Origin of the sequence: Alistipes sp. An31A (genome assembly GCF_002159425.1) — a bacterium.
GTDB lineage: Bacteria > Bacteroidota > Bacteroidia > Bacteroidales > Rikenellaceae > Alistipes > Alistipes excrementigallinarum.
This window is the reverse complement of sequence record NZ_NFIO01000005.1, coordinates 1-57,671: the sequence shown is the minus strand read 5'-3', so window position 1 is coordinate 57,671 and position 57,671 is coordinate 1. Positions and strand designations below refer to the sequence as shown.

The 57,671-nt window shown below is 67.0% G+C and carries 42 protein-coding genes, 1 other RNA gene and 1 pseudogene; 13 read left to right on the top strand and 31 right to left on the bottom strand.

Features of this window, described 5'->3' with window-relative positions; all coding sequences use genetic code 11:
- Nucleotides 1–120 precede the first annotated feature (120 nt).
- Together B5F90_RS06130 and B5F90_RS06125 are read left to right on the top strand one after the other, a co-directional pair.
- Complete coding sequence (locus B5F90_RS06130; protein WP_087361923.1) at nt 121–846, top strand: DNA repair protein RecO C-terminal domain-containing protein; 726 nt, start codon at nt 121–123, stop codon at nt 844–846.
- Between the two features lie 244 nt (nt 847–1,090).
- A complete protein-coding gene (locus B5F90_RS06125) occupies nt 1,091–1,531 on the top strand; it encodes a hypothetical protein (RefSeq protein ID WP_143256115.1) in 441 nt (146 codons plus the stop codon).
- Nucleotides 1,532–1,831: 300 nt separating this feature from the next.
- Here B5F90_RS06125 and B5F90_RS06120 read toward each other — a convergent pair whose 3' ends face one another.
- The 24 genes from B5F90_RS06120 to B5F90_RS06005 form a co-directional block, all read right to left on the bottom strand.
- A complete protein-coding gene (locus B5F90_RS06120) occupies nt 1,832–2,608 on the bottom strand; it encodes a S1/P1 nuclease (protein WP_087361921.1) in 777 nt (258 codons plus the stop codon).
- Nucleotides 2,609–2,987: 379 nt separating this feature from the next.
- The gene (locus B5F90_RS06115; RefSeq protein ID WP_162607761.1) at nt 2,988–5,315 is read right to left on the bottom strand and encodes an outer membrane beta-barrel family protein; all 2,328 of its coding nucleotides are present in this window, start codon (nt 5,313–5,315) and stop codon (nt 2,988–2,990) included.
- A 538-nt stretch (nt 5,316–5,853) separates the two neighbouring features.
- Nucleotides 5,854–7,566, bottom strand: a complete 1,713-nt coding sequence (locus B5F90_RS06110) for a hypothetical protein (protein ID WP_087361920.1) — start codon at nt 7,564–7,566, stop codon at nt 5,854–5,856.
- 27 nt (nt 7,567–7,593) lie between these two features.
- The gene (locus B5F90_RS06105) at nt 7,594–8,169 is read right to left on the bottom strand and encodes a hypothetical protein (protein WP_087361919.1); all 576 of its coding nucleotides are present in this window, start codon (nt 8,167–8,169) and stop codon (nt 7,594–7,596) included.
- Nucleotides 8,170–8,435: 266 nt separating this feature from the next.
- Nucleotides 8,436–9,749: an AMP-binding protein gene (locus B5F90_RS06100; RefSeq protein WP_087361918.1), complete on the bottom strand. Its 1,314-nt coding sequence runs from the start codon at nt 9,747–9,749 to the stop codon at nt 8,436–8,438.
- A 2-nt stretch (nt 9,750–9,751) separates the two neighbouring features.
- Nucleotides 9,752–11,404 (bottom strand): C45 family peptidase, encoded by a 1,653-nt coding sequence (locus tag B5F90_RS06095; RefSeq protein ID WP_239307755.1) that lies wholly within the window; start codon nt 11,402–11,404, stop codon nt 9,752–9,754.
- 25 nt (nt 11,405–11,429) lie between these two features.
- Nucleotides 11,430–12,926, bottom strand: coding sequence for an NAD(P)/FAD-dependent oxidoreductase (locus B5F90_RS06090; protein WP_087361916.1), 1,497 nt, complete (start codon nt 12,924–12,926; stop codon nt 11,430–11,432).
- Nucleotides 12,923–16,774, bottom strand: coding sequence for a trifunctional MMPL family transporter/lysophospholipid acyltransferase/class I SAM-dependent methyltransferase (locus tag B5F90_RS06085; protein ID WP_087361915.1), 3,852 nt, complete (start codon nt 16,772–16,774; stop codon nt 12,923–12,925). The genes B5F90_RS06090 and B5F90_RS06085 overlap by 4 nt, the downstream gene beginning before the upstream one ends.
- Nucleotides 16,767–17,960 (bottom strand): DUF2062 domain-containing protein, encoded by a 1,194-nt coding sequence (locus B5F90_RS06080; RefSeq protein WP_239307754.1) that lies wholly within the window; start codon nt 17,958–17,960, stop codon nt 16,767–16,769. The genes B5F90_RS06085 and B5F90_RS06080 overlap by 8 nt, the downstream gene beginning before the upstream one ends.
- Complete coding sequence (locus tag B5F90_RS06075) at nt 17,953–18,321, bottom strand: polyketide synthase dehydratase domain-containing protein (protein ID WP_143256113.1); 369 nt, start codon at nt 18,319–18,321, stop codon at nt 17,953–17,955. Before B5F90_RS06075 ends, B5F90_RS06080 begins: the two co-directional genes overlap by 8 nt.
- Nucleotides 18,322–18,340: 19 nt before the next feature.
- Entirely contained in the window at nt 18,341–18,976 is a 636-nt protein-coding gene (locus tag B5F90_RS06070) for an outer membrane lipoprotein carrier protein LolA (RefSeq protein ID WP_087361913.1), read from the bottom strand.
- Nucleotides 18,960–19,670 (bottom strand): polysaccharide deacetylase family protein, encoded by a 711-nt coding sequence (locus B5F90_RS06065; protein ID WP_087361912.1) that lies wholly within the window; start codon nt 19,668–19,670, stop codon nt 18,960–18,962. The genes B5F90_RS06070 and B5F90_RS06065 overlap by 17 nt, the downstream gene beginning before the upstream one ends.
- Entirely contained in the window at nt 19,649–20,473 is an 825-nt protein-coding gene (locus B5F90_RS06060; RefSeq protein ID WP_087361911.1) for a beta-ketoacyl synthase chain length factor, read from the bottom strand. Before B5F90_RS06060 ends, B5F90_RS06065 begins: the two co-directional genes overlap by 22 nt.
- On the bottom strand, nt 20,470–21,642 hold the full coding sequence (locus B5F90_RS06055; RefSeq protein WP_087361910.1) for a beta-ketoacyl-[acyl-carrier-protein] synthase family protein: 1,173 nt from the start codon (nt 21,640–21,642) through the stop codon (nt 20,470–20,472). The genes B5F90_RS06060 and B5F90_RS06055 overlap by 4 nt, the downstream gene beginning before the upstream one ends.
- A 4-nt stretch (nt 21,643–21,646) precedes the next feature.
- On the bottom strand, nt 21,647–21,910 hold the full coding sequence (locus B5F90_RS06050; RefSeq protein ID WP_087361909.1) for a phosphopantetheine-binding protein: 264 nt from the start codon (nt 21,908–21,910) through the stop codon (nt 21,647–21,649).
- Between the two features lie 204 nt (nt 21,911–22,114).
- Nucleotides 22,115–23,833 carry a beta-ketoacyl synthase N-terminal-like domain-containing protein gene (locus tag B5F90_RS06045; RefSeq protein ID WP_162607760.1) on the bottom strand — a complete coding sequence of 573 codons (1,719 nt, stop codon included), beginning with the start codon at nt 23,831–23,833 and terminating at the stop codon, nt 22,115–22,117.
- Nucleotides 23,818–24,270 carry an acyl-CoA thioesterase gene (locus B5F90_RS06040; RefSeq protein ID WP_087361907.1) on the bottom strand — a complete coding sequence of 151 codons (453 nt, stop codon included), beginning with the start codon at nt 24,268–24,270 and terminating at the stop codon, nt 23,818–23,820. The genes B5F90_RS06045 and B5F90_RS06040 overlap by 16 nt, the downstream gene beginning before the upstream one ends.
- Nucleotides 24,267–24,779 carry a hydroxymyristoyl-ACP dehydratase gene (locus B5F90_RS06035; RefSeq protein WP_143256112.1) on the bottom strand — a complete coding sequence of 171 codons (513 nt, stop codon included), beginning with the start codon at nt 24,777–24,779 and terminating at the stop codon, nt 24,267–24,269. The genes B5F90_RS06040 and B5F90_RS06035 overlap by 4 nt, the downstream gene beginning before the upstream one ends.
- Nucleotides 24,780–24,835: 56 nt before the next feature.
- Nucleotides 24,836–26,212 (bottom strand): lipid biosynthesis B12-binding/radical SAM protein, encoded by a 1,377-nt coding sequence (locus B5F90_RS06030; RefSeq protein ID WP_087361905.1) that lies wholly within the window; start codon nt 26,210–26,212, stop codon nt 24,836–24,838.
- A complete protein-coding gene (locus B5F90_RS06025; protein ID WP_087361904.1) occupies nt 26,209–27,096 on the bottom strand; it encodes an acyltransferase in 888 nt (295 codons plus the stop codon). The genes B5F90_RS06030 and B5F90_RS06025 overlap by 4 nt, the downstream gene beginning before the upstream one ends.
- A gap of 4 nt (nt 27,097–27,100) precedes the next feature.
- Nucleotides 27,101–27,346: a phosphopantetheine-binding protein gene (locus tag B5F90_RS06020; protein ID WP_087361903.1), complete on the bottom strand. Its 246-nt coding sequence runs from the start codon at nt 27,344–27,346 to the stop codon at nt 27,101–27,103.
- On the bottom strand, nt 27,343–28,572 hold the full coding sequence (locus B5F90_RS06015; RefSeq protein WP_087361902.1) for a beta-ketoacyl-[acyl-carrier-protein] synthase family protein: 1,230 nt from the start codon (nt 28,570–28,572) through the stop codon (nt 27,343–27,345). Before B5F90_RS06015 ends, B5F90_RS06020 begins: the two co-directional genes overlap by 4 nt.
- Nucleotides 28,573–28,973: 401 nt before the next feature.
- Nucleotides 28,974–29,717, bottom strand: a complete 744-nt coding sequence (fabG, locus tag B5F90_RS06010; protein WP_087361901.1) for a 3-oxoacyl-ACP reductase FabG — start codon at nt 29,715–29,717, stop codon at nt 28,974–28,976.
- Between the two features lie 161 nt (nt 29,718–29,878).
- Nucleotides 29,879–31,423, bottom strand: a complete 1,545-nt coding sequence (locus tag B5F90_RS06005; RefSeq protein ID WP_087361900.1) for an aromatic amino acid ammonia-lyase — start codon at nt 31,421–31,423, stop codon at nt 29,879–29,881.
- A 461-nt stretch (nt 31,424–31,884) separates the two neighbouring features.
- On the opposite strand from B5F90_RS06005, the gene B5F90_RS05995 reads away from it, so the two are divergent.
- The 7 genes from B5F90_RS05995 (at nt 31,885) to B5F90_RS05965 (ending at nt 44,028) form a co-directional block, all read left to right on the top strand.
- Entirely contained in the window at nt 31,885–32,484 is a 600-nt protein-coding gene (locus B5F90_RS05995) for an RNA polymerase sigma-70 factor (protein WP_087361898.1), read from the top strand.
- 461 nt (nt 32,485–32,945) lie between these two features.
- Nucleotides 32,946–33,935, top strand: coding sequence for a FecR domain-containing protein (locus tag B5F90_RS05990; protein ID WP_087362008.1), 990 nt, complete (start codon nt 32,946–32,948; stop codon nt 33,933–33,935).
- Nucleotides 33,936–34,159: 224 nt separating this feature from the next.
- A complete protein-coding gene (locus tag B5F90_RS05985; RefSeq protein WP_087361897.1) occupies nt 34,160–37,522 on the top strand; it encodes a SusC/RagA family TonB-linked outer membrane protein in 3,363 nt (1,120 codons plus the stop codon).
- 13 nt (nt 37,523–37,535) lie between these two features.
- Entirely contained in the window at nt 37,536–39,122 is a 1,587-nt protein-coding gene (locus tag B5F90_RS05980; protein ID WP_087361896.1) for a SusD/RagB family nutrient-binding outer membrane lipoprotein, read from the top strand.
- 24 nt (nt 39,123–39,146) lie between these two features.
- Nucleotides 39,147–41,540, top strand: a complete 2,394-nt coding sequence (locus B5F90_RS05975) for a glycoside hydrolase family 18 (RefSeq protein ID WP_087361895.1) — start codon at nt 39,147–39,149, stop codon at nt 41,538–41,540.
- Nucleotides 41,541–41,570: 30 nt separating this feature from the next.
- On the top strand, nt 41,571–42,728 hold the full coding sequence (locus tag B5F90_RS05970) for a DUF1735 and LamG domain-containing protein (protein ID WP_087361894.1): 1,158 nt from the start codon (nt 41,571–41,573) through the stop codon (nt 42,726–42,728).
- Between the two features lie 259 nt (nt 42,729–42,987).
- Nucleotides 42,988–44,028, top strand: a complete 1,041-nt coding sequence (locus B5F90_RS05965) for an FUSC family protein (protein ID WP_087361893.1) — start codon at nt 42,988–42,990, stop codon at nt 44,026–44,028.
- Here B5F90_RS05965 and rnpB read toward each other — a convergent pair.
- The 7 genes from rnpB to B5F90_RS05930 all read right to left on the bottom strand — a co-directional run bounded on the left by rnpB (nt 44,028) and on the right by B5F90_RS05930 (nt 51,198).
- Nucleotides 44,028–44,402, bottom strand: an RNA gene (gene rnpB, locus B5F90_RS05960) — RNase P RNA component class A. The two genes, B5F90_RS05965 and rnpB, sit on opposite strands and share 1 nt — an antisense overlap.
- A gap of 874 nt (nt 44,403–45,276) precedes the next feature.
- Nucleotides 45,277–46,311: a VWA domain-containing protein gene (locus tag B5F90_RS05955; protein WP_087361892.1), complete on the bottom strand. Its 1,035-nt coding sequence runs from the start codon at nt 46,309–46,311 to the stop codon at nt 45,277–45,279.
- Nucleotides 46,312–46,479: 168 nt separating this feature from the next.
- A complete protein-coding gene (locus B5F90_RS05950) occupies nt 46,480–47,466 on the bottom strand; it encodes a VWA domain-containing protein (RefSeq protein WP_087361891.1) in 987 nt (328 codons plus the stop codon).
- A 72-nt stretch (nt 47,467–47,538) separates the two neighbouring features.
- Nucleotides 47,539–48,324, bottom strand: a complete 786-nt coding sequence (locus B5F90_RS05945; RefSeq protein ID WP_087361890.1) for a tetratricopeptide repeat protein — start codon at nt 48,322–48,324, stop codon at nt 47,539–47,541.
- A 1-nt stretch (nt 48,325) separates the two neighbouring features.
- Nucleotides 48,326–49,306, bottom strand: coding sequence for a hypothetical protein (locus tag B5F90_RS05940; protein WP_087361889.1), 981 nt, complete (start codon nt 49,304–49,306; stop codon nt 48,326–48,328).
- Nucleotides 49,303–50,187 carry a DUF58 domain-containing protein gene (locus B5F90_RS05935; protein WP_087361888.1) on the bottom strand — a complete coding sequence of 295 codons (885 nt, stop codon included), beginning with the start codon at nt 50,185–50,187 and terminating at the stop codon, nt 49,303–49,305. The genes B5F90_RS05940 and B5F90_RS05935 overlap by 4 nt, the downstream gene beginning before the upstream one ends.
- Before the next feature lie 12 nt (nt 50,188–50,199).
- Complete coding sequence (locus B5F90_RS05930) at nt 50,200–51,198, bottom strand: MoxR family ATPase (protein WP_087361887.1); 999 nt, start codon at nt 51,196–51,198, stop codon at nt 50,200–50,202.
- 208 nt (nt 51,199–51,406) lie between these two features.
- Between B5F90_RS05930 and B5F90_RS05925 the strand changes: the two genes are divergently transcribed.
- From B5F90_RS05925 to B5F90_RS05910, 4 genes and pseudogenes are all read left to right on the top strand, one after another.
- The gene (locus tag B5F90_RS05925) at nt 51,407–54,067 is read left to right on the top strand and encodes a UvrD-helicase domain-containing protein (RefSeq protein ID WP_087361886.1); all 2,661 of its coding nucleotides are present in this window, start codon (nt 51,407–51,409) and stop codon (nt 54,065–54,067) included.
- A gap of 206 nt (nt 54,068–54,273) precedes the next feature.
- Entirely contained in the window at nt 54,274–55,212 is a 939-nt protein-coding gene (locus tag B5F90_RS05920) for a glycosyltransferase (RefSeq protein WP_087361885.1), read from the top strand.
- A gap of 49 nt (nt 55,213–55,261) precedes the next feature.
- Nucleotides 55,262–55,894, top strand: a pseudogene (gene nth, locus B5F90_RS05915) (endonuclease III); the annotation flags it as partial.
- Between the two features lie 891 nt (nt 55,895–56,785).
- Nucleotides 56,786–57,671, top strand: an 886-nt coding sequence (locus B5F90_RS05910) for a hypothetical protein (RefSeq protein WP_143256111.1), incomplete at its 3' end; no start/stop codon positions are given.

Here is a 57,671-nt window from a genome sequence, read left to right as displayed (position 1 = left end):
CGCCAGCCCGCGGCCAAAGCCCCCCGCCTTCCCCTTCCGCCCTCCCGCCCGCCGGGGGCTGCGGCGCCGGGGCCGGGAAGGCACTCGGCGCTCCATTGTGTCGTACTGCAAACCGAAAACGTGAAAAGCTACAAGGGACGCGGCATCGTGCTGCACACGCTCAAATACGGCGACTCATCGATGGTCGTCTTTCTGCTCACCGACGTGGGCGGCCGCCGCAGCTACATGGTGCAGGGGGTCCGCAGCAGCCGGGGGCGCGGCTCCAAACTGGCGCTCTTCCAGCCGATGTTCGCCCTCGAGTTCGAGGGGCTCGAGTCGTCGCGCCAGCAGATGGACCGCTTTCGCGAGGTGCACAGCGGCATCGCGCTCCGCACGCTCCCCTTCGACGTGCGCAAGTCGACCGTGGCGCTCTTCATGGCCGAGGTACTCTACCGGCTGGTCAAGGAGAGCGAGCCCAACGAGCCTCTCTTCGAGTTCGTATGGAACGGCGTGGCGGCGCTCGACGAGCTGCAGGAGGGGGTGGCCAACTTCCACCTCTGGTTTCTGGCCCGTCTGAGCCGCTTTCTGGGCTTCTTTCCGGGCAACGACTACCGCGAGGGGGACTGCTTCGACATCCGCGAGGGACTCTATACGAAAACCGCCCTGCGCAACGTTTTAATTATGTCGGAGCAGAACGCCCGCACGCTCCACGAACTGATGCACCTCGAGGTGAACCGCCTGGGGACGCTGGCGCTCAACCGCACGCAGCGGGTCGAGTTCCTCAATGCGATGCTCGACTACTACGGCTACCACCTCGACGCCATCAGCGCCGTGCAGTCGGTGCGGATTCTGCGCGAGGTCTTCTGAGGGGCGGAGCCGAAGGGCAATGCGCGGAGGTGCGTACACGGAGCCGGCCGGAAGGGAGGTCGAGTGGAAGCGGAACCGGCCGGAAGGGTGCCGGCCGGAAGTGGTCCCGGGTCGGAGGAAGCTGTTGCCCGTCTTCTCTCCCGCTTCGGTCCCGGGCCGGAGGGGCAAGGATGCGGCTCCGGCGCATGATTGAATGAACCAAGAAAACTACCGTAAACAGTAAAGCAACAAGGAGGAGAGAGCCATGATGAAGAGACGAAACAAGACTTTGCTGCAGGCAGCGTTGACGCTGCTGCTTGCCGCCGGCTGTGCCGGCACGGTTGCGGCGCAACAGCCGCACTACGGCCAGCCCGAAGAGCGAATTTTCCGGAGTGACACCGTGCGCAACGACTTCGGCGAGCGGGAGGTGCTCCACCGCCTCGATTCGCTGGCGTCGTGGAGCCGCCACTACGTCGATTACCGCGTCTACGAACCCGAGCTGGAGAGCTCGCCGGCCCGGCCGGTGGTTCCCATGTCGTCGGTGGTGGTCGTCACGCGGGAGCAGCTGCCGCGCCGCGTGCACGTCATCGACAACATGACGCTGCTGGGGCCCCGCTTCATGCTGTCGAACGGACAGGCCTCCAACTGGGGTCCCTATCCCGACTCCTACCTCGACGCGCGCACCATCTCGCTGCCGATGCCCTGACGCGGGGGGCTTTGATGCGGAGGAGCCGCAGCCAGCGCCCTGACGTCCGCCCGACGCCTGCCCGACGTCCGCCCGGTACCCCGCACTTCGCCCTGCATCCGCATCCGGCGCCCGACCGAACTGCCGGAACAACAAACGAACCGGCCGCTCCTGTGAGAGCGGCCGGTTCGCTGTTTGATGGACATCCCGGTTTGTTGTTTCCCGGTTTGTTGTTCCCCGGTTTGTTGTTTCCCGGCCCGTTGTTCCCCGGTTTGTTGTTTCCGGCCCGTTGTTTCCCGGTCCGTTGCCTTCCCTCCGGGGCTACCCGAAGAGCTCGTTGAGCACGTGGGCCAGCCGGTAGCCGGCCCGCTGCAGCTGCTGCTCGGCCAGCGGGTGGTTGCGGTTGAGGAACGATTTGACCTCCCGCGTGGTGAACTCCTGCCCGGGGGCCGCCTGCTCGTAGATGTGACGGCTTGCGAGGGCATTCTCGCGGAACCAGTCGCGCACCGTGCCGCGGCAGATGGCGCGAATCTCACGCCGCGTGCAGCGGTCGAGCTGGTGGCCGTACTCGAGGTAGCTCCAGCGGTGGCAGCTTTCGAGGATTACCTCGTCCCACACCGTGTGGTAGTTGTACTTGCGGCCGTTGAAGTAGACCGGATAGCTCTTCAGCTTGCCCCCGCCGTAGCGCACGTGGCCCGGGCAGTGCAGGTCACCCATGAAGTGGATGATGCAGCGCAGGCAGGCGACCACCGTCGAGTCGTCCTGCGTGCGGTAGTCGGCGAGCGTCTCGATGGAGCGCTCGAGTCCCGAGACGACGTCGCCCCGCTTGTCGGGCATGTATTCGAACTGGTCGTCGACCGAGGCCGAGTGGATGGTGCGCCCCCAGGCGTATTGGGGTTCCGAGCGCCAGTCGTCCATCCACGAGGCGTCGTAGACAATCGAGTGGCCGAGGTAGCGTTCGATAACGCGGCGCGCGCGGGGCGTCAGGTGGCATTCGGCGATGTAGGCGATGGCGTCGTGGCCGGTGCGCCCCCAGGCCGAGGCGGTGTCGACCTGCAGCATCAGGAGCGCCGCAGCGAGCAGAAGCACTTTTTTCATGGTCCGATTCGGATTTTTGGGTTTCTCCGGACAAATATAGGGAGAAAATCGAAATGTTGCTCCTTCTTTTCGAAATAAAATACCCGATTTATCGAAATAAAACGAAACGACCCTCCGCCAGACTGTTTTTGCCCGTCCCGCCGGACTCTTCTCCAATCGCTTCCCGCCGGACCGTCCTGCCCCGTCGTCCCGTTCTGCCGTCCCGTCCCGCCTTTTCTCGCCGGACCCTTCTCCGCCGAGACGGCCCGCTCCGTCCGCCCTGCCGAACGTCCGTCCTGTTCCGCCGCCTGTCCTGTTCCGCCGCCTGTCCTGTTCCGCCGCCCGTCCTGTTGGCCGCCCCGTCCCGCCTTTTCCTCGCCGCCTGCCCCGTCGTTCCGCCCTAATGGCCGAAGCGCGAGGTGTCGACCGAGTCGTGCCGCCGCTCCTTGTAGCCTCCGAAGCGGAAGGTGAGCCGCGCGGTGAAGGTCCGCGTGTAGAAGCCCGAATCCATGTCGAGGTGCTGCCCGCGGTAGCGGATTTTCGTATAGGGCATCGAGGTGCCGAAGAGGTCCGTGCAGCGCACCGTGAGGCTGGCGCGCCCCCGCGCGAAGCTCCACCGCGCCCCGGCGTCAATCTGCCAGACGGGCTCCACGTCGTAGGTCGCCTGGATGGCGGCGCTCTGGTAGTGGCCCGAGAGGTCGAGCGTCAGGTCGGGCTTGCGGCTCAGGCGGAAGGTGTTGTCCATCCGCACGATGCCGACCCACTTCGAGCGGTCGAAGCCGATGTCGTGGAAGCGGTCGCAGCGCTGCGTGAGCTGCAGCCCCGTGAAGACGAGGCGCGATTCGAGCCACCGCCCCGCCTTGAAGGGGATGATGACGTTGGCGCCCCACTGCCGGTTGGTGTCCCAGTTGAGCGTCTGGTAGATGAGCGCCAGCCGCTCGGAGGATTGCCAGGCCGACTGGGTGAAGTAGTCGAGGGTCTCGTTCCAGAAGAGCATGAAGATGTACTTCGAGCGGAGCATGTAGAGCGCCTGGGCGCTGTAGTTCTTCGCCGGCCGCAGCCCGGGCGAGCCGTGAATCTCCGAGTATCCGTCCACGTAGGAGACCGCCCCCTGCATCTCCCAGTAGGAGGGGTAGCTCTTGTCCGACGAGAGGGTCAGCTGCAGCATGTGCTCCTCGGAGAACATCCAGTTGAACGACGCCTGGGGGTAGAGCGCCCAGTTCTCGTAGTCGCCCATGCGGTAGTACTCGCCGGCGAGCGAGAAGGAGAGGCTCCCCTTCGACAGCGTGCGGCTCGCCCCGGCGTAGAGGTTCGCCGTGTACTCGTCGAGGCTCGACTCGGTGTCGACCGCCTCGATGCTCCCCTCGCGGGGCAGGTAGCGCTGCCAGTCGTGGCTTCCGGCCCAGCTCAGCGCGCCGCCCGCGTTGAGCTTCCACTGCCCGCCCAGTGCCACCTGCTGGTCCGCCGTCACGTTCACCCGGTCGATGAGCTGCCCCGAGACGATGTCGAAGGCGTTTTGGCTGCCCGAGGCGTAGTCGTTCCGCTGCTCCGAGCGCTCGGGGTTGCGGTAGCTCGTGTAGTCGGCCCCCAGCTCGAGCCCGAAGGGGGCCCGATAGCGGAGCGCGAGGTTGTGCATCTGCGACTCGGTCCGGCTCAAGGAGCGCGAGTCGACGAAGCTGCCCGAGCTGAGCGCGAGCCCCTCGCCCGAGGGGTTGAATGCGGCGGTGTAGGCGGCGCTCAGGCGGCTCTGCTCCGAGGGGCTCCAGTCGAGTGCGGCGCGCAGCCGGTGGTAGGAGCCCTGCTGCGTGATGCGCTCGCTCTGGGCGATGTCGTACCGCTCGCCGTCGAAGTCGTGGAGCGAGCGGAGCTCGTAGTAGCGGCGGTTGTGGATGGTTCCTCCCGTGTAGTTGAGGTCGGCCGACCACTTCGGCGAGGTGTAGACCACGTTGGCGCCCCCTTCCCACGCGCCGAAGCAGCTGTTGGCATACTGGCCGTGGAGCTGCCCCGAGAAGGCACGCTCGCCGCCGTGGCGCAGCACGATGTTGATGGCCGCGCCGCGCACGTGGTACTGCGGCGGGGCGCTGTATATCACCTCGGCCCGTTCGACCCGCTCGACGGGGGTCGAGCGCAGCAGCGCCTCGAGCTGGTCGGTGCTCATCGTCGTGGGCTTGCCGTTGAGAATCACCGTCACGCTCCCGGCACCGGCGAGCGTCAGCCGCCCCTCCTGCTCCGAGACGCCAGGCAGCCGGGTGATGGCCTCGTAGGCGTTGTTGACCGTCATGCCGCGGGTCGCCGCCTCGAGGTCGTAGTCGAGGCGCCCCTCCTCGACCCGCACTACGGGGCGCTCGGCGCTGACGACCACCCCCTCGATGGCCGTCTCGGAGGCGTCGAGGGTGACCACGCCCACGTTGTCGGCCGACCCCTCGAGGCGCTGCATCCGGTAGGAGAGGTGCTGGAAGAGGAGGCGGTAGGGGCGCACGCGCGAGGCGATGCGGAAGCAGCCCCGGGCGTCGCTTGCTGCGGCAGCCACGTAGAGCGAGTCGCGGTCGAGCATCACCACGGCAACGCCCGGCACGGGCTCGCCGGCGCGGTCCACCACGCACCCCGTCACCTGCCCTGCGGGGGCGGAGGTTTCGGTTGCGGCGGGAGCTTCAACGGGGGATTGCGCCATAAGCGGGGCGGCGCAGAGAAGGGCTGCTACGAGCAGCAGAATCAGAAGTCGTTTCATGGTCGATGCGTATGGATTCCGGACGGAGCCCCCGAAGCGGGGAGTTCCATACTGCAAAGATAGCCCCCGGAGCACCTTGCCGATGCAGGCAAAGTCTTGCTCCGACGGATGCAAACGACTGTGGATGAGTGGGGTGCTGCTAAAAAAATCTTGCGACAGGGGCCGCCGCACTTGCCGCCTTCGGACGAGGCCGGCATCCGGTCGCAGCGCCTGCCTTCTTCGGAGGTCCGGCATCCGGCCGCCGCCCGACGGAGAGAGACGGGGTATTGCCGCCCGGATGTTGAGGGTCGCCGCCCGGCTGAGAGAGACGGGGTATTGCCGCCCGGCTGTTGAGGGCCGCCGCCCGGCCGAGAGAGATAGGGTATTGCCGCCCGGCTGTTGAGGGTAGTCGCCCGCCCGGTCCGCGCCCCTCCAGTCCGCGTCTCTCCGAGTGCCACCCGGCCCGCGCCCCTCCGGTCCGCCGATGACCGAACTTTCCGCCTCCGGCCCGAACCTGTCCGGACCTGCTCCGCGCCCTCCCGGCCTGCTTCGCCCGGCGCTATGCGAAGAAGCGCAGCAGCTCCTCGCGCGCGGCGATGTCCGATTCGGCGATGCGCCGCTTGAGCTTCGACTTGAGCGTGTAGACGCCGTTGGGGGTCATCCCCAGCATGACGCAAATCTCCTGCGGCGAGAAGCCCGCGATGACCAGCGCCGCGAAGTCGTGGTTGCGCTCCGTCCACCCCGGGAAGGCCTCGCGCAGCCGGCTGACCGCCCCCCGGTTGTAGAGGTCGGCCATGCGCACCACGTCGGCCAGCGTCGCGGGGCTCAGCGCCAGCTGGCGCATCTTCTCGCTCAGGCGGGCCCCCTCGCCATAGGTGTAGCAGGTTGCGGCGATGTCGCGGATGTGGGCGAAGCGCCCCTCGAGCAGCTCCTTGAGGGCCGCCTCGCGGCTGTCCGAGGCGTCGAGCCGCGAGGTGAGGCTGTCCTGCGACTCGCGGTAGGAGTCGATGAGCGCCAGATACTCGCCGATGCGCTCGTCGCGCTGCCGCAGCTTGCGGCGGTAGGCCCCCGCCACGCCGACGGCCAGCAGCGCCAGCAGCAGGCAGACCAGCAGCGCAATCCAGACGTCGTAGCGCAGCCGCGTTTCGCGCAGCGCCGCGGCATTTTCGGCCCGGAACTGCCGCTCGAGCTGCACCGAGAGGGCATCGCGGCTTGCGGCCTCGAGCGAGTCCTGCATCTCGATGTAGCGCAGGGCGTGGGCATAGGCCGTCGCATCGTCGCCCTGCCGGTGGTAGATGCCGGCGGCGATGCGGTAGATGTCGACGTTGCCCTGGTGGTAGACGGAGGTGCGGGCGAGCACCCGGTCGGCGTAGCAGCGGGCCGAGTCGAGCCGCCCGATTTGGGCGAAGAGAATCGTCGAGGCGATGTCGTAGAAGGTGCGCTGCGCGTCGTCGGTCGCGGCGCGGCCGTAGGAGAGCGGCGCCGAGTCGATGGCCCCCAGGTCGATGCGGGCACGCTCGGCCAAGAGCCGTTGGGCGTCCCAGTCGCCGGCATAGGCGTGGTAGAGGAGGTTCTGGAGCGTAATCTGCTGGGCGAAGTAGCGGAAGCGGAGCGTGTCGCGCGCCGCCACGAGCGGCGCCAGCTCCTCGATAGCCTCGTCGAAGCGGCGCTGGGCGCAGAGCGCCGCCGAGAGCATGAAGCGGGCGTAGCCCTCCGTCTCTTCGTTGCCGCAGCGCTGCCCGATGGCGACCGCCTTGCGGAAGGCCTCCTCGGCCTCGACGTTGTAGCCCTGCTCCAGATGGAGCGCCCCGAGGGTGTGGTATACGGCGCCGAGCAGCAGCAGCGTCTCACGGTCGTCGGATGCCCCCTCGGCGCAGATGGCCGCCCGGGTGTAGGCCTTGACGGCCTGGTCGATGTCGCCTTCGTTCTGGCAGGCGTGGGCGTGGAGGTAGGCGGCGATGGCCTGCTCGCTGCGCGGCCCGTGCTGCTCGTAGTAGGCGTAGAGCGGTGCGGTGAAGGCCTTGTCGAGCTGCTGCTCGTCGGCAAGCAGCTGCGCGCGGGCCGTGAGCATCCGCCACTCCATCCGCTGGCGCCGCGTGCGGAGCCTTGCCGTGTCGATGGCGCGCAGCAGCCGCAGGGCGCTGTCGGGTTCCGAGGGAACCACCGCAGCCGCCGGGGCGAACTGCGCCTCGACGGAGCGCCGGCCCCCGCACCCCGCAAGGAGGAGCGGCAGCTGCAGCAGCAGGAGCAGGTATGTGACCGTTCGCCTCATCGTCCGGAGTCGAGGTTGCCGCCCCGTTTACGGGAGCAGCGGCTCGCGGTGTTCGCGGCGCCACGTCTTGAGCACCTCCCGGATGGTGTTGGCCCAGAAGTTACGCAGTCCGAAGCCTCCGGCATGCCCCTCGACCCGCTCGATGCAGCGGACCTCGCGCGTGGCGATGTCGAAGATGACCATCTCATAGAGGGCCTTTGCCGAGGGCTTGTCGAGCAACAGGGCCACCAGCACGATGCCCGTGCCCTCCTGCTCCTCCAGCTCGTAGGAGGCGATGGCGGCACGCACCTCCTCGTCGGTGGCCGTGTGCTTCGTGTCGCGCAGCCGCTCGTAGCCGCAGGCGTCCAGACGCTGCAGCATGGGGTCGATGTCGACGCTGAGCTGCGGCTGGCGCAGCGCGCGGGCGAAGTCGTACTTGTCGGCCTCGGTGATGAGCAGCTGGTTGATGCGGCGGAAGGCCTCGGCAAACTGCTGGTCGCTCTCGTTGGCGCCCGAGACGCGCGCAAGCGAGAAGTCGATGCCGTAGACGTAGGTGGGAGTCTGCTGTGCCGCCGCGGTGAGCAGCGAGCATGCGGCCGCGAGGGCCAGAAGAAGTCGCTTCATGGGATGTTTGCGTTTATGGTTTCCGTGCAAATATAGATTAAAATTGCAAAAATGGCAAAGTCCGTCCGCCACGCTGCTTCCGGCTTCCGGGCCCGACGACGCTCTGCGTTGCCCGGGGCTTCCTCGCCGTCCGCCGTCCCGCCGTTTTCCGCGCCGGGCGCGCCGGGCCGGCCTGTTCCGCCGCCCGGGCCGGCCTTTTCCGTCTCCGGCCGTCCGCCGCCCCGCCGTTTTCGCGCCGGGCCGGCCTGTTCCGCTCGTCCGCCGCCTCAGTGAAGCGTGTTGTTGCGCAGGTCGATGAACTTCACCGCCTTGCGGCTCGTGGGGGGCATCTGCAGCTTGGCAATCAGCTCGGCCGGCTCGAAGAGGATGTCGGGCGCCACGCGCACCTTCGAGCGGAAGACATCCTTGATGCGCTTGACGAGCTCCTCGCTGTGGTCGCGGCTTCCGACCCGAATCTGCACCTGGTCGGTCCCCAGCGAGCCGGTGAAGACCTCGACCAGGTAGTTCTCCACCTCGGGGATGTTGTCCAGAATGTCGAACAGCGCGGGGGGATAGAGCGTCGTCCCCTTGAACTTAATCATCTGCCCCTTGCGCCCGAGCAGCGAGCCGAGCCGCACCGTGTTGCGGCCGCAGCGGCAGGGCTCCGAGTAGTGGCGGCAGACGTCGCCCGTGCGGAAGCGCAGCAGCGGCATCCCCTCCACGCCGAGCGTGGTGACGGTCACCTCGCCCGGCTCGCCGTCGGCCACCGGACGCCCCTCGTCGTCGAGGAACTCCACGATGATGAGGTCCGGGGGGAGGTGTCCGCCGCAGTGGCAGGGGCACTCCGTGAAGGAGCTCTGCATCTCGGTCGAGGCGTAGGTCGAGAAGAGCTCCAGCTCGGGCCAGCGTTCGTGAATCTGCCGCCCGAGCGTGTTGAGCTCGAAGCTGTCGGGGTCGCGCAGCCCCTCGCCGATGCAGAGAGCGCGGCGCAGCGGGCTGCGGCGGAAGTCGATGCCCGACGCCTGTGCGAAGTCGGCCAGCCGCAGCAGGAACGAGGGGATGACCATGCAGGTGGTGGGGGCGATGCGGCGGATGGTGTCCCACTGCAGCTCGGGGATGCCGTTGCCCACGCGCGTGACGCCGCAGCCCAGCATCCGCGCCCCGAGGAAGTAGGCCAGTCCGGCCATGAAGCGGCGGTCGAGCGTGACCATCAGCTGGATGATGTCGTCGGGGGTGCAGCCGGCCGTGGTGAACGAGAGCATCTCGTTGTAGGCCAGGCGGTCGAGGTCCCCTTCCGTCAGTGCGAAGGTGACCGGGTCGCCCAGCGTGCCGGAGGTGGTGACGTAGTCGATGATTTGGCGCGGGGCGACGCAGCGGAAGTCGTCGTTGCGGCGCTGGAGCTGCTCCTTGGTGGTGACGGGCAGCCGTTGCAGGTCGTCGAGCGTGCGGATGTCGCGCGGGTCGATGCCCTCGCGGCGGAACATCTCCCGGTAGAAGCGCGAGTGCTCCTCGAGGTAGCGGAGCGTCTCGCGGAGGCGCTCCTCCTGGAAGGCGCGAATCGCCTCGGGCGATGCGAACTGGATTCGGTTGTTGCGTATCATGGTCATTTGAGTTTGCGTTCAATCTCCTGACGTTCCGAGAGGCGGGGTATCTCGAGGCGGAGCGCCTCCTCCCGGCAGCGGCGGGCCCCCTCGCGGTCGCCGAGCACCTCCTCGCGGTAGTCGGCGCAGAGGGCCCACGCCCCGAAGAAGCGGGGATTCTCGCCCAGGATGCGCTCGGGCAGCGCCTCGTCGACCCGTTCGCGGCGGGCGATGGCCTGCCGCAGCGCGGCGCAGTCGCGGCGGTAGGCGACGATGCGCGGATAATCCTTCCTGAGGAAGAGGCTGTCGGCCGGCAGCTCCTCCTCCGGCAGGTCGAGCCGCCCCTCTGGGGGCGCCTCGCCGGCGAAGATGCGCCCGAGGTCGTAGCAGACGAAGCGTCCCGCCTGCCAGGGTTCGGTCGAGAGCCACATGAGCCCCCGCTCGGGTGCGAAGACGACGCTGTGGTGGGCGATGGCCTGGTTGAGCGACTTCTCGTTGGTCAGGCCGATGTCGCGCCCGCCCAGACCGCGCCGGTCGCGCAGGATGGTCACCGCACGGGCGGGGGTGAGCGGCGCGAGGCTGTCGAGCAGTTCGCCGAGGCGCTGCAGGCGGTAGGGGCTGTCGCTCGTGGCGATGTTCTCGCGGTTGTAGGGGTCGTCGGCGAAGGCGGCGGACTGGTAGTGGTTCGTGCAGCGGAGCTGCTCGCCCTCGCCCTCGTAGAGGGCCGAGCGCTCGGGGGTCTTCTCGATGACTACGGCGCGGCGGTCGCGGGCCGAGGCGATGAGCAGCGACTCGGAGACGAAGGTGCGGGTGGTGTCGGCGATGGCGCAGGCCTCCTCGATGGTGGAGGCATACTGCAGGATGGTGCGTGCCAGCAGCGAGATGGGGGTGGCCGCACGGGTGGGGAGCGCCCCCTTGGCGGCGTTGAGCGTCACGGTGAGCCCCGCGGCGTTCATCCCCGAGAGGACGCCGCTCATGCCGGCCCATCCGACCGAGGCGAAGGGGATGCCCCGCTCGGGGCGGCAGAAGGTGACGAGCTTGTTGCGGGCGAAGTCGTCGCCGACGTAGAAGTCGAAGTTGCGCCCCACGAGCAGCGTCGAGTCGGTGCTGCGGCCGCCCCACGTGGCGAAGGAGCTGCAGCCGACGAGCATGTACTCCTGCATGACGTGCCCGATGTCGTGGGCGGCGTGGTAGTTGATTTGGCGCTCGTAGGCGTTGCCGATGGCGTCGAACTCGTGGGAGCACCAGCGCGACGAGGCGAAGATTTCGCGGCGGTACTCCTCCGGGACACAGTGCCCCAGGTTGCGGTTGAAGATGACGATGAAGCTCCTCAGGAAGCGCAGGTAGCGCTCCGAGGGGACGATGCGGCGGATTTGGTCGACGAAGGTCCGCTCCTGGTAGTACATCAGCCCGCGGAGCAGCGCCCCCGACTCGGCGCCCCGCGTGAGGGGGGCGCCGCCGGTGGTGAGCTCCCACACTCCGGCCGGATTGCGGCGCAGCGTCGAGCCGCCGCAGTGAGCCACGCCGTTCGAGCGGGTGACGGTGTAGAGCGCCGTGTCGATTTCCAGGCGCGGCTCGCCCATGTCGGCCGAGCGGTAGAGGCGGTAGCCGATTCCCGCCGTGGTGAGCAGGGCGACGACGACCGCTCCCAGTACGATGGCGAGGAGGGTCAGCATGATTCCAAGCGTTTTGCGCAACATCCTAAGCATAACCGATTTTTTTTGCGAGGTAGGCCTCTCCCACCAGCTCGCTGCAGGTGAGTGCGGCCGAAAGGGTGACGCCCAGCATGCCGTGGACGTTGAGGTTCTGGCCCGTGAGCAGCAGGTTGGCGATGCGCGAGCGCACGGGGATGAGCGACGATACCGGACGGTTGAAATCCTTCTGCAGTCCGTAGGCCGACCCTTCGGGCGAGCCCGTCAGGTCGAGGTAGGTGAGCGGCGTCGAGGTGCAGAGCAGCTCGGCCCCGCGGTCGAGCCCCGGGAAGAAGCGTGCGGCGAAGCGGAGCGTCCGTTCGGCGAAGCGCCTCTTGAAGGCTTCGTAGTCGGCCCCGCGCCTTCCCGAGCGGGTGCCGAACCACGGTTCGAGGGGCTGGATGCGCATGGGGACCATCAGCGTGACGACGTCGGCCTGCGCCGGCTCTTCGGCCGAGGGCTGCATGCAGAGGAGCACCACGGGGATGTTGCACCCCTCGAAGTCGCCCTGCTCGCTCCAGACGTCCGGCGTGTTGTAGAGGTAGTGGTTGCAGTTGCGGTAGGGAAGGGCGCCGGGGCGCACCCGCACGTGGGCCGTGAAGAGGCCGTAGGTGTAGGGGAGCGACTCCATGCGGTGGAGGAACGAGCGCCGGAGCAGCGGCGTGGGGTCTACCAGGGCGAAGGTCGCCGCGGGGGCGATGTCCGAGATGACCCACCGTGTCTCGAGTTGTTGTTCGCCGTCGTTGAGCTCCACGGTGCAGACGCTCCCGCCGCTCAGGTGCAGCCGGCTGGCGCGGGCGTCGCAAAGCAGCTCGCCGCCCGCCGCGCGGAGCACCTCCGCCAGCGCGTCGGCCAGACGCTGCGTCCCGCCGGCGAAGCTGGCCGCCCCCTCGATGTTCGAGTGGTTGATCATCGCGTGGTGGTAGAGGGGCGACATGTCGCGCCGCCCGCCGTAGAGCGGGGCGCTGCCGGCCAGCACGCGCCGCAGCAGCGGGTCGCCCACCAGCTCGTCGATGGCCGCGGCGGCCGAGACGCCCAGATATTCGGTCGCTCCGGCCGACAGCTGCCCCCGGCGCAGCACCTCCGGGGCGATGGAGCCGCCGATGCGCTGCAGCAGCCGGGCATACGCGGCAATGCCGCTCCGCTCGGCCGGGAAGTCGGCCGCCAGCCCCTCGACGAAGTTGTCGTAGCCCAGCGCGTGGCGGAAAGTCCGCCCCTCGAGGTGGATGAGGTCGAACCCCTCGGGGTCGAGCCCGCGCAGCGTGATGCGGGGCAGCACGCCGAGGTACTTCAGATACTGATGCATGGTCTGCCCCTCGCGCAGGCTCCCCACGTAGTGGATGCCCGTGTCGAGGATGCGCCCGCCGCGGCGGAACGACTGCAGACAGCCCCCCGGGCGGTGGTTCTTCTCCACCACGCAGACCTTCATCCCCTCCTTGGCGAGCATTGCGGCGCAGGTCAGGCCCCCCATGCCGCTTCCGATGACCACCACGTCGTAACGGCTCATCGCGCACCTCCTTTCGTGAATATGTAGCGCATGTTCGACGTATGGCGTGTGTAGTCCTCGATGCGGAGCGTGAGGCCGAGGCGGCGGGCCGCCTCCTCCATCCACTCGCCGGTGGGGAAGTGGAGCGTGCCGCACGTCTTGTTGAATCCCAGGATGCGCGTCGACCAGCGCTCGGTCTCCTCCGTCAGGCGGTGGCGCTTGCGGCGCGAGCGGTCGCCCTCGCGCACGATGATGCAGCCCCCCGCCGTGAGCCGCTCGGCGCAGCGGGAGAGCAGCCGCTCCTGCTCCTCGGGGGCGATGTAGTGGAGCATGTCGTTGATGATGAAGGCGTCGGCGCGGGGCAGCTCGCAGCGCGTGACGTCGTCGCAGCGGAAGCGGAGCCGCCCGCCGTGCAGGAATCCGTGTTCGGCCACGGCAATTTTTTCGGCGTCGTAGTCGATGCCGAGCAGCTCGCGCCCGCGGCTGCGGAGCGCCAGCAGGCAGCTCGCCTGGCCGTAGCCGCACCCCAGGTCGACAATCCTCCCCCGCTCGGGAAGCAGCCGCTCCAGCTCGGCGTAGTTGCGCTCCAGACGGAGCTTGATGCGCATGTACCACTCGAGCACGGGCCCCTTGTAGAGGTAGTTGCGGATGACGGCGCGGGCGTAGTAGGGGTTCGCCGCCTCCAGCCGGCAGAGGCGGTCGTACCCCTCGGCCACCCGCAGGCGGAACCATCGTGCGCGGCTGCGGGCATCGGAGCCCGGCCCACCCTCTGCGGGGGCGACGCGCTCCATGACCAGACAGCTCAAATCGCCCCGCTTGATGTAGAAGGGCTGCCGCTTCGAGCAGATGAGCCCCGAGCCGTAGATGGCCACCGGCACCGTGTCGAGTCCCAGCCGTTCGGCCAGCTGGAAGGCCCCCCGGTGGAAGCGGTGCACCTCCAGGTCGGCCGAGCGCGTCCCTTCGGGGAAGACCACCACCGAGTATCCGTCGTCCACCTCGCGGCGGAGCTCCTCGGCCAGCCGTTCGTAGCCGCTCTCCGTCGAGTGGAAGCCGGCGAAGCGGACGATGCGCCCGAAGAAGGGCGAGCGCCACACCCAGTGGTTGGTCACCATGACCAGCCGCGGCGAGAGGCTCAGCAGCAGCAGGATGTCGACGAACGACTGGTGGTTGGCCACCACGACGGCCGGGCGTTCGAAGCGCTCGCCGCGGGGGTTGATGCGTCGGGTGCGCGTGGTGAAGATGGTGGCCAGGAAGAGGCGGCAGAGGAGGTGGAGCGCCCGGTGGAACCAGGCCTTGCGCCGGCGGCGCCCCAGCGGCAGCATGAGGAGCAGTGCGGCGTAGAGCTGCAGCAGCAGACACCCCGTCACGAAGTAGAGGAAGGCGTAGAGCGTGTTGGCGAGCGCCCCGAGCGTGTAGGGGAACCCTCCGCGCGCGGTCTGCCCCGAGATGAACATCCGGAAGAGGATGGGCTGCACCGTGTAGGCGACCAGCACGACGGCCGCCATCCCCACAATCGAGATGAAGGCGAGCGAGTGGAGCGCCGGGTGGCGGGCGAAGAGCAGTGCGCCGATGCCGGCCACGGTGGTGAAGGCCGAGAAGAAGATGGCGGTCTTGTGGGCCGCGAGCAGGCGGCGCCCGTCGCGGTACTGGCTCAGCAGTCCGTCCATGATGAAGATGCTGAAGTCGTCGCCCAGACCGAAGATGAAGGTCGAGAGGATGATGTTGACGATGTTGAACTCGATGTCCAGCAGGGCCATCAGCCCGAGGATGAGCACCCAGCTCATCGCCATGGGGAGGCTGGCCAGCAGCGCCAGCTCGATGCGCCCGTAGGAGAGCAGCAGCGCGCAGAAGACCAGCGCCGAGGAGATGAGGAGGATGGTGTTGAAGTCGTCGTTGACCACCCGGGCCATGCGGCTGGCGAAGTAGGCGCGGTCGAGGATGCCCACCTCGGGAATGCGTTCGAGCGAGGCGTAGACGCGCTCCTTCCGGGGCGTATCGACGACGATGCGGCTTACGAAGAGGGGTCCGTCGGGGCTCTGGTTGAGCCACTCGCCCAGCAGCGGATGGCGTGCGGCCTCCGTGCCGGCGGGGTCGAAGGGGGTGTAGTGCCGCTCGAGGAGCCGCGTGAAGGGGGCGAAGGCCTCGGACCGGAAACCGTGGCGGCGGGCCGCCCCGGCCACGAGCCGCTCCACCTCGGCCCGCTTTTCGGGGCTCCAGAAGGCCTCCCACGCGGCGATGCGCCGCCGCTGCACCTCCATCGGCACGACGAAGTCGGCCGCCGATGCCGGCTCGCGCAGCTCCCCGGCGCGGGCCAACGAGTCGAGCATGCGCTGCGTGCGGCCGTAGGCCTCGGCTGCCTGCTCCGTGTCGGGCGCCGTGGTGACCAGATAGACGTAGTCGTTCGTGTCGGCGAAGAGCTCCTGCAGCCGCCGCTCGGCCGTCGCGAAGCGCTCGGGCTCGTAGCTCAGCCGCGTCATGTCGCTCTCGAAGCGCACGTCGCCGAAGAAGAAGAGCCCGACGAGCGTGGCGGCAATCAGGGCGCCGGCCAGCCAGCGGTTCGAGTCGTAGCGGTAGGCGTTCACCCGCTCGATGCGTTCGAGCAGCCACCCGGGGCGCCGCACCGGCCCGCCCGAGAGCATGTGGGGGAGGAATACGAGGCAGAAGAGCGTCGTCCCCACCAGCGTGAGGGCCGAGAAGAGTCCGAAGTCGTGGAGCAGCTGCGAGCGGGTGAAGACCAGCCCGAAGAAGGCGCCGATGGTGGTGAAGCTCCCCACGGTGAGGGGATAGGCCAGCTCGCTCACCACGCGGCGGGGGTCGTCGGTGTGGTTGCTGTGGGCCAGCATGTGAATCGAGTAGCTGAGGGCGATGCCCATCACGGCGGCCCCGGCGCCGACGGCAATCGAGGAGATTGACCCCTGGATGAGGTAGACGGCCCCCAGGGCGAAGAGCGCGCCGTAGAGCACCGGCACCATCATGAGGGGCACGGCCCAGCGGTTGCGGAAGACGAGCGTGATGACCGTCACGATGAGGAGGAGGGCCACGGTGAGCGTCCCCATCGTGTCGCGCTTGATTTGGCGGGCGTTGTAGACGGCCACCCCCACGGCGCCGAAGTAGTCGGCCCGCACCTCGAAGCGCTCGGAGGCCGCTTCGAGCTGCTCCTCGAGCAGCGTGACGAGCCGTTCGTTGTCGGCCGTGGCCGACGAGCCGCCGGCCGGCACGGCGAAGAGCAGCAGCGTCTCGAGCCCCGGGGTGAAGATGTGGTCGTCGTAGAGCTCGTACCCGAGCGAGGTGTCGAAGCGCTGGAAGCCCGCCATGAGCTGCGTGCCCCAGTCGAGCGGGTCGCGCAGGACGAACTCCCCGAGCGCGATGCCGGCCGGGGAGGTGAGGCGCCCGTAGGCGCGCGCCACCGCATGGTCGATGGCCTCCGCCGAGGTGAGCGAGTCGAGCCGCGCGAGCGTGCGGTCGTCCATCAGGGCGGGCAGGTGGTTGTATATCAGCTCGGTGGCCGAGTCGAGCACCCCCTCGTCGATGCGGTCGGTGATGGATTCGAGCAGCCCATCGTCAACGGCGCTGCGGAGCCCCCGGGCGATTGCGTCGGCCGCCTCGACCATCCGCTGCGGGGCGTCGTCCGAGGTCGGGTCGTTGGCCGTGAGCATGATGACGATTTTGTCCTTGATGCGCAGGCTGCGGAAAATGGAGGCCGTCCGGCGCCCCTGGCTGTCGTCGGGCAGGAACGAGGTGATGTCCTCGGCGAAGCTCAGCCGTGCGGCGAACCACCCCATGACCAGCGTGCTGAGCGCGAGCAGCGTCCAGAGCAGCGCCCGCCGGCGGTGCAGCAGGTCGTAGAGCGATGTGAAGAGCCTATTCATGACAGGGTGTTCGTTTCATGAGGGTCATGACGCACCAGCTCACCGCCCAGACCGCGGCGCCGGCCGCCACGGCCAGCGCCACGCTTCCGGCGAGGTACTGCGCCAGACACTCGGCCATGCGGCGCAGCGTCACCTCGGCGAGCGTCAGCTCGACGGGGAGCCCCGTGATGCGGCCTCCGAGCCAGTAGCTGCCGTAGAGGATGAAGGGAATCATCGGCGGGATGCTGATGTTCGAGAAAACGATGGCCACCAGCTTGTTGAGCCGCATGAAGTGGGCCGACAGGCCGGCGAAAATCATCTGGTAGCCCCAGATGGGGAGGATGCCGCAGAGGACGCCCCAGCCCATGGCTGCGGCCAGCCGGGCGTTGCTCTCGGGCGAGCGGGTGATGTTGCGGCGGATGAAGCGGCGGATGTTCTCGCGCGTGAGTGCGCGGAAGAAGCGCCACGGGTAGTAGAAGAGCAGCGCCTCGAGCACCAGCACGCTGTTGAGCAGCGAGATGCGGGTGAAGTCGCGCAGCGGGCGGAAGTGCGAGACGCGCTCCCCGTCGGGGGCGTAGTAGACCTTCACGGGGATGTTCTCCACCTCGACGCCGCGCCATGCGGCGCGCACGATGACCTCGACCTCGAATTCGTAGCGGCTGCAGAGCGAGCGGAGCCGTCCGAGCCGCCGGAGGGGGTAGAGGCGGAAGCCCGACTGCGTATCCTCGAGGCGGCGCCCCGTCTCGACCAGATACCAGAAGTTCGAGAAGCGGTTGGCGAAGGTGTTGCGTGCGGGCATGTTGTCGGCCGTCAGGTTGCGCGCGCCGATGAGCAGCGTGTCGGGCCGCCGCTCGATGCGTTCGATGAAGCGGGCGATGTCGTCGGGGTAGTGCTGCCCGTCGGAGTCGATGGTCAGGGCGTAGCGGAAGCCCGCCTCGCGTGCGGCGCGGAGCCCGCGGCGCAGGGCGTACCCCTTGCCGCGGTTGCGGGCGTAGGCGATGGTGCGGATGCCCTCCGTCGAGGCGAGCACCTCGGCCGTGCGGTCCGTCGAGCCGTCGTTGACCACGAAGATGTCGGCGCAGTAGCGCCGCACGCCGGCGATGACCCCGCCCAGCGTCCGGTCGTTGTTGTAGGTGGGAATCACCACGGCGCAGCCCAGCCTTCGGGCCCGTTCGGCCCAGGGTATCTTCATCTCGGAGTCAGACATGCAGGTCGGTGTATGAGGCTTTGAGTTTGAGTACGGTCCGCTCGCGGTCGGTCACCGTGGCGTCGATGCGCCCCGCGTCGGCGCGGAGGCTGATTTCGAGCTGCTGCGTGAGGCGCGGGTCGACCGGCGCGGTGAACTTGCAGTCGCGCACCGCGGTGAAGCGGCAGGGGCGTCCCACCGCCTCCGAGAGCGCCTCGCGCACCATGTCGAGCGTGCAGACGCCCGGGAGCACCGGCTGCCCGGGAAAGTGGCCCGCAAAGAGCGGGTGGGCGGCGTTGAGCCGCACGCGGAAGCACCGAGCGGCACCCTCGGCGGGGCCGCCTCCGAGTTGTTCGAGCGTATAGAGTTCGTTGCGCAGCATGGTCGTTCGTGTGAAGGGGTCAGTTGGCGTCGAATGCCGCGTCGTCGATGGCGACGTTGAGCCGCTTGCGGCTGAAGCGGTAGAGCGTGTAGTCGCCCGAGGGCTGCTCCATGCGCAGCCGGTCGAGGGTCATGTCCGCGGCGTCGAAGTCGAGCGTGATGGAGCTCACGTAGCGGCGCGCCGCGCGGCTCTCGGGGATGAGCACCACGCGGTAGCCCCCCTCGCGCGGGGTGACGCTCATGCGCCCCGTCTGGCGGAGCGCCTCGAGGTCGCCCGTCATGCAGGCGCCGAAAATCGACTGCATCTGGCGGAGCATCGGGTTGGAGTTCATGCGTGCCGTGGTGGTGCGGCCCGCCATGCGGTTGAGGAAGAGCTCCCCGGTCATGACGATGCGGTCGCCCGAGTCGAAGTCGAGCGCCATGCGCGCGGGGCGCTTGTAGCGGAAGGTGCCGCTGCGGACCACGTCGTCGGCCAGGACGCTCATGTGGCGCGTCTCGGTGAAGGAGCAGAGGATGCTCTCGACCGAGCGGCTCCGCGCGGCGAACTGCTCGGCGAAGCGCTCGGCGGCGGAGGCCTCCTGGCCCCGTGCGGCGTTCGGTGCCGCTGCCGCGGCGAGCAGCATGCAGGCTATTGTCAGCTTAGCGAGTCTTTTCATAGGCTTCGATGTCAAAAAGTTCGGGCAGGGTCACCGGCTCGAGGCCGCGGCTCCGCAGCCCCTCGACGAGCAGCCCGACCAGCCGCTCGCTCCCCGCGCAGCGGTCGTGCAGCAGGATGACCGCACCGGGGTGGAGGCGGCGCAGGATGCGTGCGGCAACCCGTTCGGGACTCTGCCCCATGGTGTCGAGCGAGCGGATGCTCCACCCCACGGGGTCGAGCCCCAGGCGGCGCACCGCCCGGGCAATCGTGGGGTTGGTCACCCCGAAGGGGGGCCTGAAGAGGCGCGGTTGCCGCCCCGTGATGCGGTGCAGCACCTCGCCCGTGCGGCACAGCTCCTCCATGGTGCGGCCGAGGCTGCGGAGCGGGAAGCGCCACGAGTGGGTGTAGGAGTGGTTCCCCACCACATGCCCCTCGGTCGCCATGCGGCGCACCAGCTCGGGATGGGCCTCCGCTCGGGCCCCCACCACGAAGAAGGTGGCCCGCACCCCCTGCCGTGCCAGCAGGTCGAGCACCGCGGGGGTCCGCTGCGGGTCGGGTCCGTCGTCGAAGGTGAGCGCCACGCGGCGCCCCGCCCTCCGGGCGCGGCAGCGCATGCGCAGGTACCACGAGGCGCGCACCGAGGCCGAGCCCCGGACCAGGAGCACGGCCGCAAGCAGCACGGCGGCCGCGATTATGAACGTTGCGCTGCCCATTCGATGACGATGACCGTTGGGTTCGTATCCATATAGTTGTTGCACAGCACGATGCGCCGCACCTCGCTGTTCAGCAGCGGCAGCGCTTCGGCCAGCCGCCGCCCCGCGCCGGTGGCGCAGTCGGGCTGCATCGGTTCGGGACGCACCACCCGGTCGGCTTCGAAGCGCCGCATCAGCTCGTCGTCCGACGCGCGGAGCTCCTCCCCGGCCGGGAAGAGCACCTCGGTGATGCAGCCCGCGCAGCGGGGCCCCGCCTCATTGGAGAGGAGCAGGAAGAGGGCCCCCTCGCCATCCGCGTGGCGGCGCCAGAGCCCCATGCGCTCCATGATGCGGTGCTGCGCGGGGGTCTGCTCGTCGGCGGCCCCCAGCAGCAGGTGGTGCGCCTGCCCCTCGTCGAGGAGCATCGCCGCGTCGAGCAGCGCCGACTCGAAGCTGTAGCCCCGGTGGGCGTAGGTCATGTTGTAGGCGCGGTTGCCGCAGAGCAGCGCAATCTGCGCCCCGAGCGTGTTGAAGGTCGACTGGATGAAGGGCGTGGGGTTGAGCAGCTCCTCGCGCTGTTCGACCATCGTACGCAGGAATTTCTCGCTGTCGCCCAGACAGCCGAACCCAGTGGCGGTGATGATGGCGTCGACCTGCGCGGGGTCGACCCCGCTGCGGCGCAGCGCGGCCATCGCCGTGGGTACGCCCATGCGCAGGAAGCGGCTCATGCGTCGCCGCATGGCTGCCGAGGGGACCAGCTCGGCGAAGGGGGGCAGCTGCTCGTCGTGGAGCGCATGCCCGTTTATGTAGCAGCGGCACTTCATGGTTCCCGGCAGAGAAGGAGCGAGGCGCAGTTGCCGCCGAATCCGAACGAATTCGACAGCACGCAGCGTAGGTCGCTCCGCGTGAGACAATCCAGCGGACGGATGCCCCCCTCGGGGTCGGGCTCCGCAAAGCGCAGCGTGGGGTAGCACTCGCCGTGGTGGAGCGCCAGCACCGAGATGACCGCCTCGATGGCTCCGGCGGCGGCGAGCGTGTGTCCCGTCGTCGCCTTGGTCGACGAGACGGGGGGCAGCTCCGCGCCGAAGAGGCGCCTCAGGGCGCGGCTCTCGGCCAGGTCGTTGTTGGGCGTCCCCGTGCCGTGGGCGTTGACCCAGTCCACCTCGCGGGGCTCGATGCCGGCCTGGCGGAGCGCGCCGCTCATGGCCAGGAAGTCGCCTTCGCCGTCGGGCGAGGAGGCGGTCTGGTGGTAGGCGTCGTTGGCGTTGGCGAACCCTGCCACGTAGCAGTAGGGGCGGTGAGCCGTCTCCCCGGCGCGCTCGAGCACCACGTAGGCGGCCCCTTCGCCCAGGTTGAGCCCCGCGCGCGAGGCGTCGAAGGGGCGGCAGGGCTGCTCGTCGAGGATCATCAGCGACTTGAAGCCGTTGAGCGTGAAGCGGCACAGGGCGTCGCATCCGCCTGCCACCACGCGGTCGGCCACGCCGTGGCGCAGCAGCCGTGCGGCCAGGCCGATGGCGTTGGCCGCCGACGAGCAGGCGGTGCTGAGCGTCGTGGTGAGTCCGTCGACGGCGCAGCGGCGGGCAATGGCCAGCGTGCTGTCGGCGCAGTCGTGGTGGGCCGCCATGCGGAGGCGTCCGCGCCGCTCGTCGCGTGCGAACTCCTCGAAGAAGCACTCCGTGAGGTCCATGCCGCCCACCGAGGTCGACGAGACGAGGGCCGTGCGGGGGCGCACCCCTCCGGCGTCGCGCAGCGCCTCTTCGGCGGCCATCATTCCCAGCAGCGTCGTGCGCGACTGGAGCTCCCCGATGCCGAGGCGTGCGGCCAGCTCCTCGTTCGAGAGGGGCACCTCGCCCACGGGCAGACAGTGGCGCGTGGCGAGGCGCACCGGCCGTGGGGCGATGCCGCTCCGGCCCGCGCGCAGCGTGGCGAGGTTTTCGGCGACGTTCAGACCCGCCGCCGAAACGATGCCGATGCCCGTGACTGCGATGCGCATGGCCCTACTGTTTGCTGTTAGCGGCGATGTATTCGGCCAGCGTGCGCACCGAGTAGAAGTGAGGCTTCGCCTCGGCGGTATTCTCCAGCCGGATGCCGTAGTTCTTTTCGAGGATGAGGATAATCTCCAGCGCGTCGATGGAGTCGAGGCCCAGTCCGTCGCCGAACAGGGGCGCATCGGCATCGATGTCGTCGGGGGTAATCTCCTCGAGGTTGAGCGCTTCGATAAGCTGCTCCTTGAGTTTCGGAATAATCTCTTCGGTCTGCATCTCTTCTATCTTGTTTTCTTGTTTTGTTGTCTTCCAATATATTTTTTTCAAATCATCTCCGGGCTCTCCGGCGTTTTTCGGGGTTTTCCGGGGTTTTCCGGGGTTTTCCGGGGTTTTCCCGGGGCTCTTCGGCCCTCTTCGGCCCTCTTCGGTTCTCTCCGGCCCGGTGTCCTTTCTCCTCTTGCGGCCCGGCCTGCCTCTAATTTACTTTCCCTCCGGCTGCTCCTCTTCGGCCTCGAGCAGCATGAGGCGGACGTCGTAGTTGCCGGCCAGGTATTCGCAGCGGCCGCAGATGACGGCGCGCGCCGCACCGCGGGCGATGAGCCGGCGGGCGTAGCGCTCGGCTACGGGGTGCTCCGCATCGGTGACGAAGAAGCTCTCCTCGCCCTGGATGTGGTGGCGGATGCAGATTTCACCCGCCGCCACGTTGGGCAGCGTGTAGACGAAGACCGCCGGCGAGCACCCCTCGGGCAGATGCTGCTCGACGATGCGCTGGTGCGCCAGGTCGGTGTCGAGCGACGAGGAGGTGTTCTCCAGCACCACGGCGATGTCGGTCGGGGCGTAGCGTTCGCCGAGCCGCTGCCCGGCGAGCAGCTCCTCGGCGGCGACGTAGGCCGCCTTGGCCAGGTCGTCCATCTTGAAGAACTTCATGTTGGGGGCCCCGAGCGCGTGGTAGCATGCGCGGACCACCTGCGCAAAGGGCTCCCCCGTGTGGGGCAGCTCCCATCGGGCCGTCACGCGGCAGCTCCGCTCCCGCGGCGCGGCCTCCTGCCGCCGGGCGTCGCCGGCGAACTGCTCGAGCCCCAGCACGATGGCGGCGTTGCAGCCGCCGAATCCCGAGGCGCTCTTCAGACAGTGGCGCATGGCGAGCGTGCGGCTTTCGGCCGAGACGTTCATCGGACAGGGGGTCCCGAGCCGCTCGAACCCGGCCGTGCCGAGCAGCACGCCGCGGCGCAGCTCCTCGGCCGCAAGGATGCTCTCGACCACCCCCGAGGCCCCCAGCGTGTGGCCCAGCGCCCCCTTCAGGCTGTTGACCGGGCAGTCGCTCAGACCGCTCAGGTCGAGGGCGCGGCTCTCCATGGCGTCGTTGTAGGCCGTGCCCGTGCCGTGGGCGTTGACGAAGCTGAGCCGCTCGCGCGGCAGGGCCGCCTCGCGCAACGCCCCCTCGATGGCGTAGTGGAGCCCGTCGCCCGTCCGCGAGGGGCCCGATATGTGGTTGGCGTCGTCGGTGACGGCACCCCCTTCGAGCCGCACGGCGGGCAGCTTGGCCCGCGCGGGGTCCGACGTGAGGACCACGGCCGCCACGGCCTCGCCCAGCGAGAGCCCGTGCTCCGGCGTGGCGTCGTAGGGGCGGCAGGGGCCCGGACTCAGCGACTTGAAGGAGCGGAACCCCTCGGCGACGAACTCGCTCAGCAGGTCGCCCCCCGCGACGATGACGTGGGCGCACTCCCCGTCGAGAATCATGCGGCGGGCGACGATGAGCGCCGTAACGCCCGAGATGCAGGCGTTCGAGACGACCACCGGCGGACGCGTGATGCCCAGCCTTCGGGCCACGCGGCAGGCCGAGGTGTAGAGAAAGGCCTCGTCGGGGGGCGTCGTCCGCCCCTCGAGCAGCGAGACGTTGCCCTTGGTCGTCGATATGACGAGGGCGCACTCCTCTCCTCCGGGGTCGAGGTGCGACTCCCTGACGGCCCGTTCGGCGCAGTGCACCAGCGCGCTCTCGAGCGGCGTGAGCCCCTCGAGGGCAAGCGCCTCGAGCAGCCCCGGAGCAAAGCTCCCGGCGGCCTCCAGCGGGCAGGGCCGCCCGACGGGGTGCAGGCCGCACCGCCCCTCGGCCAGCGCGCGGAAGCTCTCCTGCGTGTCGCTGCCCAGCGCCGTCAGCATGGCGTCGCCGCCCAGATAGGTCGCTATTTGATGTTCCATCTGCGTTTCCATTCCTTGAAAAATTGGGGTGCCGTGAGCTCCAGCTCGCCCTCGGTGTTGACGAAGACCTGCGTTGTGGAGCCCGTGGCGACCACCTCGCCGTCCGAGGCGCGGCGGATGGTGTATTCGAAACAGATTTTGGCCGCCTCGGTCGGGATGTAGCGCGTCTCGACCTCGGCCCGCTCGGCGATGCGGAGCGGACGGCGGTAGTCGACCTGCAGCGCGACGATGGGGGCCGTGTAGCCGCTGGCGTAGATGTCCAGATAGCCCAGCCCGGGGTAGCGTTCGCCGAAGGCCTCGCGGCCGTCCTCGAAGTAGCGGACATACTCCCCGTGCCAGACGACGCTCATCGAGTCGACCTCGCTGAAGCGGACGCGGAGCGTGGTGGTGTGGCTCAGTGCGGCCCCCGCAGGGGCGGTTTCCCTCTTGCGTTTCATGACTGCAGGTATATTTTCAGGTTACCCTCGGCCAGCGGTCGACCGTCGGCCTCGGTGCGCACCTCGGCCAGCGACAGGGGTCCAATCTCCTGGACGATGCGCAGGCGGGTGCGCAGATGCACCCCCGTGCGGGGCAGGTCGTGGAGCTCGAGGCGCGAGACCGCCCCGATGAAGCCCACCGGCACGGGGCGCCCCTCGGCCCGGCAGCACCACCCGATGCGGGCGGCGGCCGACTGGGCCATGTGTTCGATGATGCCGCACTCGCTCATCCGCCCTCCGGCGACGAAGAGCCCCGCGGGCTCCACGGTGTATCCGGTTGTCGAGACCCCCTCGGCGTCGATGCCCTCGAAGCGGTCGACGAGCACCATGGGCGGCCGCTGGGGAATTAGCTCCAGCGGGTTGGTCTCCAGCGGGTTGGTCTCCAGCGGGTCTTCCTGCGGGCGTACCGGTGCGGCAGCTCCCGCGGCGGCCTGCTCCGGCATCGGCGCGGTCCCGGCGGCCTGGCGCATATTCGTTGCAGCCTCCGCGGCTGCCTCCTTTGTTGCGACCTCCGCGGCGGCGGGCCTTACGGTTTTCTCAGATACTCCCATAGCGGTCCCTTTCGGTTGCGTTCGATTCTCAGTTTGTCCATCAGCGCGTTGGCCTCGTCGTCGGGGAAGACCCACGCCTTGCCCGTCGCGAGCGCCTCGGCGCGCGCCTGCTCCAGGTCGAAGTCGGGGCAGAGCCAGTAGCGCGGCTCGATGAGCGTGTCGTCCGGCGAGACGACCCCCTGCTCGACGGCCAGCCTGTGGAGCCGCGTGTGGGGGTAGATGCGCATCCCCACGTAGGGGAAGATGACGCTGTGGCGGATGTGGCGCGCACGGGCAATCCCCCGCCGCACGCTCTGCATCGTCTCGCCCACGCCCCCCAGGATGAGGAAGTGGGCGTAGTAGACGTTGGCCGCGAGCGCCGCCTCGGAGGCGCGCAGCACGTCGTCGAAGGTGAAGCGCTTGCCGTAGGCCTCCAGCGTCGCGTCGTCGAAGGACTCCGTCCCGAACTCGATGTGGGTGAGCCCCGAGCGGCGGTAGAGCTCCAGCTCCTCGCGTCCGAGCCCCAGCGGGGTGAAGTAGGCCCCCCAGCGGATGCCCGCCTCGCGGCGGATGAGCTCCTCGGCCAGCCGCGCGTTGAAGCCCGGACAGATGTTGAAGACCGAGTCGGTGAAGAAGAGGTAGTCGACCCCCATGCTCCGCTTCAGGCGGATGATGTCGTCGACGATTTTCGCGGCGTCGAGCGTCCGCATCGTGCGGCCGTCGATGACCGGGTAGGAGCAGTAGACGCAGTCGTAGGGGCAGCCGCGCTTGGTCTGGATGTTGAGCATGCCGCTGTACTTCCAGTAGTAGGCGACCCACTCTTGCTCGAACTCGACGTCGAGCTCGTGCAGGTAGCGGCTCCGCGGCCGGGGATAGGGCTCCCGGTCGGCTGCGCCGCCGCGCAGGAAGAGTCCGTCGATGCCGTGCGGCTCGCGCCCCTCGTCAAGCGCCTCGAGCAGCTGCGCCAGGCTCTCCTCCCCCTCGCCGGCCAGCCCGTAGTCGGCGCCGGTCGCCTCCATGAAGTGCTCGGGGAAAATCGAGAAGCCCGCCCCGCCGATGAGCAGCGGCGCCGTGCCGGCGCGGCGGACGGCCTGCGTGATTTCGAGGTAGCCCGCCAGGAAGTTCCCCTCGCGCAGCGAGTTGGCGCCGTCGACGTTGCGCAGCGAGACCCCCACCACGTCGGGCCGCTCGCGGCGGATGAGCTCCTCGAGCTGCGCGACGCTCCCCAGGTTGCAGTCGAAGAGCAGCACCTCGTAGTGGGGCATCCGCCGCCGCAGGTAGCTCTTCAGATAGGAGAGCCCCAGCGGGTAGACCGGATAGGGCTCCCGATGGCGGTTGGCCGAGACGAGCAGGATGCGGCGTTGCGGTGTCATTTCCAGAAGTCGTAAAAGTTGAACCACTGTTCGGGGTAGCGGTGCAGGATTCGTTCGAGCGATGCGGCGTAGCGGTCGAGCAGCTCGGCGCTTTTGATGCGTTCGTCCCCGCGGGCGAGCAGCTCGAAGTGGAAGCGGTAGCGGCGTCCGCGCTCCCGCATGGCGTAGTAGACCACTACGGGCACCTGCAGCTTCGAGGCGAGGCGGAAGGGGCCCTCCGGGAAGCTCGCCTCGCAGCCCAGCAGCCGGTGGCGGAGCGTGTGGCGCGGCGAGAGGTAGCGGTCGCCCTGGAAGCAAACATACTCGCCGCCGTTGAGCGCCACCTTGATGCGGAGCATCGTGTCGAGCGTCGGCCCGTTGATGGGAATCACCTTGTAGCCGCACTCCTCCGTGTTGCGTTCGACCACGCGGCGGATGCGTTCATACTCGGCGTCGTACATCACGATGTTGATTTTGCGGCCGTACTTCCCGAAGAAGTGTGCCCCGGCCTGCCAGCAGCCGACGTGCGCCCCCAGCACGACCACGCCGCAGCCGCTCTCGAGCAGCGCGATGAAGTCGTCGTAGTTGTCGAAGAGGAAGCGGTAGCGGCCGGCTGCCCCGCCGCCGATGGCCACCTTGTCGATGAGCGTCTGCCCGAAGCGGTAGTAGTGGCGGAAGAGGGCCGCCGCGGCGCGCAGGGGTCCGTATCCGAGCCTTCGGCGGCAGTAGCTCCAGACGGCGGCCGTGGCGCGCGGCGCGCAGGGGATGAAGTAGACGACCACCAGCGCCAGGAAGGCGTAGGCGGCGCGGATGCCGACGTAGCGGATGAGCAGAACGAAGAATGCGTAACCGAATCCTCCGCCCCGCGACTTTCCGTTCCATCCCGCCGGGCTTGCGCTCTCCATGCCGCTAAGCGTTGAGTTTCGAGATGATGAGGTTGTCGAAATCCTCGAACGTCCGCACGCCGACGAAGTCGGGTCCCTTGAGCGTGACGCTGAAGTTCTGCTCGACGAGGACCACAACGTCCACCAGGTCGAGGCTGTCGAGGCCCAGCACCTCCTTCAAATCCCCCTCGGGGGTGATTGCGGAGGGGTCGATTTCGAACTCTTCGGCCAGCACCTCCTTGATTTTTGCTTTGATTTCTTCGTTTGTCATGGTTCGAATTTTTTGACGATTAACGTCGAGTTGGTCCCTCCGAAGCCGAACGAGTTGCTCAGGAAGGTCGAGAAGGGTCGGTCGACGCGGCTGGCCGGGATGTTCAGGTGGCACGAGGCCTCGTCGGGCTCCTCGAAGTTGAGGTTCGGGGCGATGAATCCCCGCTGCATCATCAGTACCGAGTAGACCACCTCGCTGGCTCCGGCCATCCACATCTCGTGGCCCGTCTGCGACTTGGTCGAGGTGACGTAGGGCTTCCGCTCGCCGAAGACCTCGTGGATGGCCAGCGCCTCGTTGAGGTCCCCCACGGGGGTCGACGTGGCGTGGGCGTTGATGTACTCGATGTCGGCGGGGGTCATTCCGGCGCAGCGGAGCGCCATGCGCAGCGAGCGGGCCGGGCCGTCGACGTTGGGCGAGGAGATGTGCTCGCCGTTGGAGGAGAATCCGTAGCCGACAATCTCGGCGAGGATTTCGGCCCCGCGGCTGCGTGCCGACTCGTAGCTCTCGACGATGAGCGTTGCGGCGCCGCCGCTCGGCACCAGACCGTCGCGGTGGCGGTCGAAGGGGCGTGAGGCGCGTGCGGGCTCCTGCTCGCGGATGGAGAAGGCGCTCAGCGCGTCGAAGTTGCCCACCGAGAAGAGGTTGACCTCCTCGGCGCCGCCGCAGACGACGCACTGCTGCAGCCCCTGGCGGATGAGCAGGTAGGCCATGCCGATGGCGTGCGAGCCGCTGGCGCAGGCCCCCGAGACGGTGAAGTTGATGCCCCGCAGGTTGAAGATGGTCGAGAGGTTCATCGTCACCGTCGAGTTCATCGACTGGAAGATGTTGCCCGAGCCGACGAGCACCGTGTTGTGCTTCTCGCGGATGACGTCGGCGCCGTGGATGACGGCCTCGGCGCTGCTGTCGTTGCCGTAGAGGATTCCGGTCTCGTGGGCGAGCAGCCAGTCGGTGTCGATGCCCGCCTGGGCGAGCGCTTCGGCGGTGGCGACGTAGGCGTAGGCCCCCTGCTCCGAGAGGCACATCCGCTGGCGGCGGTCGAGCGCCTTGCGCAGGTCGGGTTTGCGGAGGATGCCGGTGAGAGCGGAGCGGTAGCCCATCTCCTTGCGTGCGGGGTCGAGGCCGATGCCCGAGCGGCCGCAGTAGAGCGACTCGGCAACCTGCTCGCGGTTTTCACCGATGCAGGAGTAGATGCCCATGCCCGTGATGACGACTCTGTGTTGTTCCATTGCTTGCGTGTATAGCCTTGTTTGCCTGTGTACAGGTTCCTTTTTGGTTTGTTTTCTCATTCTGGTCCGGTCCGGCTCTTCTTATAAAGTTGCGGCCCGGTCCGGTCTGGCCTTATCCCGGTCTTCCCCGGCCTGCCCGGTCTTTTTCTGCCTTTTCCCAGTCTGTCCGGCCCGGTTCAGCCTCGGCCTGCCCGGTTCAGCCTCGGCCTGCCCGGTTCAGCCCCGGTTTGCCCGGCCTCTCCGGCCCGGTTCCGGTCTTTTCCGGCCCGTCTCTTAAAAAATTGCGGCCCGGCCCCTTTTGGTCTCCGGCGGCCTTTTCCCGGTCCCCGGCGGCCATTTCCGCCCTCCCCGGCGCCCCATTTCCGGCCCCCGGCGGCCATTTCCGCCCTCCCCGGCGCGGGTCAGAGGATGCCTCCGTTGATGGAGATGACCTCGCCGGTGATGTAGGAGGCCTTCTCCGAGGCGAGGAAGGCCACCAGGTCGGCCACCTCCTCCGGTTCGCCGAAGCGTCCGGCGGGGATGGTACGCCGCAGCGCCGCCTCGTCCAGGTCGGCCGTCATGTCGGTGCGGATGAAGCCCGGGGCGACGGCGTTGACCGTCACCCGCTTCTTGGCCACCTCCTGGGCCAGCGCCCGCGTGGCGGCGATGAGTCCCCCCTTGGCCGCCGAGTAGTTGACCTGCCCGGGGAGCCCCTTGATGCCCGAGAGCGAGACGATGTTGATGATGCGTCCGTACTTGCGGACGAGCATCCCCTTGAGCAGCGGCTGCGTGACGTGGAAGAATCCGTCGAGGTGGGTGCGCAGCACGCCGTACCAGTCCTCGTGGGGCATCCACAGCAGCAGCCCGTCGCGGCGGATTCCGGCGTTGTTGACCAGCACCTCGACCGCCTCGTCGGGATGCGCCTCGAGCCAGCCGCCCAGGGCGCGCTCCGCGGCCTCGCGGTCGGCCACGTCGAAGGGGAGCAGCTCGCCCTCGCCCCCTTGCCGGCGAATGAGCGCAAGGGTCTCCTCGGCGGCGGCCGCATTCGCAAGGTAGTTGACCAGCACATGGTAGCCCATGCCGGCCAGACGCAGCGCCACGGCGCGTCCGATGCCGCGGCTTGCCCCCGTCACGAGGGCGTATCGTCTCTTCTGGTTCGTCTCCATATTATCCGTAATCGGAGCGGGCGGTTCCCGTTGCGGGGTTCCGCACGCTCCGTGTTTGTTTTCCGTCGTTTCGCTCCGGTCCGGCTCTCCGGTCCGGTCCTGTATTTCAACTCCGCTCCCGAGCTCTGTCCCCGGTCCCCGGCCCTCTTCCGACACCCCGGTTAGAGAAGCCCGGCGGGTTGCGTGCGCATGAGCTGCTCGAGGCGCTCAATCTCGCGGTACTTGGGCGTATCCTCGCGGAAGGCCGGCACCTCGGCGCGTACCCGGTCGTAGAGGCGGCGCGTCGCCGGTGCAAGCTGCCCGGCAATCTCCAGACAGTCGACCGCCTGGGCCAGCGCCATGAGGTGGATGGCCATCACCTGATAGCCGTTCTCGACCACCTGACGGCAGAGCAGCGCCGCATTGGTACCCATGCTGACGATGTCCTGGTTGTCGTTGTTGTTCGGGATGCTGTGGACATACATCGGGTTGGAGAGCGTCTGGCTCTCGGCCGTGGTCGAGGTGGCGGTGAACTGCGCCGCCTGCAGCCCGTAGTTGAGTCCCAGCTTGCCCAGGTTGACAAACGGAGGCAGGATGCCGTTGATGCGGTCGTGGAAGAGGTAGTTCATCTGCCGCTCGGCGAGCATCGTGAGCTTTGTGGTGGCAATCTTGAGCTTGTCCATCTCCAGCGAGACGTAGTCGCCGTGGAAGTTGCCGCCGTGGTAGACGTTGCGCGTGAGGGGGTCGACCACCGGGTTGTCGTCGACCGAGTTGAGCTCGTTGACCAGCACCTCCTCGGCGCCCCGCAGCGTGTCGAGCACCGGACCCAGAATCTGGGGGATGCAGCGCAGCGAGTAGTAGGGCTGGACCTTGTGTTCGAAGTGCTGCTCGGTGTGGCGGTGGTAGAGCACCGTCTCGCGCTTGAGCAGCCGCTGCCCGCCCTCGGCCGCACGGCGCATGGCTGCGGCGATGTCGCGCTGCCCCGCGTGGAGCTTCATGGCGTTGAGCTCCTCGGAGAGGAAGTCGTCGTACGACGAGGCTATTTCGTTCATCAGCAGCGAAGCGGCCACGGCGTAGTCGAGCAGGCGGCGCACCTCGAGCAGGTTGACCAGCCCGATGCCCGTCATCACGGCCGTGCCGTTGGTGATGGCCAGCCCCTCGCGCAGGTGGATGCCCAGCGGGGTGATGCCCTCGCGGGCGAAGACCTCGGCCGTCGGGCGGCGCTCCGGGACGCCGTCGCGCTCGACGAAGACCTCGCCCTCGCCGATGAGCGCCAGTGCAATGTGGGCCAGCTGCACCAGGTCGCCGCTGGCGCCGACGCTGCCGTGGCGCGGCACGACGGGGGTGATGCGGCGGTTGAGCAGCTCGGCCAGCAGGGTGATGACCTCGGGATGAACCCCCGAGCGGGCCTGTGCGAAGGTCTGGATGCGGGCCAGCATCGCCGCACGCACGCAGACCACCGGCAGCGGTTCGCCCGCACCGGCGGCGTGGCTGCGGATGATGTTGTACTGGAGGGCTCTGAGGTCTCCGTCGTCGATGCGGTACTGGGCCATCGGGCCGAAGCCGGTGTTGATGCCGTAAATCACCTTGTCGGAGGCGAACTCCTCCAGAAAACGATAGCACTCCTCCACCTCGAGGAGCATCTGCTGCTGCGGCGCGACGCGCCCGCCGCCGAAGAGCACCTCTTCGACCTGCTCCAGACGCAGCCTGTTTCCGATTTGAATCATGATGCGGACCCTTTTAAGACGGGAATGGTTCCCGAGCCGCTCCTTCCCTTCGAATGCGATGCGTCTGTCCGGGCTCTCCGGGCGCTTTTTGCGACCGTATCCAAAAGGCAAGAGTTGGACAAAGATACAAAATATTTCGCAAAATATGTCTGTTTTGGCGCGAAGTTCTTCTCCGTTCGGGCTGCCTTCGGGTCCGAACGGTCCGCACGGGGCCGGCACGGTATTTCCGGGGAGGTTTTGCGGAGGCGGATTTGCGGGGCGTTTTTTTTGAGGTGGGCGGTTTGCCGGGATGGAGCGGGCGCGGCGGCTTTTTGGACGGCGGAGGGCGTTTTTTTTCGACAGGAAGTGGGCCCTCTTCTTTGTATTTTTCCGACGAAATAGTATTTTTGTATTCGGGGAACCCCCCATTTACCGCGGCGGACGGCAGTCTTCCTGCCGCTCCCGGGGCGGACCGCCGAACTATGGAAAAGGAGCGATACGACACGTTCGATTTCGAGGACAACCGTCGGGTTGTCGAGGCTTTGCGCAGCGGAGACGAGCACTGTTTCGATGCTCTGTTCCGCCGTTGCTATAGGCCGCTGTGCGCCTATGCCTCGCGCTTCGTCCCCCTGTCGCGTGCCGAGGAGCTGGTGCAGGATACCCTCCTGTGGCTCTGGGAGAACCGCCGCACGCTCATCCCCGAGATGCCGCTCCGCTCGCTGCTCTTCACCATCGTCCGCAACAAGTCGCTCAACAGCGCCTCGCGCAACTCATTGCGCAACCGCATCCTGCGCGAGCTGGCCTCGGATTTCGAGGAGGAGTTCGACGACCCGGCGCTCTACTTCGAGAGCGAACTGGCGCGCCGCTTTGCGGAGGCGCTGCGGCGCCTTCCCGAGGAGTTCCAGCAGACCTTCCGCATGCACCGGCTCGAGGGGAAGACCCACCGCCAGATTGCCGAGGAGCTCCACGTCTCGCCCCAGACGGTCAACTACCGCATCGGTCAGACGGTGCGCTTCCTGCGCGAGGAGCTCCGCGAATACTGGCCGGTGCTCGTGCTGCTGCTGGGCTTCAAGCTCCGGTAGCGTCGGGGCTTCACCGCCGAATGGCGTTCCCTCCCCGTTCCTCCGCTCCGTCTTCCCGGCAGACCCCGGTCCGATTTTCCAGTTTTTTCCAGCATTTTCCAGTTTTTCCCAGTCTTTCCGTTTTTTCGCGTCTCCCCCGTTTTCTTCGTTCTCTTTCCCCCCCGTTTCCGCACCCGCTTCCACGCTCGCCCTGCTTCTGTCGGCCCCGCCGCCGCTCTGTCCCGCCCGCTCTCGTCCGCCTTGTCCCGCTCTGTCCTGGCCTGCGGCTCGTCCTGTCCCGTCCCGCCTGCCCCGGCCTTCTTTCCCGCCTCCCTGCCCCGAAAATCCTCCCCGAAATCCTCCCCGAAATCCTCCCCGAAAATCCTCCCGGACCGGCGCGGCATACCTTTTTTTGAAAAAAATGCAGGGCGCGGTTAGTATCTTTGCCCGCCCGATTGTATTACTCATAGATGAACATCCCGATGGAGACACCGCAAATCACCGAAGAACGCCTTGCCGCCTACCTGCGCGGAGAGCTCCCGGCCGCCGAAGCGGCCGAAATCGAAGCGTGGTACGACGCCTCGCCCGCCAACCGGCGGACGATGGGCGAGGTCTACCGCATCCTCTGCCTCAACGACCGGCTCCGCGCCGCCGAAGAGGTCGACGTCGAAGGCTCGCTGCGCGCCGTCAAGCGCCGGATGCGCCCCCGCCGCGCCCCGCTGCGCCGTCTGGTGTGGCGCTCTGCCGCGGCCGCGGCCGTCGTGCTGCTGGCCCTCGGCCTCTGGTTCGAGACCCGCACGCTCGCCGAGCGGCTCGAACGCCCCGTGGTGGTCTACACCGACCTGGGCGAACGCTCGCAGGTCGAGCTGCCCGACGGCACGAAGGTGTGGCTCAACTCGTCGAGCCGCATCGAGTACCGCACTCCGCTCTTCTCGCGCGAACGCCGCGTGACGATGAGCGGCGAGGCCTACTTCGAGGTGGAGCACGACGCCGCGTCGCCCTTCATCGTCTCGAGCGGCGGACTGGACATCAAGGTGCTCGGCACGAAGTTCAACATCCGCAACGACGCCGCCCGCCACCGCGTGACCACCGTCCTGCTCGAGGGCTCGGTGGCCGCCGCACTCTCGGGCAGCGAGGAGTATGCGGTCCGCCTGCGCCCTGCACAGATGCTGCTCTTCGACAGCGAGACCCGCTCCATGCAGCTGCGCGACTGCCCCGCCGCCTCCAACTCCATCGACTGGATTGAGGGCCACTTCCGCTTCGAGCAGACCACCTTCGAGCAGATTGTCTCCGAGCTGGAGCGCTACTACAACGTCGAGGTGCGCTTCATGGACGACAGCCTGCGCGGCGAGCGCTTCTCGGGCGACTTCCACCTCGAGGACGGCATCTACCACATCATGTCGGTGCTGCAGCTCACCTACAAGTTCCACTACAAGGTCAACCGCGACAACATCGAGCTCTACGCCAACTGACCCGCCGGCCCGCCGGGGCCGCGCCGGGGGGGGCGATACCAGGGGGGCGACGCCAGGGTGCACACGGAAAGAACGGAACGAACGATACGAACAACAGGAACCTGAAATAAAATATGAACGAAAACTTCGAATGCCTATGAGTCGATAACTACCATCCGACCGGACGCCGTCCGCGCGACGGCGCAGCAATCTCCAGAAATTTATAACCAAACCTAAAACAACCCATGAAAAAACAAACCTTGCGACGGGCAGGGGGAGTGCATCGTGCATGCGCACGCCTCCGCTGTCTGTTGATTGTTCCGGTCCTGCTGCTTTCATGCTTCGGCCTGAAGGCCAACGCGCAGACCGCCGAACCCCGCGTCACCGTCGAGGTGCGCGACGCTTCTCTTTCCCAGGTATTCCAGTCCATTCAGGAGCAGACGGGCTACTCGTTCGTCTACAACAGCTCCGACATCAACCCCGCCGAGCAGGTGAGCCTCTCGCTCCGCAACGCGACCCTCGCCTCCGCCCTCGACCGGCTCTTCGCCGGCCGCGGCATCGGCTATACGCTCAAGGACAAGCACATCGTCCTCTCGCGTACGGCCGACCGTACGGCGGCCCGCCAGGGCGCCCGCCCCGTGCGCGGCGTCACGGGCTCGGTCAAGGACGCCAAGGGCCTCGGCCTTGTGGGCGCCACGGTGGTTATTAAAGGTACGACCGTCGGTGCGGCCGTCGACGCCGAGGGCAACTTCTCGCTGCCGCAGGCCCGTCAGGGCGACGTGCTCGAGGTCTCGCTCATCGGCTATGCCAAGCAGGAGATTCCCGTCACGGGCTCCGCGCCGCTGCGCATCGTCATGCACGAGGATACGGAGGTGCTCGACGCCGTGGTGGTGACGGCCCTCGGTATCAAGCGCTCGGAGAAGGCGCTGACCTACAACGTGCAGGAGGTCTCGGGCGACATCGTCAACGGGGTCAAGGACGCCAACTTCGTCAATGCCCTCTCGGGTAAGGTCGCCGGTCTGCAAATCAACGCCAGCGCCTCGGGTACGGGCGGTTCGACGCGCGTGGTGATGCGCGGCGTGAAGTCCATCAACGGCAACAACAACGCCCTCTACGTCATCGACGGTATCCCGATGCCGAGCCTGCGTTCGGAGCAGACGGCCGGCATGTACGAGACCCCCGACGGCGGCGACTACGAGGGTATCTCGAACCTCAACCCCGAGGACATCGAGTCGATGTCGATTCTCTCGGGTGCCACGGCCGCCGCGCTCTACGGTTCGCAGGGCGCCAACGGTGTGATTCTCATCACCACGAAGAAGGGTGAGGAGGGACGCCTCCGGGTCAACTACTCGAACAACACCACCTTCACCGCGCCCTTCGTGATGCCCGAGTTCCAGAACCGCTACGGCACGGCCGAGACCTCGCCCTCGATGAGCTGGGGCTCGCCGCTGGCCCATCCCACCTCGTACGACCCGCGGGACTTCTTCCAGACGGGCTACAACACCACCAACTCGGTTTCGGTCTCGGCGGGCAACTCGCGCAACCAGACCTACGCCTCGGCTGCCTCGGTCAACTCGCGCGGCATCATCCCCAACAACGTCTACAACCGCTACAACTTCTCGCTGCGCAACACCACGGAGCTGGTCAAGGACCGCCTGACGCTCGACGTGGGTGCCACCTACATGCGCCAGTACGACCGCAACTCGCTGGTGCAGGGTCTCTACCACAACCCGCTCATCCCGATTTACCTCTTCCCGCGCGGCGATGATATCCGCAAGTACCAGATTTACGAGCGCTACGACGCCACGGACGGCTACATGAAGCAGTTCTGGCCGCTGGAGTTCCTCACCGGCGTGGAGAACCCCTACTGGGTGACCAACCGCGAGCTCTTCGAGAATACGGCCCACCGCTACACCTTCAACGGTACGATGAAGTGGGACATCACCTCGTGGATGAGCCTCACGGGCCGCGTGCGTCTGGACAACACGACGATGAACTACACGCGCAAGATTTACGCCTCGTCCAACGAGCTCTTCGCTTCGAAGTACGGTAACTACCTCGACCATACGGCCGTCCACAACAACCTCTACGCCGACGCCCTGCTGAGCATCGACAAGACGTTCCTCGACGACCGCCTCTCGCTGCAGTTCAACCTGGGTGCCAGCCTCATGGACGACAAGAACAAGGTGACGGGCTTCGAGGGCCACCTGGCCACGCAGCCCAACAAGTTCACCCTCTACAACATCGACATGAAGCACTCGCAGACGAAGCCCTACATGAGCCGCTACCACGACCAGGTGCAGGCCGCCTACGCCACGCTGCAGCTGGGTTGGAAGGGGATGCTCTACCTCGACGTGACGGCCCGCAGCGAGTGGGCCTCGCAGCTCGCCTTCACCGACAGCTACAACATCTTCTACCCGTCGGTGGGCCTCTCGGCCGTCATCTCGTCGATGACCGACCTCTCGCGTGCAGGCATCTCGTTCCTCAAGGTGCGCGCCTCCTACGCCGAGGTGGGTAACGCCCCCGAGCGCTACATCACGGGCCGCAACTACCCCATCAGCGTGGGCGGTGTCATCGAGTCGGAGACCGCTGCACCGGCCGTCAACCTGACGCCCGAGCGCACGAAGTCCTTCGAGGCGGGTCTCAACGCCAAGTTCCTCGGCGGCAAAATCTGGCTGGACGCCACCTACTACAACACCAACACCTACAACCAGCTCTTCAGGTACGACGCACCTCCCAGCACGGGTTACAAGCAGGCCTACATCAACGCCGGCAAGGTGAACAACTGGGGTATCGAGGCTGTTGTGGGCTACAAGAACACGTGGCGCGACTTCTCGTGGTCGACCAACGTCAACTTCTCGATGAACCGCAACGAGGTCAAGGAGCTCGTGCCCGAGGGTACGCGTGACGTTGCGGGCAACCTGGTTTCGGTCGACGAGGTCAACATGGACTACGGCGGCTACCGCATGCAGGTCAAGAAGGGCGGCTCGATTGGCGACTTCTACGTGACGGGCTTCAAGACCGACGAGTTCGGCCACATCTACGTCGACCCCAACTCCAACACGGTGACGCTCGACCGCAACACGTGGGTCTACGGCGGCAACACCGAGGCGCGCTTCCGTCTGGGATGGAACAACCAGTTCTCCTGGAAGGGCATCTCGCTGGGCGTGCTCATCGACGCCCGCATCGGCGGCCACGGCGTCTCGGCCACGCAGGCCCTGATGGACGAGTACGGCGTCTCGGAGGCCTCGGCCCAGGCACGCGAGAACGGCGGCGTATGGGTATCCGACACGCAGCAGATTCCCGACGCGAAGACCTTCTACGCCAACTCGGGCAACGGTATGTCGATGCTGGCCCACTACGTCTACTCGATGACCAACGTGCGCCTGCGCGAGCTGACGCTCGGCTACGACCTGCCGTCGAAGTGGTTCAACGACAAGGTGGGCATGAGCGTGGCGCTCGTCGGCCGCAACCTCTTCATGTTCTACAACAAGGCTCCGTTCGACCCCGAAATCACCGCCTCGACGGGCACCTACTACCAGGGGCTCGACTACTTCATGCAGCCTTCGGTCCGCACCCTGGGCTTCAGCGTAAGACTCCAATTCTAAAACACCCGACGCAATGAAACGAAACATCATAACGAACCTGAGCCAGGGGCTCTTCGCGGTTGCCCTCTCGGGCCTGCTGCTGGGCTCCTGCACGAGCGGCTTCGAGAAGTTCAACACCAACCCCGACTCGGCTCAGAACATCGACCAGAAGACCCTCATCACCACCATGGAGATGGATGCCGTCATCCCCTGCAGCGACGAGGGCGCCAACGCCTACCAGCGCGCCTGCAACCTGATGGGTGACTCCTACTCGGGCTACATGGCGGCCATCAGCTCGTTCGACAACGGCGGTGTCAACACGACCACCTATGCGCTCGACGCCACCGACTACAACAACGTCCCCTTCTCGGTGGCCTTCACCAACGTGATGTCCGCCTGGCTGACGCTCAGCTACGCCTACGAGGCGGGGCAGATTACCGAGGACACCTTCGCCGTGGCCGAGGTGCTCAAGGTCTTCGCGCTGCAGCGCGCCACCGACATCTACGGACCGCTGCCCGTGACCCACTTCGGTGAGACGGAGAACCCCTACGACGCGCAGGAGACCGTCTACATGAAGCTCTTCGAGGACCTCAACGCGGCCATCGCCGTGCTGGAGGAGTACGCCACCAACTCGCCCGACGCCACGCCGCTGCAGGAGGTCGACATCGTCTACCAGGGCAGCTATCCCAAGTGGCTGCGTCTGGCCAACTCGCTCAAGCTGCGCATGGCCATGCGCGTGGTTTACGTCATTCCCGACCAGGCCCGTGCGTGGGCCGAGGAGGCCGTCACGAGCGGCGTCATCGAGTCGGCCGACGAGAGCGCGACGCTGGCAACCGTCGGTTCGATTCAGGTCTTCAACCCGCTGGAGGAGGTCTGGAACGCCTACGCCGACACGCGCATGGGCGCCACGATGGATGCCTACCTGAACGGCTACAAGGACCCGCGTCTGGCCACCTACTTCAAGCCCTGCGAGGATGGTCTCTACCACGGCGTGCGCAACGGCATCGCCGCCATCAGCAAGGAGTACTACCTCGGCATGTCGGTGCCCAACGTCGACAAGACAACGCCCGTACGCTGGCTCATGTCCTCGGAGGTCGCCTTCCTGCGCGCCGAGGGTGCGATGCGCGGCTGGGCGATGGGCGGTGACGCCGAGAGCTTCTACCGCCGCGGCATCGAGCTCTCGTTCCTCGAGAACGGCCTTTCGGCCGCCGAGGCTGCAACCTACGCCGAGAGCGAGCTGACGCCGGCCGCCTTCGAGGATGCCTCCGGCTCGACGACCCACTACAACATCGCCGCTCCGTCGCAGATTACCGTCAAGTGGGACTCTTCGGCCGACTCGGAGCAGATGCTCGAGCGCATCATCACCCAGAAGTGGATTGCCATGTTCCCCAACGGACAGGAGGCGTGGTCGGAGTTCCGCCGCACGGGCTATCCGCGGATTTTCCCCATCGTCAACGACCGCAGCAACGGCACGGTGGATGTCAACGAGCAGATTCGCCGCATGACCTTCCCGCGTTCGGAGTACTCGAACAACCGCGCGGCGCTCAACCGCGCCATCCGGCTGCTGGGCGGCCCCGACCAGGGCTCGACCAAACTCTGGTGGGACAAGAAAAACAACTAACCTGAAACCTTAAGACGAAATACGATGAAAAGAATCTTCAAATATGCACTCTGCACGCTGCTGCTGGGTAGCCTGTTTGCCGGCTGCGAGAAGGAGACGACTCCCGAGCGGGTGAACGTGCAGCACCCCGAAGAGCAGGAGCAGATTCATCGCGACAACGCCTACTACCAGCGTCTTCGCGAGTACAAGAAGAGCAAGCACAAGCTGGCCTTCGGCTGGTACGGAACCTGGACGGCCATGGGCCCCTCCTACCAGACGCGCATCTCGAACTGCCCCGACTCGATGGACATCATCTCCATCTGGAGCCAGTGGCATACGCTCACCCCGGCCCAGGTGGCCGACAAGGAGTTCGTCCAGAAGGTCAAGGGTACGAAGGTGACCTACACCATCTTCTCGAACGTCATGCCCGAGCCCTTCGCCTCGATGTACGACGACCCCTACTGCGACGAGGCCATCGAGGCCTACGCCAAGGCCTACTGCAAGGACTCGATGGACAAGTGGAACTACGACGGCATCGACATCGACTACGAGCCGGGCTTCGGCGCCGTGGGTCCCTTCGTGGGCAACCCCGCTCCCGAGCTCTTCAACAAGCTGATTGTGGCCATGGGCAAGTACGTGGGTCCCAAGTCGGGCACGGGCCGTCTGTTCATCATCGACGGCGTCCCCTTCGCCGTCCGGGACGAGTATGTCGAGTACTTCGACTACGGCATCGTGCAGGCCTACTCTTCGTACGGCTACACCGACCTGCAGAACCGCTTCAACAATGCCGCCAATGCCGGCTGGAAGCCCGAGCAGTATATCTTCGCCGAGAATTTCGAGGCCTACTGGAAGACGGGCGGCGTGAGCCACACCACGCGTGACGGCCAGACGGTCAACTCGCTGCTGGGCATGGCGCTCTTCAACCCGACGCAGGGCGAAGGCGGCGGCTTCGGCGCCTACCACATGGAGTACGAGTACGCCCACGCCGACATGCCCTACAAGTACATGCGTCAGGCCATCCAGGCGGTCAACCCTGCCCCCGTGGGCGACTACTCGAAGACGCTGGTGGCCCTCAACGAGGCCGGCACCGAGCAGTTCGAGGTGAGCGTCACCCCCTCGGGCGTCATCTACGGCGAGGTGAACTGCACGCTTTCGGCCCGTCTTTCGGAGCCGGCGGAGGCCGACACCGACCTTGCGCTTGCGGTCGACAACTCGCTCATCGAGAGCTACAACCACGACAACGGCACCGAGTATGCGGCCATCGACCCCTCGCTGGTCAACATCTCGGGTCCGCTCCACTTCGCTGCCGGCACCGAAGCGTCGGAGAGCGACGTGCAGGTGGCCGTCACGGTGGCATCGCTCGCCGACGGCGAGTACCTCGTGCCGCTGCTCCCGACCCTTGCCGAAGGCTTCGGCTACGACGAGACGGGCTACGTGAAGTACCTCGTCATTACGAAGAGCACCACCACCATCAAGGTCTCGACCCAGGGCGCCGAGGTGGAGGCTTTTGCCATCCTGCGTCTCGACGGCGGTGACCACGTCGGCGAGGTCGGCACGACGCTCACGGCGCAGCTCTCACTGGGGGCCATCTCCGACATCCGGTTCGGCTACGTGGCCGACAACGCCCTGGTGGAGGCCTACAACGAGAAGAACGGCACCGACTACATGACCCTTGACGCGTCGAAGATTTCGCTCTCCGGTCAGCTCTCGTTCGCCCAGGGCGAAATGCGTGCGACGGGGGAGGTGACGGTCTCGGTTCCCGACCTGTCGGCACTTCAGCCGGGCTATACGATGGTGGCGCTGCGTCCCGACCTGGAGTCGCTGAGCGACTACGAGCCCGATGCCGACCGCGGCGTGAAGTACCTGCTCATTCACCTCGGCGGGGTGAATCTGGCCGCACAGCAGAACCTCGAACCCTTCGAGGATGACTGCACGAAGATTGACAACGCCAACAACAAGCTGGGCTGGACGGTCGATATCACCAACCTGAACACCTCCATCGGCGGTACGGGCGTCTGGGGCTACGACGACGTGACGACGCTCTTCAACGGACGTGATGCCGGCGACATGGGCTTCTATGCCATCTTCAACAACTACTACTCGTGGCAGGTGGGCATCGGCGGCCGCATCACCATCGACATGCAGCAGAGCTATCCGGTGAGCACGGTGGCCTGGGGCGTATGCTACAAGAACGTGCCCTATTCGGTGAAGACCATCCGCAACGTCGAGGTTTCGGATGACGGCAATCTGTGGCGCCCTCAAAGCTACGGCGACGTGACGATTGCCCAGGCTACGGGCGACAACGGCGTCATGCAGTGGTTCACCTTTGTCAAGCCGGTCGAGGCGCGCCTCATCCGCTTCGACATCGTCGACCGCTACGACACGGGCAGCAACTTCTGCGGCATGCGCGAGCTTGAAGTCTGGAGTCCGAAGAACTAACCGAACCAACCCTCAAAACGAACAAAGAGTATGAAACTGAAATATTTTGCAGTGCCGCTGCTCCTCGCCGCCGCCCTTGCGACGGGGTGCCAGGAGTCGGCCAAGTACGAACCGGTCGTCTACATGACCGATGCGCAGTCGAATGCCGCCATGAGCGTGACCATCGACGAGCTTCCGGCCAGCACGGCCCTCTCGGTCACCGCGTCGGAGCAGGTCTCGCACGACCTGGAGATAACGCTCGAGCTGCGTCCCGACCTGGTGGAGAGCTACAACCTCAAGTATGGCAAGAACTACCTCCCGCTGCCCGAGGGGACCTATGAGTTCCTCAACGACAAGGTCTCCATCGCGGCCGGCTTCACCACCTCGTCGATGGCCGAACTGACGGTCACCACGATGGACGGTTTTGCCGAGGGAGCCACCTACTGCATGCCGGTGAGCATCCGCTCGGTGAGCGGCTCGATGGCCGTTCTCGAGCCTTCGCGCACGGTCTACATCGTCTTCAAGACGCCGGTCATCAGCAAGGCCATCATGATTGGCTCGGGCAACAAGTACAAGATTCCGGGCTTCCTGGACAACGCCGACCTGGTCTTCCCGCAGGTGACGCTCGAGACGCGCGTCTACGTGACCAACTTCTCGAACGGCTGCGACAACTCCTCCATCATGGGTATCGAGGGTGAGTGCTCGGTGCGTTTCGGCGACGTGAAGATTGACAAGAACGTCGTACAGATTTGTCACGAGAGCTACCAGCCCGCCGCCACGGACCGTCCGTGCGACGCGAACAAGTGGTACCATGTGGCAGCCGTCTGGACCGGTTCGTCGTGGGACATCTACATCGACGGACAGTATGCCGCCGGCACCCCGACGCAGGGCGAGTCGATGAACCTGGGCAAGAACGACGGCTACGGCTTCGGTCTGGGAGCGCTGTCGCAGTGGCAGAGCTCGCGCCCGCTGATGGGTTATCTGGCCGAGTGCCGCGTCTGGACGCGCGCCCTCTCGCAGAGCGAGATTGCCAACAACATGAACTACGTCGACCCGACGTCGGAGGGCCTGCTGGCCTATTGGCGCATGAATGAGTGGACGCCCAACCCCGACGGCGGCGGCAACATCGTGCCCGACCTGACGGGCCACGGCTACGATGCTCATGGCGGTTCGAGCAACCCGACGATGATGGATACCCGCTGGATGTAGACCTGCGGGCAGCGGCCGCCCCTTCGGTGGGTTGGGGCGGCCGTATATCCATGGAACAGAGACCGTGCGGTCGGCTGCAGCGTGCAGCCTGCCGCGCGGTTTTTTTGTGTCCTCGCCGCATGGGCGTTTGTGCCCCCGGCCCGCAGCGGGTTTTTGTGCCCTCCCGGCCCGCAGCGGGGATGGCACCGGCCGTGCGGCCCTCTCTGCGGCTTCGGCCCGTTTCTTGCTGCATGCTTCCCCAAAATGGGCGACGGAGGTCATGAAACCGACGATACATGGATTGCTGGGGCGGATTCGCCCCGTGATGGTGGTGGCGAGCTGCATCGGGGTGGTGATGGCCTACCTTATCGGCACCTTCGTCACGGGCCCCTTCCACCAGGCATCGAGCAGCATGGGGGCCATGCTGGCCTGCACCTCGGCCGTGGTGGTGCTCCAGACGCCGGGACTCAGGGAGTCGCTGCGTGCGGGGCTGCTGCGCGTGGCCGGCACGGCGCTCGGGGCGCTGCTTGCCTATGCCTATCTGCGCCTCTTCGCCTTCTCGACGCTCGGCATGATGCTCGCCGTGGCGCTGCTCGTCGTGCTGAGCATGCTGCTCGGCATCCCCGACAACGGACGCATGGCGACCATCACGCTGCTGGCCATCCTGCTTGTCTCGCAGCGCAGCCACGCCCTGCCGCCCGGGGTGAACTGCCTGCTGCGCTTTGTCGAATCGGCGCTCGGGGTGGCCGTCGGGGTGGTGCTGGCCTGGCTGACGTCGCATCTGAGCCCCGCGGCGCACCCCGCCGCCAACAGCTGCCCGGCCCCGGCTCCAACTCCGGCAGCTCCGGCCCCGGCCCCAACTTTTGCTCCGGCTCCGGCATCAACGGCCGCACCTGCCCCGACCCCAACATCCGCCCCATCCACCCCTACTTCGACCGCTCCGTCCCCTGTTTCGGTCGCTTCGGCGCCTGCCCCAACGGTTGCGCCCGCTCCGTCTTCGATTCCAACATCGACCTCAGCGGCCGCACCTGCACCCGCTCCCGGCGCCATTTTCTCTGCGTCCGGGACTGCCGCCTCTGCGCCCACCTCCGGCTCCTCCGTCGACTCCGCCCCCTCTTCCGTCGCCTCCGTTCCCGGAGCCTCTGCACCCGCTCCCGGCGCCATTTTCTCTGCTCCCGGGACTGCCGCCTCTGCCCCTGTCCCCGGCTCTTCCGCCCCCTCTGCCGCCGCGCCCGCCGCGCCCGCCGCGCCCGCCGCGCCTGCCGCGGCCGGCGGGGAGCAAAAAAGAACCGGCTCCCCTTCGCGGGAAGCCGGTTCCTGAAGTGTGCAGGTCCTGTAAGCCGGGTTCTGTCCCCGGAGTTGCCTCCGGGTCTCTGTCATTTATCTAGGGCGGCAGTCTCCTGCCGTCTCAAGCAACCTACCCCCCGGCATCGGGCGAGCAACCCTTAATTGCCGGTATACATGGTCTTGCAACCCACGAGACGTACGGCCAGACGACATCACTGCCTCTGCGGTGGGCTCTTACCCCGCCTTTTCACCCTTACCACCGCTGCGGGCGAACCCGACAGCGGGGCGGTTCTTCTCTGTTACGCTCCTATACCCTCACGGATATCAAGTGATTGGCTTGCGTGGCGCTCTGCGTTGCCCGGACTTTCCTCCCCCGGCCGAGCCGGCGGCGACAGAGCGGACCTGCGCTGCAAAGGTAGGAATTAATGCGCGAAAAACCGCGCCTCCGACCGAAAATCGGGGTGCTTCCCCTGCGGCGGGGAGGAAGATGCCGCGTCGAGGGAGCGAAGATGCCGCGCGAAGGGGCGAGGGGAGCGGCAAGGGGAGAAGAGGCGGAGGCGTTGAGGGGTGACAGGGGGGCGACAGGCGTCGGGCGCCGGCAGCCCTGAGGGGGGGTGGAGGTCCTCCGGTGCGGGCGGTGCGATCGAGCGGATGCAATGCGGCGGGGCCGAACGGCCCGGCGTTGAAAGGGGTGGACGGATGTGGAAAAGAGAAGAGGGGTGTGGAGGGTGCGGCGGGTGGGGTGGAAGGGCGTGGCATCGCACTTGTAGGCCGCTGTCCGCGGGGCTGAATTACAACCGAATGCAGACCGAAAGTAACCCGGAAGTAACCCGGAAGTAACCCGGAAGTAACCCGGAAGACCGGAACGACGTATCGCTCCGGTCTTTCGGTGGTGAGGGATTTCCGGGTTACTGAATCGGATGGCAGAGCGCTTAGGGCCTTTTTCCGTGCCGCCGCAGCCTGCCGTTGGGCATCTTTGTGAGTGCCGCGGCGGTCTGCGGCCGGAGCCTGCCGTCGGGGTATCCTTGCGAGTGCCGCGGCGGTCTGCGGCCGGAGCCTCTGTTAAGCGCCCTCTTCTGCGGTCCGGAGGCTTTCCCGCGCAGCCCTTTTTGCGGTCCGGAGGCTTTCCCGCGCGGCTCTTTTCTGCGGTCCGGAGGCTTTCCCGCGCGGCTCTTTTCTGCAATCCGGGCGGCCCGTTACGAGCGCCCCCGCATCGCGGCCGCGCCGCGGCCGCCGGCTCCCGTCTGCGGCTCCCGTCTGCCGCCCCGGCCTTTCGCCCCGCCTACTGCTCCCGCTTCTCGCGGAAGATGTTCAGATGGGCCAGCAGCGGGTTACGCCGGTCGAGCAGCACGAACTCGACGAGCAGCAGCACCAGCGCCACGGCCAGCAGGTAGGGATACTGCTCGTTGAACTCCTCGAAGCGGACGGTCGAGAACTCCGTCTGCTCCATGTCGTTGATGCTCCGCACAATCTCGTCGAGCCCGATGGACTGCTTTGTCGAGCGGACGTAGGCGCCGCCCGTGATTTCGGCAATCTGCTGCAGCAGCTTCTCGTCGAGCTTCGAGACCACCATGTCGCCCTTCTCGTCCTTGATGAACTCGCCGTTGATTTGAATCGGGGCCCCCTCGGGGGTGCCGATGCCAATCGTATAGATGCGGATGCCCGCCTCGGCAGCCTGACGGGCCACCTCCAGCGCGTCGTCCTCGTGGTTCTCGCCGTCGGTAATGAGGATGATGACGCGGCTGTGGCTCTCGGCCGTCTCGCCCGAGAAGGAGAGCAGCGCCTGCTCGAGGGCCTTGCCCACGGCCGTACCCTGCACGTCGGCCAGCGAGGTGTCGATGCGCCGCGCAAAGGCCTTGGCCATGCGGTAGTCCGAGGTGATGGGGAGCTGCACCTTCGGCTCGCCGGCGAAGACGATGAGCCCCACGCGGTCCTGCTGCAGCCCGTCGAAGAGCTTGTTGATGGCATACTTGGTCCGCTCGAGGCGGTTGGGTTCGAAGTCCTCGGCCAGCATCGAGTTCGAGACGTCGACCACGAGCATCATCTCGACGCCCTGGCTCTTCTCCTCGCGGAGCTTCGAGCCCAGCTGCGGGCGTGCGGCGGCGAGGATGAGCAGCGCGAGCGCCGTGCAGAAGAGGATGAACTTCAGCTTCATGCGCCCGGTCGAGACGTCGGGCATCAGCTCGCGCAGCACGTCGAGGTGTCCGAAGCGTTCGAGCCGTTTGCGGCGGTTGCGGGCGGCCGCCCAGAAGAGCGCCGCGAGTAGCGGCAGCAGCCAGAGCAGCCAGAGGTATTGCGGATTGGCAAAGCGGAACATAGCGGAATGGTGGGGCCGACCGGGCCGGGTGTCACGTGCGGATGCCGCCGCGCCGCCGGTCGGTCGATTCGGGCGCCCGGCGGGGCGCTCCCGACGCGGGGGCATCCTCTCCCTGGGGTTGCCGCACGCCTCCGCCGGGAGTCCTCGGAGGCGGCGGGCCGGGGCGCCCTAAGGCAGGCGCCGCAGCACAAAGGCGCGGAGCAGGAACTCGGCCACGAGCAGCAGGATGGCCGCCACGACCCACGGCACGAAGAGTTCGTGGTAGGTGACGTGCTCCGAGACCTCGACGCGGCTCTTTTCGAGCTGGTTGATTTCGTCGTAGATGGCCTTGAGCTTCGTGTTGTCGGTGGCGCGGAAGTAGCGGCCGCCGGTGAGCGAGGCAATCTGCTCGAGCATCTTCTCGTCGATTTCGACCTTCTGCTGCACGAAGGTCATGTTGCCGAACATGTCGACGGCGGGGTAGGGGGCCATGCCGCGCGTTCCGACGCCGATGGTGTAGACGCGGATGCCCTGCGCCCGGGCGATTTCGGCCGCCGTCAGGGGGGCAATTTCGCCGCGGTTGTTCACACCGTCCGTCAGCAGGATGATGACCTTCGACTTGGCCTGGCTCTCGCGCAGGCGGTTGATGGCCGTGGCCAGACCGTTGCCGATGGCCGTGCCGTCCTCGATGATGCCGCTGCGGATGCGCGACAGCAGGGTCTGGAGGGTGCTCTGGTCGGTGGTCAGGGGGCTCTGCGTGAAGGCCTCGCCGGCGAAGGCCACCAGACCGATGCGGTCACCGTAGCGGTCGGCGATGAAGGAGCCGGCCACCTCCTTGGCGGCGGTGATGCGGTCGGGCTTGAAGTCGCGTGCGAGCATCGAGCCCGAGACGTCGATGGCGAGCATGATGTCAATTCCTTCAGTCGAGCTGTGGGCGCTGCGTTCGACATCCTGCGGCCGGGCGAGGGCCACGACGCAGAGTGCGAAGGCGGCGGCGCGCAGCACGAAGGGGAGGTGGCGCAGGTAGTAGCGCCACGTGCGGGGGGCGCGGAGCACCCCCTCGACCGTCGAAATCTGGATGGCGGCACCGCCCTGCAGCGTCCGCCAGACGTAGTAGGCCGCCATGGGGACGAGCAGCACGAGCAGCCACAGCAAATGGGGAGTTGCGAAGTGCATGTCTTTCTCTTTAAGTTCGTTTCCGGGGACGGGGGGCGGAGCTCGGCGCGGAGCTCCGCACGGGCGCCCTCCTTACCAGTTCTTGCCGCTGCGGACCACCATCGCCCGGCGCTTCTCCTTGAGCTTCTCCTGCGTGCGGTCCTCCTGCGCCTGGATGGCGTCGAGCATCTGCTCCTGCTCCTGCGGCGAGATGTCCTCGGGGCGGGGCTGGCCTTCGCCTTCGCCCTGCTCGCCATCCTTGCCGTCGGGCTGACCCTGACCCTGGTCCTTATTCTGGTCCTGATTGTCCTGACCCTGGTCCTTGTTCTGGTCCTTGTTCTGGTCCTGGCCCTGCTGGTTCTGGTTGTTCTGGCCCTGCTGGTTCTGCTGGTCCTTGTTCTGCTGGTTCTGGTCGCCGCCGCCACCGCCGCCGTTCTTCTGCTCGTCGTCGAGCAGATGCTTCGTGTAGGCGTAGTTGTACTTCGCCTCCCGGTCGTCGGGGTTGAGCAGCAGCGAGCGCTTGTAGCTCTCGAGCGCCTCCCGGTACTTCTTCTGGCGGAACTGCGTGTTGCCCAGATTGTAGTAGGCCTCGGCCCGCTCGGTGTCGCTGCGCAGCGTGTCGGCCGCCGCGCGGTTCTGCATCTGCTCGGCCTTGTCGTACATCTCGGCTTTGCTCAGGGCGTTGCCCAGGTTGTAGGTGGCCTCGAACGATGCGGGGTCGAGCATCAGGGCCCGGCCGTAGCGCTCGATGCTCTGCTGATACTCGCCCTTGTTGTAGAGGCGGTTGCCCTTGCGCACCTCGCGCCGCTCGGGCATCTGCTGCCCCAGGGCGCTGACCGCGGCAAGGAGCGCCGCCAGTAATATCACGTATCGCTGCATGCTAATCCTCCTTTTTGAGCTCTGAGTCGGGCTTCTCTCCCTCGGCGGGTTCGACCACGGGTTTGGTCTCCTCGACGAAGTAGTAGCTCTTCAGATAGTCGTTTTCGTTCTGCTCGGAGTCGGGCTCCGCCTTGGCGAACTTCACCAGGTCGGCGTCGCGCAGCAGGGAGCTGAGGTCCCTGCGGGCCTTGTCGGGGAGCTCCACGCCGCGCATCGCCTCGATGATTTCGTCCGAGGTCATCTCCAGCGCGCCGATGTTCCAGCGGCGGACGATGTAGTGGCGCAGGATGTCGCTCAGCCCCGAGTAGTAGGCCTTGTAGCGGTTGTTCTGCCACAGCTTCTGGTTGTGGAGCGTCTCGAGCGCCTTGATGGCCTCGACGTGGGGCGGCAGCGGAGGCGCCGGGCGGAAGAGCGACCCCAGCCCCCGGCCCCGCTGGCGCAGGTAGCGCACCACGCCGTAGAGACCCACGAGCAGCACGGCCAGCAGGGCGAGGCCCCAGAGCACGTAGCTGCGGATTTCGGCGAAGCGGAAGGGCAGGTTCTTCTGCCCCTTGAGGTCGTAGATGGACTGCGAGGTGGAGTCAATCTGGAAGGTCCCGACGCGCAGCAGCAGCGAGTCGGCCGTATGGAGCGTGTCGATGATGTTCTTGTCGGCATAGAGCACCTGCCCCGTGCCGAGGTTGAAGCGGCCCTCCTCGAAGGCGGCCATGCGGTAGCGCTTGCGGAGCTTCATGCGCCGCCCCTCGCGTTCGAGCGTGTCGACGGGCAGCGAGGCGACCAGTTCGAGCCCCCCGCCCGGACTGCGGAACTCGGGGAACTCGACCACCTGCACCAGGTCCTTCTCCACCTCGATGACGTAGTCGAAGCGGTCGCCTATGAAGACGCTGTCGGGCTCCAGACGGGCCGTGACGGCGGGGCGCTGCTGGGCCGTGGCCCCCGAGAGCGAGCCGGCGAGCAGCAGGAGCGTGACGATTCGTTTCATCGTTGCTTGAAGAGTTTAATGAGTTCGACCACGTAGTCGCCGTCGGTGGCCACGGTGGCCGTGTCGATGCGGTTGTGGCGGAGCATCGTCTCGATTTGCTCGCTGCGGCGGCGCCACGACTCGGCGTAGTGGTCGCGCACGGCGCGCGACGAGGTGTCGGTCCATACCTTGCGGCCGCTCTCGGCGTCGCGCAGCTCGATGATGCCCACGTCGGGGAGCTCCGCCTCGCGGGGGTCGTAGACGCGGATGCCCACCAGGTCGTGCTTCCCGCCGGCAATCTTGAGCGCGTCGTCGAGCGCCTCGCCGTCGGACGAGGTGTCGAGGAAGTCCGAGAGGATGAAGGTCGTGCAGTGCTTCTTGCTGACGTTGGTCAGGAAGCGCAGCGGCTCGGAGAGCTTCGTGCCCGTGTGCTGGGGACGGAAGCCCACCAGCTCGCGGATAATCATGAGGATGTGGCTGCGCCCCTTCTTCGGGGGGATGAACTTCTCGATGCGGTCCGAGAAGAAGATGCAGCCCACCTTGTCGTTGTTCTGGGCGGCCGAGAAGGCCAGCACGGCGGCAATCTCCGTGATGACGTTCTTCTTGAGCCGGTCGGTCGAGCCGAACATCCGCGAGGCCGAGACGTCGACGATGAGCATCATCGTCAGTTCGCGCTCCTCCTCGTAGACCTTGATGTAGGGCTTCGACGAGCGTGCCGTGACGTTCCAGTCGATGTCGCGCACGTCGTCGCCGGCGCGGTACTCCCTCACCTCGGAAAACGACATGCCGCGTCCGCGGAAGGCCGTGTGGTACTTTCCGGCGAAAATCTCGTTGGAAAGGCCGCGGGTCTTGATTTCGATTTTGCGGACGCGCCTGAGGATATCGTTCTCGCTCTGCTCCATCTTCGGGTCGGCTTAGGGTACGATGACGTTGTTCAGGATGTCGGTGATGAGCTCCTCCGAGGTGATGTTCTCGGCCTCGGCCTCGTAGGTGAGTCCGATGCGGTGGCGCAGCACGTCGTGGCAGACGGCGCGCACGTCCTCGGGAATCACATATCCGCGGCGGCGGATGAAGGCGTAGGCGCGTGCGGCCTTGGCCAGCGAGATGGAGGCACGGGGCGAACCGCCGTAGGCAATCAGGTTCTGGAGCTTCGGGAGGTTGTACTCGGCCGGCTCGCGCGTGGCGAAGATGATGTCGACGATGTACTTCTCGATTTTCTCGTCCATGTAGACATCCTCGACCACCTTGCGGGCCTTGACGATGTCCTCGGGCGAGATGACCTTGTTGACCGTGGGCATGCCGGCGCCCGAGAGGTTCATGCGGACGATGTCGCGCTCCTCCTGCTTCTTGGGGTAGGAGATGCGGACCTTGAGCATGAAACGGTCGACCTGGGCCTCGGGCAGCGGATAGGTGCCCTCCTGCTCCAGGGGGTTCTGCGTGGCGAGCACCAGGAAGGGCTGCGGCAGGGGATAGGTCTCCTCGCCGATGGTCACCTGACGCTCCTGCATCGCCTCGAGCAGCGCCGACTGCACCTTGGCCGGCGAACGGTTAATCTCGTCGGCCAGCACGAAGTTGGCGAAGACGGGGCCCTTCTTGACGATGAACTCCTCGCTCTTCTGCGAATAGATGAGCGTACCGATGAGGTCGGCAGGCAGCAGGTCGGGGGTGAACTGGATGCGGGAGAACTGGGCGTCGACGGCCTTGGCCAGCGTGGTGATGGCCAGCGTCTTGGCCAGTCCCGGCACACCTTCGAGCAGGATGTGGCCGTTGGAGAGCAGGCCGATGAGCAGCGTGTCGACCAGATGGCTCTGGCCCACGATGACCTTGCCCATTTCGTTGCGGAGCGTATCGACGAAGACCGATTCGCGTTCGATGCGCTCGTTGAGTTCCTTGATGTTGATGACTTCGCTCATTGGGTATTATATATGTGAAGTAAATTTCCCGGGTTTTGTTCAGTTAGGTAACGACCTCCCTGCAAAATTATTGCAAATTTACGAAAAAAAGCGCAAAGCGCACCGGCGGCCGAAGGCCGCGATGCCCCGCGCGGGGAAAAATCTTGGGGTAAACTGCCCGCCGGATGGCGATTTGTTCGTACCTTTGCCTTCCGAACGAAACGAAACGATGGAATCCCAGCAGTCACCCATACTCAAGGGGCTCAACCCCGCCCAATATGCCGCCGTGGTCAACTACGACACCCCCTCGCTCATCATCGCCGGAGCGGGCTCGGGCAAGACGCGCGTGCTCACCTCGCGCATCGCCTACATGATAGAACAGGGGGTCAAACCGTGGAACATCCTGGCGCTCACCTTCACCAACAAGGCCGCCGAGCAGATGCGCGACCGCATCGCGCAGATGGTGCCGGGCGAGCGCTCGCGCTACATCCGCATGGGGACCTTCCACTCGGTCTTCTCGCGCATCCTGCGTGAAAACGCCGAGCGCATCGGCTTCACCGAGTCGTTCACCATCTACGACTCGTCGGACAGCCGCAACCTGCTCAAGAGCCTCGTCCGCGAGCTGAACCTCGCCGACGACCGCTACAAGCCCGCCACGGTGGCCTCGCGCATCTCGCTGGCCAAGAACAAGCTCATCACCCCGGGGGCCTACCTGGCCAACGCCGCCTACGCCGCCGAGGACCGCCAGGCGCAGATGCCCGAATTCGGCAACCTCTACAACCTCTACTGCCAGCGCTGCAAGCACAACGGCGCGATGGACTTCGACGACCTGCTGCTGCAGACCAACATCCTGCTGCGCGACTGCCCCGACGTGCTGGCGCGCTACCAGGAGCTCTTCCAGTACATTCTGGTCGACGAGTACCAGGACACCAACTACGCGCAGTATGTCATCATCCGCCGCCTCTCGCAGCGCCACTCGAAGGTCTGCGTCGTGGGCGACGACGCGCAGTCCATCTACTCGTTCCGCGGCGCGAAAATCGAGAACATCCTCTCGTTCCGCAACGACTACCCCGATGCGCAGGTCTTCAAGCTCGAGCAGAACTACCGCTCGACGCGCACCATCGTCGACGCCGCCAACTCGGTCATCGTCCACAACGCGCGCCGCATGGAGAAGCACTGCTTCTCGGCGGGCGACGAAGGGGAGAAAATCCGCATCCTGAAGGCCTACACCGACCGCGAGGAGGCCGAGCTGGTGGTGAGCGAGCTGCGCGACCGCATCCGCCGCACGGGGGACGAGTGGTCCGATGCGGTGATTCTCTACCGCACCAACAGCCAGTCGGCCGTGCTGGAGGACAACCTCCGGCGGCGGGGCATCCCCTACCGCATCTACAAGGGCTCGTCGTTCTACGACCACAAGGAGGTGAAGGACCTGATGGCCTACATCCGTCTGGTCATCAACCCCCACGACGACGAGGCCTTCCGCCGCATCGTCAACTACCCGGCGCGCGGCATCGGCGACGCGACCGTGCAGCGCATCGCCGAACTGGCCTCGGCGCGGGGCCTCTCGATGTGGGAGGCGGTCGACGCGCTGGTGGCCGAGCCGGCCGCCGACGCCGTGACGCGGAGCGTCGTGCGCAAGGTGCGCGACTTCGTCGAGCTCATCCGTTCGCTCTCGCTTGCGCGGTCGGACCGAGGGCTCTACGACTTCGGCATGGAGGTGGCCACGCGCTCGGGCATCATCGCCCTCTACCGGGCCGACAACTCGCCCGAGGCGGCCTCGGCGCTGGGCAACATCGAGGAGCTGCTCAACTCGATGCAGGAGTTCAAGGAGCGGTGCGACGCCGAAATCCGCAACGGCGAGCGGCAGCCCGATGCGGAGGCCACCGTCGAGGAGTGGCTCCAGAACATGATGCTCATGTCGGACATGGACCGCGACGACCCCGAGAACAGCAACAAGGTGACCCTCATGACGGTCCACTCGGCCAAGGGGCTCGAATACAAGTATGTCTACATCGTGGGCATGGAGGAGAACCTCTTCCCCTCGCAGCGTGCGGCCGAGTCGGCCGAGGGGCTCGAGGAGGAGCGGCGGCTCTTCTACGTGGCCCTCACGCGGGCCAAGGTGGCCGCCACCATCTCCTACGCCGAGATGCGCTTCCGCTGGGGCAGCATGGAGTTCTCGCGTCCGAGCTGCTTCCTGCGCGAAATCGACCCCCGCTACGTCGAGAGCGACGTCGACCTGGGGCGCTCGCGCGAGCGGCGTCCGGAGGGCGAGGGGGCCCCGACGGCCATCGACGAGCTGCGTCGCCGCTTCGACTACCGCTTCCAGCAGCGCTCGGGCGGAGGCTCGGCGGCGGGCTCCCGCGGCGGCTATGGTCCAGGCTCCGGTTCGGCGGGCGGTTCGGCCTCCCGCGGCGGCTACGGCTCGGGCTCCGGAGGCGGTTACTCCGCTTCGCGCGGAGGCTATGGCGGCGGACACGGCCCGGGTGCGGGCAGCGCCTCGGGCGGCTCCTTCGCGGGCGGCCCCGCACGCCAGTTCCAGCGCGCCCAGCCGGCCCGTCCCTCGGGCAGCCCCGACCCCGAACTGGTGCGTCCCCTCCAGCCGCGCCCCTCGACCGAGGGGATGCGCCGCCTGGGGGTGCGTCCTGCCGGCGGAGGCCAGAGCCCGGCAGCGGGCGCCGGACAGAGCCCCGCAGCGGCCGCCCCGGCAGCCGGAGGTGCCGCTTCGGCATGCGGCTATGCGGTAGGGGAGCGGGTCGAGCATGCCAAGTTCGGCCGCGGCGTGGTCCGCGAGGTCGACACCTCGGGGGCCGACCCGCGGCTGGTGGTCGACTTCGAAACCGAAGGGCGGCGCACGCTGCTGCTCCGCTTCGCCAAGCTCAAGCGGCTCTGAGACAGATGCTTCTAGGCTGAGGCCTCCGGCCGGCGGCTCTGCCCCCGCGCCGGTGAAGGTGCCAACCCGACCCGCCGGCTCCGCACTGCGCCACGGTCCCGCGCTCCGGTTCTGCCCCGCGCTGCGGTCCCGCCGCCGTCCGGCCCCGACCCGTGACCCGGCCCCGGTTCCGGCCCCTGAAAAATGTGTGCAACCTGTTCCGAAAGATGAATACTCCGCTTGTTTCGGTCTGCATGACCACCTACAACCACGCCCCCTACATCGCCCGGGCCATCGAGAGCGTCCTGGCGCAGCGCACCTCGTTTGCCGTCGAGCTGCTCCTGGGCGAGGACTGCAGCAGCGACTCCACGCCCGACATCTGCCGCTCCTACGCCGCGCGCTACCCCGACCGCATCCGTCTGGTAACGTCGGAGCACAACGTCGGCATGCGGGCCAACTACCGCCGCACCATCGAGGCGTGCCGCGGCCGCTACGTCGCCATCTGCGACGGCGACGACTGGTGGTGCGACCCCGAGAAGCTCGAACGGCAGGTGGCGATGCTCGAGGCCGACCCCTCGCTGGGCCTCTGCTACACGCGCTCGCTGCGCCTCTTCGAGGGGACAGGCCGCGAGCTCCACTACCCCGAGGTGATGCTCACCGACTTCGACCGCCTGCTTTTCAACAACACGGTCGAGAACTGCACGGCCGTCGCCCGGCGCGACCTCATCCTGCGCTACTACGCCGAGGTGCGCCCCGAGGAGCACCCCGAATGGCTCACCGACGACGCCCCGATGTGGCTCTGGTTCGCCGCCGAGTCGCGCATCGCGTGGCTCGATGCCGAGACGGCCGTCCACCTCATGCTGCCCCAAAGCGTCAGCCAGAGCGGCCTCTACCGCAAGCGCATCGCCTTCTGCGACTCGCTCATGGATACGAGCCTCTGGTTCGATGCCCGCTACGGCGCGGGGCGCCACCGCTACCGGCTGCTCTGCCGGCGCAGCGACGTGGCGCTCTGGGTGCTCTCCTACCACGGCCCCGTGGGCGAGTACCTGGCCCGCTGGTGGCGCGACGTGCGCCGCACGCCGCGGCTGGCCCTCCACCCCGCGGGCTACGGGCTGCTGCTCAAAAAAATACTCTTCCGGCGCAAGGGAGCGGATTCGCGGGGATGACCCCCGACCTCCCTGCGCGCTTCGACCTTGATGTCCTAAAAAAACGACCATGACCCTCCGCCAACGTTACGACGGCGTAATCGCCTGGTTCTCGGAACACATGCCCGTGGCCGAGAGCGAACTCCACTATGAAAACCCCTTCCAACTGCTCGTTGCGGTGATTCTCTCGGCGCAGTGCACCGACAAGCGGGTCAACATGACCACGCCGGCCCTCTTCGCCGCCTTCCCCACCCCCGAGGCGATGGCCGCCGCCACCCCCGAGGAGATTTTCCCCTACATCCGGAGCATCTCCTACCCCAACAACAAGGCGAAGAACCTCGCCGGCATGGCCCGCATGCTCTGTGCGGAGTTCGGCGGCGAGGTGCCCACCGACCTCGAGGCGATGCAGCGGCTTCCGGGCGTGGGGCGCAAGACGGCCAACGTGCTGGGTGCGGTGCTGTGGCAGCGCGAGGTGATGCCGGTCGACACGCATGTCTTCCGCGTCTCGGAGCGCATCGGGCTGACGACCGGCTCGAAGACGCCGCTGCAGACCGAGCGGACGCTCGAGCGGAACATCCCCTCGCACCTGCTGCCCATCGCCCACCACTGGCTGATTCTCCACGGACGCTACGTCTGCATGGCCCGCTCGCCCCGCTGCGGCGAGTGCGGCATCGCCCCCTGGTGCCGCAAGTACGCCGCCGACCGCCGCGCCGAGGCCCGCGAAGCGGCCTCCGCACCGGCCGGAACAGCCGACGGGAGCGACACGAAGAGCGCCGCCAAGGCCGGAACAAAGGCCTCCCGGGCCGGCAAGACAACCACCGCAGGAACCTCTGCCTCCCGGGCCGGCAAGACAACCACCGCAGGAACCTCTGCCTCCCGGGCCGGCAAGACCTCTTCCGCCGGAGCCCGCAAAGCATCCTCCGGAGCCGGCAAGACAGCCACCGCCGGGACCCGCAAAAAAGCCACCTTAGCGCCAGCCGCTTCCGCTCCCGTTGAGGGGCCCGAACGGTCGTAGCGGGTCAGGGCGCCGGTTCTCGCTTTGCCCCGCATCTATCTCACTGGTCGGAACTGCCGCCGTGTCAGCCGCTTCCGCTTCCGTCAAGGAGCCCGAACGGTCGTAGCGGGTCGAGGCGCCGGTTCGTCTCACCCTTCCTCCGCGTCTTGTTGTTATGCTCCGCCCGGTCCGTAATCCGCCGGGCCTCTCCTTTGTTGCGTCTTGTCCGCCACTTCCTCTGCCGCTCCCTTTGCCACGTCCTCTCCGCTGCGTCCTTTCCGCCGCGACCCGTCTCCCGTTCGTCCTCCTTCCGCCTGCCCTCCGGAGCGCTCTGCCTTCTTGCTGCGCCCCCTCGTCCGCCCGTCACGTCTTTCCGCCACTCCCTCTCCCGTCCGCCCGCCGGAGCTTCCGCCCGGTCGGGCGTATTTTGTTCCGGAATGCCGCAAAGGTTGGCTCAAGGGGCGTCGTTCTTTGTCTTCTAAAAAAATAGTAGTATCTTGCAATCGTACCGTCGGGATGCGCGGCGCCGACCCTCCGTCCCATCGGCCCGGCCCCTCTTTTTTGAAAAATGGTACTTTCCGAATAGATACAAAACCGACCATGAAAAACTGTCTCTCCCTTCTTGCGGCGGCTGCCCTCCTGCTTGGCCTGTGCTCATGCGGCGGCAACCGCTTCCGGCTCGAGGTCGAAACGGCCCCCGAGACCGGGTGCGACAACTGCGCGGTCTACCTCTTTGCACGCATGGGCAACCAGCTCACGCTGGTCGACTCCGCGCGGCTGGTCCGTCATGCGGCGCAGCTCTCGGGTTCGCTTCCCGACCCTGAGAATCTGGTCGAACTGCTCATCCCGGGGCAGGGGAGCTACATCCTGCTTGCTGCCCGCGGGGAGCGGGTCTCGCTGCGCATCGACACTGCCGCTCGCTCCTTCTTCCCCGCCTGCCGCGGCTCGTTCGCCACGGAGCGCATGACCGAAATCAGCCGTCGCTATCGGGAAATCGGATACGGGGTGCTGGAGCAGCTGCGCAGCGAGGCGGCCGCTCCGGGACTCGATGCCCGGCGCCGACAGGAGCTCGAGGCCCGGCTTGCGGCTCGCGAGGCGGAGCTCGACTCCCTGGCCCGCTCGGCGATTTTCAACGACCGGAGCGCGCTGCTGGCCGTCGTTGCGACGATGTGGTATGCCGACACCTCCCCGAACATGACCGAGGACAGCCTCCGCGCCCTGGTCCGGCAGCTTCGTGCACGCTTCCCCGGGAGCCCCTGCCTCAACTCGCTCGATGAGCAGGCGGCGCCCGAGCCGCCGACCCGCGAGAGCATGCGGATGGAGAACCTCCGTGCGCGGCTTTCGGGCCTCCCGGAGCCCTATCCCGAGGGGGCGGAGCCTGGGGAGGAGACGGCACCCGGGAGCGCACCGGAGCCGGAGTCCGGAACGGAGACCTGCTCCCTGCCGCCCTACGCCGTCGGAGAGCGGGTCGAGGCCTTCTCGCTTC

Bases quoted from the DNA above. Each gene is read 5' to 3' on its own strand.
- B5F90_RS06125 (WP_143256115.1), top strand. From the start codon at position 1,091: ATGATGAAGAGACGAAACAAGACTTTGCTGCAGGCAGCGTTGACGCTG.
- B5F90_RS06120 (WP_087361921.1), bottom strand. From the start codon at position 2,608: ATGAAAAAAGTGCTTCTGCTCGCTGCGGCGCTCCTGATGCTGCAGGTC.
- B5F90_RS06115 (WP_162607761.1), bottom strand. From the start codon at position 5,315: ATGAAACGACTTCTGATTCTGCTGCTCGTAGCAGCCCTTCTCTGCGCC.
- B5F90_RS06110 (WP_087361920.1), bottom strand. From the start codon at position 7,566: ATGAGGCGAACGGTCACATACCTGCTCCTGCTGCTGCAGCTGCCGCTC.
- B5F90_RS06105 (WP_087361919.1), bottom strand. From the start codon at position 8,169: ATGAAGCGACTTCTTCTGGCCCTCGCGGCCGCATGCTCGCTGCTCACC.
- B5F90_RS06100 (WP_087361918.1), bottom strand. From the start codon at position 9,749: ATGATACGCAACAACCGAATCCAGTTCGCATCGCCCGAGGCGATTCGC.
- B5F90_RS06095 (WP_239307755.1), bottom strand. From the start codon at position 11,404: ATGCTGACCCTCCTCGCCATCGTACTGGGAGCGGTCGTCGTCGCCCTG.
- B5F90_RS06090 (WP_087361916.1), bottom strand. From the start codon at position 12,926: ATGAGCCGTTACGACGTGGTGGTCATCGGAAGCGGCATGGGGGGCCTG.
- B5F90_RS06085 (WP_087361915.1), bottom strand. From the start codon at position 16,774: ATGAATAGGCTCTTCACATCGCTCTACGACCTGCTGCACCGCCGGCGG.
- B5F90_RS06080 (WP_239307754.1), bottom strand. From the start codon at position 17,960: ATGTCTGACTCCGAGATGAAGATACCCTGGGCCGAACGGGCCCGAAGG.
- B5F90_RS06075 (WP_143256113.1), bottom strand. From the start codon at position 18,321: ATGCTGCGCAACGAACTCTATACGCTCGAACAACTCGGAGGCGGCCCC.
- B5F90_RS06070 (WP_087361913.1), bottom strand. From the start codon at position 18,976: ATGAAAAGACTCGCTAAGCTGACAATAGCCTGCATGCTGCTCGCCGCG.
- B5F90_RS06065 (WP_087361912.1), bottom strand. From the start codon at position 19,670: ATGGGCAGCGCAACGTTCATAATCGCGGCCGCCGTGCTGCTTGCGGCC.
- B5F90_RS06060 (WP_087361911.1), bottom strand. From the start codon at position 20,473: ATGAAGTGCCGCTGCTACATAAACGGGCATGCGCTCCACGACGAGCAG.
- B5F90_RS06055 (WP_087361910.1), bottom strand. From the start codon at position 21,642: ATGCGCATCGCAGTCACGGGCATCGGCATCGTTTCGGCGGCGGGTCTG.
- B5F90_RS06050 (WP_087361909.1), bottom strand. From the start codon at position 21,910: ATGCAGACCGAAGAGATTATTCCGAAACTCAAGGAGCAGCTTATCGAA.
- B5F90_RS06045 (WP_162607760.1), bottom strand. From the start codon at position 23,833: ATGGAACATCAAATAGCGACCTATCTGGGCGGCGACGCCATGCTGACG.
- B5F90_RS06040 (WP_087361907.1), bottom strand. From the start codon at position 24,270: ATGAAACGCAAGAGGGAAACCGCCCCTGCGGGGGCCGCACTGAGCCAC.
- B5F90_RS06035 (WP_143256112.1), bottom strand. From the start codon at position 24,779: ATGCGCCAGGCCGCCGGGACCGCGCCGATGCCGGAGCAGGCCGCCGCG.
- B5F90_RS06030 (WP_087361905.1), bottom strand. From the start codon at position 26,212: ATGACACCGCAACGCCGCATCCTGCTCGTCTCGGCCAACCGCCATCGG.
- B5F90_RS06025 (WP_087361904.1), bottom strand. From the start codon at position 27,096: ATGGAGAGCGCAAGCCCGGCGGGATGGAACGGAAAGTCGCGGGGCGGA.
- B5F90_RS06020 (WP_087361903.1), bottom strand. From the start codon at position 27,346: ATGACAAACGAAGAAATCAAAGCAAAAATCAAGGAGGTGCTGGCCGAA.
- B5F90_RS06015 (WP_087361902.1), bottom strand. From the start codon at position 28,572: ATGGAACAACACAGAGTCGTCATCACGGGCATGGGCATCTACTCCTGC.
- fabG (WP_087361901.1), bottom strand. From the start codon at position 29,717: ATGGAGACGAACCAGAAGAGACGATACGCCCTCGTGACGGGGGCAAGC.
- B5F90_RS06005 (WP_087361900.1), bottom strand. From the start codon at position 31,423: ATGATTCAAATCGGAAACAGGCTGCGTCTGGAGCAGGTCGAAGAGGTG.
- B5F90_RS05995 (WP_087361898.1), top strand. From the start codon at position 31,885: ATGGAAAAGGAGCGATACGACACGTTCGATTTCGAGGACAACCGTCGG.
- B5F90_RS05990 (WP_087362008.1), top strand. From the start codon at position 32,946: ATGGAGACACCGCAAATCACCGAAGAACGCCTTGCCGCCTACCTGCGC.
- B5F90_RS05985 (WP_087361897.1), top strand. From the start codon at position 34,160: ATGAAAAAACAAACCTTGCGACGGGCAGGGGGAGTGCATCGTGCATGC.
- B5F90_RS05980 (WP_087361896.1), top strand. From the start codon at position 37,536: ATGAAACGAAACATCATAACGAACCTGAGCCAGGGGCTCTTCGCGGTT.
- B5F90_RS05975 (WP_087361895.1), top strand. From the start codon at position 39,147: ATGAAAAGAATCTTCAAATATGCACTCTGCACGCTGCTGCTGGGTAGC.
- B5F90_RS05970 (WP_087361894.1), top strand. From the start codon at position 41,571: ATGAAACTGAAATATTTTGCAGTGCCGCTGCTCCTCGCCGCCGCCCTT.
- B5F90_RS05965 (WP_087361893.1), top strand. From the start codon at position 42,988: ATGAAACCGACGATACATGGATTGCTGGGGCGGATTCGCCCCGTGATG.
- B5F90_RS05955 (WP_087361892.1), bottom strand. From the start codon at position 46,311: ATGTTCCGCTTTGCCAATCCGCAATACCTCTGGCTGCTCTGGCTGCTG.
- B5F90_RS05950 (WP_087361891.1), bottom strand. From the start codon at position 47,466: ATGCACTTCGCAACTCCCCATTTGCTGTGGCTGCTCGTGCTGCTCGTC.
- B5F90_RS05945 (WP_087361890.1), bottom strand. From the start codon at position 48,324: ATGCAGCGATACGTGATATTACTGGCGGCGCTCCTTGCCGCGGTCAGC.
- B5F90_RS05940 (WP_087361889.1), bottom strand. From the start codon at position 49,306: ATGAAACGAATCGTCACGCTCCTGCTGCTCGCCGGCTCGCTCTCGGGG.
- B5F90_RS05935 (WP_087361888.1), bottom strand. From the start codon at position 50,187: ATGGAGCAGAGCGAGAACGATATCCTCAGGCGCGTCCGCAAAATCGAA.
- B5F90_RS05930 (WP_087361887.1), bottom strand. From the start codon at position 51,198: ATGAGCGAAGTCATCAACATCAAGGAACTCAACGAGCGCATCGAACGC.
- B5F90_RS05925 (WP_087361886.1), top strand. From the start codon at position 51,407: ATGGAATCCCAGCAGTCACCCATACTCAAGGGGCTCAACCCCGCCCAA.
- B5F90_RS05920 (WP_087361885.1), top strand. From the start codon at position 54,274: ATGAATACTCCGCTTGTTTCGGTCTGCATGACCACCTACAACCACGCC.